Source organism: Pantoea sp., assembly GCF_028283705.1.
In the GTDB taxonomy this organism is placed as follows: domain Bacteria; phylum Pseudomonadota; class Gammaproteobacteria; order Enterobacterales; family Enterobacteriaceae; genus Pantoea.
Genome location: NZ_JAPWKD010000034.1, coordinates 284,130 through 340,540, shown reverse-complemented (window position 1 = coordinate 340,540; position 56,411 = coordinate 284,130). Strand labels below are relative to the sequence as shown.

Annotated in this window: 57 protein-coding genes and 1 pseudogene (2 of these 58 cut by a window edge); 25 read left to right on the top strand and 33 right to left on the bottom strand. The window is 55.2% G+C overall.

What is annotated here, in order from left to right; genetic code table 11:
* Both PW844_RS28425 and PW844_RS28420 read left to right on the top strand, forming a co-directional pair.
* Positions 1–99, top strand: partial view of a PTS sugar transporter subunit IIB gene (locus PW844_RS28425; protein ID WP_299459922.1) — the final stretch only. The gene continues 174 nt to the left of window position 1, outside the view; 99 of the gene's 273 nt are visible here — the last part of the coding sequence; the start codon falls outside the window, past its left edge; it ends in the stop codon at positions 97–99.
* 99 nt (positions 100–198) lie between these two features.
* Entirely contained in the window at positions 199–1,575 is a 1,377-nt protein-coding gene (locus PW844_RS28420) for a PTS ascorbate transporter subunit IIC (protein WP_299459919.1), read from the top strand.
* 32 nt (positions 1,576–1,607) lie between these two features.
* Here the strand turns inward: PW844_RS28420 and PW844_RS28415 are convergent, their stop codons facing one another.
* From PW844_RS28415 to trmB, 3 genes are all read right to left on the bottom strand, one after another.
* Complete coding sequence (locus PW844_RS28415) at positions 1,608–2,324, bottom strand: DUF2884 domain-containing protein (protein ID WP_299459916.1); 717 nt, start codon at positions 2,322–2,324, stop codon at positions 1,608–1,610.
* Positions 2,325–2,412: 88 nt separating this feature from the next.
* Complete coding sequence (locus PW844_RS28410) at positions 2,413–2,739, bottom strand: YggL family protein (RefSeq protein ID WP_299459913.1); 327 nt, start codon at positions 2,737–2,739, stop codon at positions 2,413–2,415.
* Positions 2,739–3,458 (bottom strand): tRNA (guanosine(46)-N7)-methyltransferase TrmB, encoded by a 720-nt coding sequence (trmB, locus tag PW844_RS28405; RefSeq protein WP_299459910.1) that lies wholly within the window; start codon positions 3,456–3,458, stop codon positions 2,739–2,741. The genes PW844_RS28410 and trmB overlap by 1 nt, the downstream gene beginning before the upstream one ends.
* A 154-nt stretch (positions 3,459–3,612) precedes the next feature.
* On the opposite strand from trmB, the gene mutY reads away from it, so the two are divergent.
* From mutY to mltC, 3 genes are read left to right on the top strand one after another with little or no spacing between them, the layout of a single operon-like run.
* On the top strand, positions 3,613–4,698 hold the full coding sequence (gene mutY / locus PW844_RS28400; RefSeq protein ID WP_299459907.1) for an A/G-specific adenine glycosylase: 1,086 nt from the start codon (positions 3,613–3,615) through the stop codon (positions 4,696–4,698).
* Positions 4,698–4,970 carry an oxidative damage protection protein gene (locus tag PW844_RS28395; RefSeq protein WP_299459904.1) on the top strand — a complete coding sequence of 91 codons (273 nt, stop codon included), beginning with the start codon at positions 4,698–4,700 and terminating at the stop codon, positions 4,968–4,970. Before mutY ends, PW844_RS28395 begins: the two co-directional genes overlap by 1 nt.
* Before the next feature lie 51 nt (positions 4,971–5,021).
* The gene (mltC, locus tag PW844_RS28390; RefSeq protein WP_084876607.1) at positions 5,022–6,101 is read left to right on the top strand and encodes a membrane-bound lytic murein transglycosylase MltC; all 1,080 of its coding nucleotides are present in this window, start codon (positions 5,022–5,024) and stop codon (positions 6,099–6,101) included.
* Positions 6,102–6,217: 116 nt separating this feature from the next.
* Here the strand turns inward: mltC and PW844_RS28385 are convergent, their stop codons facing one another.
* The 4 genes from PW844_RS28385 to PW844_RS28370 form a co-directional block, all read right to left on the bottom strand.
* Positions 6,218–8,365 (bottom strand): ornithine decarboxylase, encoded by a 2,148-nt coding sequence (locus tag PW844_RS28385; RefSeq protein ID WP_299459895.1) that lies wholly within the window; start codon positions 8,363–8,365, stop codon positions 6,218–6,220.
* Between the two features lie 498 nt (positions 8,366–8,863).
* The gene (locus tag PW844_RS28380) at positions 8,864–10,192 is read right to left on the bottom strand and encodes an FAD-binding oxidoreductase (protein ID WP_299459892.1); all 1,329 of its coding nucleotides are present in this window, start codon (positions 10,190–10,192) and stop codon (positions 8,864–8,866) included.
* Positions 10,193–10,221: 29 nt separating this feature from the next.
* Positions 10,222–10,926 carry an SDR family NAD(P)-dependent oxidoreductase gene (locus tag PW844_RS28375; protein ID WP_299459889.1) on the bottom strand — a complete coding sequence of 235 codons (705 nt, stop codon included), beginning with the start codon at positions 10,924–10,926 and terminating at the stop codon, positions 10,222–10,224.
* A 52-nt stretch (positions 10,927–10,978) separates the two neighbouring features.
* Positions 10,979–11,779 carry an IclR family transcriptional regulator gene (locus PW844_RS28370; RefSeq protein WP_299459886.1) on the bottom strand — a complete coding sequence of 267 codons (801 nt, stop codon included), beginning with the start codon at positions 11,777–11,779 and terminating at the stop codon, positions 10,979–10,981.
* Between the two features lie 190 nt (positions 11,780–11,969).
* Between PW844_RS28370 and PW844_RS28365 the strand changes: the two genes are divergently transcribed.
* The 5 genes from PW844_RS28365 to PW844_RS28345 are packed head-to-tail and all read left to right on the top strand — an operon-like array spanning position 11,970 to position 16,409.
* Positions 11,970–12,794 (top strand): transporter substrate-binding domain-containing protein, encoded by an 825-nt coding sequence (locus PW844_RS28365; protein WP_084876611.1) that lies wholly within the window; start codon positions 11,970–11,972, stop codon positions 12,792–12,794.
* Positions 12,795–12,811: 17 nt separating this feature from the next.
* Positions 12,812–13,522: an amino acid ABC transporter permease gene (locus tag PW844_RS28360; protein WP_084876612.1), complete on the top strand. Its 711-nt coding sequence runs from the start codon at positions 12,812–12,814 to the stop codon at positions 13,520–13,522.
* 3 nt (positions 13,523–13,525) lie between these two features.
* Positions 13,526–14,335 (top strand): amino acid ABC transporter permease, encoded by an 810-nt coding sequence (locus PW844_RS28355; protein ID WP_299459879.1) that lies wholly within the window; start codon positions 13,526–13,528, stop codon positions 14,333–14,335.
* Positions 14,332–15,081 carry an amino acid ABC transporter ATP-binding protein gene (locus PW844_RS28350; protein WP_299459875.1) on the top strand — a complete coding sequence of 250 codons (750 nt, stop codon included), beginning with the start codon at positions 14,332–14,334 and terminating at the stop codon, positions 15,079–15,081. The genes PW844_RS28355 and PW844_RS28350 overlap by 4 nt, the downstream gene beginning before the upstream one ends.
* Positions 15,082–15,098: 17 nt before the next feature.
* The gene (locus PW844_RS28345) at positions 15,099–16,409 is read left to right on the top strand and encodes an FAD-binding oxidoreductase (protein ID WP_299459872.1); all 1,311 of its coding nucleotides are present in this window, start codon (positions 15,099–15,101) and stop codon (positions 16,407–16,409) included.
* 86 nt (positions 16,410–16,495) lie between these two features.
* Here the strand turns inward: PW844_RS28345 and PW844_RS28340 are convergent, their stop codons facing one another.
* Both PW844_RS28340 and PW844_RS28335 read right to left on the bottom strand, forming a co-directional pair.
* Positions 16,496–16,657: a hypothetical protein gene (locus PW844_RS28340; RefSeq protein WP_299459869.1), complete on the bottom strand. Its 162-nt coding sequence runs from the start codon at positions 16,655–16,657 to the stop codon at positions 16,496–16,498.
* Positions 16,658–16,752: 95 nt separating this feature from the next.
* A pseudogene (locus PW844_RS28335) lies at positions 16,753–16,950 on the bottom strand (Rpn family recombination-promoting nuclease/putative transposase); the annotation flags it as partial.
* 247 nt (positions 16,951–17,197) lie between these two features.
* On the opposite strand from PW844_RS28335, the gene PW844_RS28330 reads away from it, so the two are divergent.
* On the top strand, positions 17,198–18,181 hold the full coding sequence (locus PW844_RS28330; protein ID WP_299459867.1) for an MDR family oxidoreductase: 984 nt from the start codon (positions 17,198–17,200) through the stop codon (positions 18,179–18,181).
* Positions 18,182–18,220: 39 nt separating this feature from the next.
* Here PW844_RS28330 and PW844_RS28325 read toward each other — a convergent pair whose 3' ends face one another.
* Genes PW844_RS28325 through PW844_RS28305 form a run of 5 tightly spaced genes read right to left on the bottom strand, consistent with a single transcriptional unit; the run spans position 18,221 to position 24,132 of the window.
* On the bottom strand, positions 18,221–19,000 hold the full coding sequence (locus PW844_RS28325) for a heme ABC transporter ATP-binding protein (protein ID WP_299459864.1): 780 nt from the start codon (positions 18,998–19,000) through the stop codon (positions 18,221–18,223).
* Entirely contained in the window at positions 18,993–19,994 is a 1,002-nt protein-coding gene (locus tag PW844_RS28320) for an iron ABC transporter permease (protein ID WP_299459861.1), read from the bottom strand. Before PW844_RS28320 ends, PW844_RS28325 begins: the two co-directional genes overlap by 8 nt.
* Positions 19,987–20,811: a hemin ABC transporter substrate-binding protein gene (locus tag PW844_RS28315; RefSeq protein ID WP_084876619.1), complete on the bottom strand. Its 825-nt coding sequence runs from the start codon at positions 20,809–20,811 to the stop codon at positions 19,987–19,989. Before PW844_RS28315 ends, PW844_RS28320 begins: the two co-directional genes overlap by 8 nt.
* Positions 20,808–21,836: a ChuX/HutX family heme-like substrate-binding protein gene (locus PW844_RS28310; RefSeq protein ID WP_299459855.1), complete on the bottom strand. Its 1,029-nt coding sequence runs from the start codon at positions 21,834–21,836 to the stop codon at positions 20,808–20,810. Before PW844_RS28310 ends, PW844_RS28315 begins: the two co-directional genes overlap by 4 nt.
* A 52-nt stretch (positions 21,837–21,888) precedes the next feature.
* Complete coding sequence (locus PW844_RS28305) at positions 21,889–24,132, bottom strand: TonB-dependent receptor (RefSeq protein ID WP_299460479.1); 2,244 nt, start codon at positions 24,130–24,132, stop codon at positions 21,889–21,891.
* A gap of 398 nt (positions 24,133–24,530) precedes the next feature.
* Here PW844_RS28305 and PW844_RS28300 point away from each other — a divergent pair, with 398 nt between their 5' ends.
* Complete coding sequence (locus tag PW844_RS28300; protein ID WP_084878580.1) at positions 24,531–24,827, top strand: SelT/SelW/SelH family protein; 297 nt, start codon at positions 24,531–24,533, stop codon at positions 24,825–24,827.
* 2 nt (positions 24,828–24,829) lie between these two features.
* On the opposite strand, the gene PW844_RS28295 is transcribed toward PW844_RS28300, so the two are convergent.
* The 8 genes from PW844_RS28295 to PW844_RS28260 all read right to left on the bottom strand — a co-directional run bounded on the left by PW844_RS28295 (position 24,830) and on the right by PW844_RS28260 (position 31,395).
* Positions 24,830–25,705: a LysR family transcriptional regulator gene (locus tag PW844_RS28295; RefSeq protein WP_299459852.1), complete on the bottom strand. Its 876-nt coding sequence runs from the start codon at positions 25,703–25,705 to the stop codon at positions 24,830–24,832.
* Between the two features lie 72 nt (positions 25,706–25,777).
* Positions 25,778–26,500, bottom strand: coding sequence for a DUF554 domain-containing protein (locus tag PW844_RS28290; protein ID WP_299459849.1), 723 nt, complete (start codon positions 26,498–26,500; stop codon positions 25,778–25,780).
* Between the two features lie 10 nt (positions 26,501–26,510).
* Entirely contained in the window at positions 26,511–27,089 is a 579-nt protein-coding gene (locus PW844_RS28285; protein ID WP_208716413.1) for a UbiX family flavin prenyltransferase, read from the bottom strand.
* 11 nt (positions 27,090–27,100) lie between these two features.
* Entirely contained in the window at positions 27,101–28,582 is a 1,482-nt protein-coding gene (locus tag PW844_RS28280; protein WP_299459844.1) for a UbiD family decarboxylase, read from the bottom strand.
* Positions 28,583–28,778: 196 nt separating this feature from the next.
* A complete protein-coding gene (locus PW844_RS28275; RefSeq protein WP_299459842.1) occupies positions 28,779–29,318 on the bottom strand; it encodes a PadR family transcriptional regulator in 540 nt (179 codons plus the stop codon).
* A 90-nt stretch (positions 29,319–29,408) separates the two neighbouring features.
* A complete protein-coding gene (locus PW844_RS28270) occupies positions 29,409–30,197 on the bottom strand; it encodes a siderophore-interacting protein (RefSeq protein ID WP_299459839.1) in 789 nt (262 codons plus the stop codon).
* 18 nt (positions 30,198–30,215) lie between these two features.
* Entirely contained in the window at positions 30,216–30,941 is a 726-nt protein-coding gene (locus PW844_RS28265; protein WP_299459836.1) for an SDR family oxidoreductase, read from the bottom strand.
* Positions 30,942–30,951: 10 nt separating this feature from the next.
* Positions 30,952–31,395: a heme-binding protein gene (locus tag PW844_RS28260; protein ID WP_299459834.1), complete on the bottom strand. Its 444-nt coding sequence runs from the start codon at positions 31,393–31,395 to the stop codon at positions 30,952–30,954.
* Positions 31,396–31,774: 379 nt separating this feature from the next.
* Here PW844_RS28260 and PW844_RS28255 point away from each other — a divergent pair, with 379 nt between their 5' ends.
* From PW844_RS28255 to PW844_RS28240, 4 genes are read left to right on the top strand one after another with little or no spacing between them, the layout of a single operon-like run.
* Positions 31,775–32,671: a metal ABC transporter substrate-binding protein gene (locus PW844_RS28255; protein ID WP_299460476.1), complete on the top strand. Its 897-nt coding sequence runs from the start codon at positions 31,775–31,777 to the stop codon at positions 32,669–32,671.
* 4 nt (positions 32,672–32,675) lie between these two features.
* Positions 32,676–33,497, top strand: coding sequence for a manganese/iron ABC transporter ATP-binding protein (locus tag PW844_RS28250; RefSeq protein ID WP_299459831.1), 822 nt, complete (start codon positions 32,676–32,678; stop codon positions 33,495–33,497).
* A 2-nt stretch (positions 33,498–33,499) separates the two neighbouring features.
* Positions 33,500–34,360, top strand: coding sequence for an iron/manganese ABC transporter permease subunit SitC (gene sitC, locus PW844_RS28245; RefSeq protein ID WP_299459828.1), 861 nt, complete (start codon positions 33,500–33,502; stop codon positions 34,358–34,360).
* On the top strand, positions 34,354–35,196 hold the full coding sequence (locus tag PW844_RS28240; RefSeq protein ID WP_299459825.1) for a metal ABC transporter permease: 843 nt from the start codon (positions 34,354–34,356) through the stop codon (positions 35,194–35,196). Before sitC ends, PW844_RS28240 begins: the two co-directional genes overlap by 7 nt.
* Here PW844_RS28240 and PW844_RS28235 read toward each other — a convergent pair.
* The 5 genes from PW844_RS28235 to PW844_RS28215 all read right to left on the bottom strand — a co-directional run bounded on the left by PW844_RS28235 (position 35,193) and on the right by PW844_RS28215 (position 39,223).
* Positions 35,193–35,402, bottom strand: a complete 210-nt coding sequence (locus tag PW844_RS28235) for a hypothetical protein (protein WP_254711358.1) — start codon at positions 35,400–35,402, stop codon at positions 35,193–35,195. The genes PW844_RS28240 and PW844_RS28235 overlap by 4 nt on opposite strands.
* Before the next feature lie 175 nt (positions 35,403–35,577).
* On the bottom strand, positions 35,578–36,444 hold the full coding sequence (locus PW844_RS28230; RefSeq protein ID WP_299459816.1) for a helix-turn-helix domain-containing protein: 867 nt from the start codon (positions 36,442–36,444) through the stop codon (positions 35,578–35,580).
* A gap of 193 nt (positions 36,445–36,637) precedes the next feature.
* A complete protein-coding gene (locus tag PW844_RS28225; RefSeq protein ID WP_299459813.1) occupies positions 36,638–36,784 on the bottom strand; it encodes a DUF2474 domain-containing protein in 147 nt (48 codons plus the stop codon).
* A gap of 22 nt (positions 36,785–36,806) precedes the next feature.
* Entirely contained in the window at positions 36,807–37,811 is a 1,005-nt protein-coding gene (cydB, locus tag PW844_RS28220; protein WP_299459811.1) for a cytochrome d ubiquinol oxidase subunit II, read from the bottom strand.
* The gene (locus PW844_RS28215; protein ID WP_299459808.1) at positions 37,808–39,223 is read right to left on the bottom strand and encodes a cytochrome ubiquinol oxidase subunit I; all 1,416 of its coding nucleotides are present in this window, start codon (positions 39,221–39,223) and stop codon (positions 37,808–37,810) included. The genes cydB and PW844_RS28215 overlap by 4 nt, the downstream gene beginning before the upstream one ends.
* A 483-nt stretch (positions 39,224–39,706) precedes the next feature.
* Between PW844_RS28215 and yghX the strand changes: the two genes are divergently transcribed.
* On the top strand, positions 39,707–40,594 hold the full coding sequence (yghX, locus tag PW844_RS28210; protein ID WP_299459805.1) for a YghX family hydrolase: 888 nt from the start codon (positions 39,707–39,709) through the stop codon (positions 40,592–40,594).
* 56 nt (positions 40,595–40,650) lie between these two features.
* On the opposite strand, the gene PW844_RS28205 is transcribed toward yghX, so the two are convergent.
* Positions 40,651–41,022, bottom strand: a complete 372-nt coding sequence (locus PW844_RS28205; RefSeq protein ID WP_084876640.1) for a helix-turn-helix domain-containing protein — start codon at positions 41,020–41,022, stop codon at positions 40,651–40,653.
* A gap of 101 nt (positions 41,023–41,123) precedes the next feature.
* Here PW844_RS28205 and PW844_RS28200 point away from each other — a divergent pair, with 101 nt between their 5' ends.
* Positions 41,124–41,978: an SDR family oxidoreductase gene (locus PW844_RS28200; protein WP_299459801.1), complete on the top strand. Its 855-nt coding sequence runs from the start codon at positions 41,124–41,126 to the stop codon at positions 41,976–41,978.
* 56 nt (positions 41,979–42,034) lie between these two features.
* On the opposite strand, the gene PW844_RS28195 is transcribed toward PW844_RS28200, so the two are convergent.
* Complete coding sequence (locus tag PW844_RS28195; protein ID WP_299459798.1) at positions 42,035–42,901, bottom strand: LysR family transcriptional regulator; 867 nt, start codon at positions 42,899–42,901, stop codon at positions 42,035–42,037.
* 94 nt (positions 42,902–42,995) lie between these two features.
* Between PW844_RS28195 and PW844_RS28190 the strand changes: the two genes are divergently transcribed.
* The 4 genes from PW844_RS28190 to treF all read left to right on the top strand — a co-directional run bounded on the left by PW844_RS28190 (position 42,996) and on the right by treF (position 47,534).
* Complete coding sequence (locus PW844_RS28190; RefSeq protein ID WP_299459796.1) at positions 42,996–43,496, top strand: lactoylglutathione lyase family protein; 501 nt, start codon at positions 42,996–42,998, stop codon at positions 43,494–43,496.
* Entirely contained in the window at positions 43,489–44,439 is a 951-nt protein-coding gene (locus PW844_RS28185; RefSeq protein WP_299459794.1) for a zinc-binding dehydrogenase, read from the top strand. Before PW844_RS28190 ends, PW844_RS28185 begins: the two co-directional genes overlap by 8 nt.
* An 18-nt stretch (positions 44,440–44,457) precedes the next feature.
* Complete coding sequence (locus tag PW844_RS28180) at positions 44,458–45,561, top strand: NADH:flavin oxidoreductase/NADH oxidase (protein WP_299459792.1); 1,104 nt, start codon at positions 44,458–44,460, stop codon at positions 45,559–45,561.
* A gap of 314 nt (positions 45,562–45,875) precedes the next feature.
* Positions 45,876–47,534: an alpha,alpha-trehalase TreF gene (gene treF, locus PW844_RS28175; RefSeq protein ID WP_299460473.1), complete on the top strand. Its 1,659-nt coding sequence runs from the start codon at positions 45,876–45,878 to the stop codon at positions 47,532–47,534.
* Positions 47,535–47,575: 41 nt separating this feature from the next.
* Here treF and PW844_RS28170 read toward each other — a convergent pair whose 3' ends face one another.
* Entirely contained in the window at positions 47,576–48,397 is an 822-nt protein-coding gene (locus tag PW844_RS28170) for an alpha/beta hydrolase (protein ID WP_299459789.1), read from the bottom strand.
* A 217-nt stretch (positions 48,398–48,614) separates the two neighbouring features.
* On the opposite strand from PW844_RS28170, the gene PW844_RS28165 reads away from it, so the two are divergent.
* Positions 48,615–50,201 (top strand): MFS transporter, encoded by a 1,587-nt coding sequence (locus PW844_RS28165; protein ID WP_299459786.1) that lies wholly within the window; start codon positions 48,615–48,617, stop codon positions 50,199–50,201.
* 2 nt (positions 50,202–50,203) lie between these two features.
* Here the strand turns inward: PW844_RS28165 and PW844_RS28160 are convergent, their stop codons facing one another.
* Positions 50,204–51,112 (bottom strand): LysR family transcriptional regulator, encoded by a 909-nt coding sequence (locus tag PW844_RS28160; protein ID WP_299459783.1) that lies wholly within the window; start codon positions 51,110–51,112, stop codon positions 50,204–50,206.
* A gap of 133 nt (positions 51,113–51,245) precedes the next feature.
* On the opposite strand from PW844_RS28160, the gene PW844_RS28155 reads away from it, so the two are divergent.
* Together PW844_RS28155 and PW844_RS28150 are read left to right on the top strand one after the other, a co-directional pair.
* Positions 51,246–51,806: an antibiotic biosynthesis monooxygenase gene (locus PW844_RS28155; RefSeq protein WP_084876650.1), complete on the top strand. Its 561-nt coding sequence runs from the start codon at positions 51,246–51,248 to the stop codon at positions 51,804–51,806.
* A gap of 18 nt (positions 51,807–51,824) precedes the next feature.
* Positions 51,825–53,693 (top strand): amidohydrolase, encoded by a 1,869-nt coding sequence (locus tag PW844_RS28150; protein ID WP_299459771.1) that lies wholly within the window; start codon positions 51,825–51,827, stop codon positions 53,691–53,693.
* 29 nt (positions 53,694–53,722) lie between these two features.
* Here PW844_RS28150 and PW844_RS28145 read toward each other — a convergent pair whose 3' ends face one another.
* Both PW844_RS28145 and PW844_RS28140 read right to left on the bottom strand, forming a co-directional pair.
* On the bottom strand, positions 53,723–55,705 hold the full coding sequence (locus PW844_RS28145; RefSeq protein ID WP_299459768.1) for a hypothetical protein: 1,983 nt from the start codon (positions 55,703–55,705) through the stop codon (positions 53,723–53,725).
* 67 nt (positions 55,706–55,772) lie between these two features.
* Positions 55,773–56,411, bottom strand: partial view of a hypothetical protein gene (locus tag PW844_RS28140; protein ID WP_299459765.1) — the final stretch only. 1,095 nt of this gene lie beyond the right edge of the window; 639 of the gene's 1,734 nt are visible here — the last part of the coding sequence; the start codon falls outside the window, past its right edge; the stop codon is at positions 55,773–55,775.

Here is a 56,411-nt window from a genome sequence, read left to right as displayed (position 1 = left end):
AGTGCCAATCTTCCTGAAGGCAAGGTTATTATCATCAACAACATCATTGACATTAAAGAGCTTGAGCAGAAAATTCGCGAATATTTTAATAAACCCTGACTCAAACTTTTCTACCCTAAATCATTCAGGTTGCAGCCAGGGAATATGCAACCTGAATGATCACGACTATAAAACAGAACGCTTACCGCTGAGGTTATTATGTTTATCCAAAACCTTTTATTGGTCGTTGTTGACGTGCTGAAAGTGCCCTCAATCCTGGTAGGATTAGTGGCGTTATTTGGTCTCGTCGCACAAAGAAAGCCGTTCCCGGATGTGATTAAAGGTACGGTAAAAACTATTCTGGGCTTTTTAGTGCTGGCAGGTGGTGCGTCGGTGCTGGTCGGTTCACTGACTCCGCTGGGTGACATCTTCAAGCAGGCCTTTGATGTACAGGGTATTATTCCAAACAACGAGGCCATGGTCTCGATTGCGCTGGAAAAATACGGTGCACCGACCACGCTGATCATGGCTTTTGGCATGGTGGCGAATATTGTGGTTGCCCGTTTTACCCGCCTGAAATATATCTACCTTTCCGGCCATGTTACTTTTTATATGGCCTGTATGGTGGCAATTATTCTGTCAGTCGCCGGTTTTGAGGGTGTGCAGCTTATTTACACCGGTTCTCTCGCCCTCGGAATGCTGATGGCGTTTTTCCCGGCGCTGGCCCAGCCGCATATGCGTAAAATTGTGGGTCATGATCAGGTAGCCCTGGCGCATACCGGTACGGTTGGTTATGTGCTGTCAGGCTGGATTGGTTCTCTGGTCGGTAAAGGATCAAAATCCACCGAAGAGATGAACATGCCGAAAAACCTGAGTTTTTTGCGCGACAGCACCATCTCGATTTCTCTGACCATGATGATTATCTACTTTATTTTGTCTGCTTCTGCTGGCAAAGACTATGTGGAAAGTCATTTCAGCCATGGTCAGAACTACCTGGTCTATTCATTCGTACAGGCCATTACCTTCGCTGCCGGTGTATTTATTATTCTGCAGGGTGTGCGGTTAATTCTGGCAGAGATTGTACCGGCGTTTACCGGATTTTCGGAAAAGCTGGTGCCCAATGCCCGTCCGGCACTTGATTGCCCGATTGTTTTTCCCTATGCGCCGAATGCAGTGCTGGTTGGTTTTATCTCCAGCTTTGTCGGTGGCCTGGTCGGATTATTTATCCTTGGCCAGTTGAAATGGGTATTAATTCTGCCGGGCGTTGTACCACACTTTTTCTGCGGGGCTACTGCCGGGGTATTTGGTAACGCCACAGGCGGCAAGCGGGGTGCGATGCTGGGTGCATTTGCCCATGGTGTGCTGATTACCTTCCTGCCGGTTGCGTTATTACCGGTACTGGGTGCACTGGGCTTAACCAATACCACCTTCTCAGATACGGATTTTGGTGTGACAGGGATTCTCCTCGGTAATATGGCCAGATATATGGACAAAGGCACCATTACCATGGTGATTACCGGGATTTTTGCTCTGCTGGTTATTTATAACTTTGCCGCCAGCAATAAGACGGTGGCTAAAGAAGCGAACAACGAATAAAAATAATCAGGGGCTGAAATCAGCCCCTTTTTTTAACCTTTAATTCCCTGCACCAGGCCTTTACGCTGCCCTTCCAGGTCGGTCACGCGATTACACACCTCATGACCAAAATTCTGAAAATCCTTCTCCTGCTTGTTCCATTCGGTTTGAATCGACTGCTGTAAGCCGCCGAGATTACCGACTAAAGCCTGCAACGGGTTATTGCCGCTGCCTGCCTGCTGGCTGCCCATCTCATTCAGGCTGTCCTGCAGGATGCCACCCATGGTGCTCTGGACTAATTTTTCGCCATCGGCGCGCACCTGATCAATTGCCTGATGATGGAACGTCAGACCATCGCTGCGATGTTCGATAATACGATTCATCTGCTGCTTCAGCTGACCATCAAGGGTGGTGAGGCGGTTACGTACGTTGCTGTTCGGGCCGAGTTTTTCGACGATAACCTGGTCCAATGCCACCCGGCTTCTCTCCAGACGCGAGCTGGCACCCTGGTCAATCCACGGCAAATCGCGACGCAGGGCGTTTTGATAGTTGATGGCTTTCTGGCGCGTGGCGTTATCGACACTCACTTTCTGCCCATTGAACTGCACATCACCCTGCGGCGAGATTTCGAGGTTGCCGTTTTCTCCCACCACCTGCACGCTCTGCGGCTTAATAATCACATCATCTTGTGGCTTAACGCTGCATTCATACGCAGCCTGGGCCTGAGTCGCCGCCAGCAACAACGCGGCGAGAAGCGCTTTATGAACCATGAAATCTCCTGCATCCCTGGGTGAACCGTAACGGCACGATACATTGCGCCGTTACAGGATGTGCCGATGAGCACCGTTTATGTGATTATTAGTCCCACCACACATCAAAGAGTTCAGTCACCTGCACATCTGCCAGGCCACGATCCTGTAACCATTTGCGAACCAGCTCACGATGTTCATCGGTGCATTTGCCGGTCTGTTGCAGGCATACCAGCCCTTCCCATACCAGGTAGCCGCTGCCATCGTAGGCCAGACCATTCGGGTCGATCGCTTCGTTGATAAACGCATCCAGCGTGCTATCAATCTGCTCCTCGCTGGTGCCTTCAGCAAAACGCCAGGCGACGGAGAAACCCAGTTCCTGAAACTCATCAATATGCAACTTCTTACGTAAACGACGACTGCGCTGTGTGGCCATTATTTCACCCTCTCAAACATCAGATCCCAAACGCCATGGCCCAGTCGCTGCCCGCGTTGCTCAAATTTAGTTAACGGACGCGTTTCCGGACGCGGCACGTAATCATGACTGGCTGACTGGTTGTGATAACCATCAATGCTGCTCATCACTTCCAGCATGTGCTGTGCATAGGCTTCCCAGTCGGTTGCCATATGGAAAACGCCCCCCAGCTTCAGCTTACGCATCACCAGTTCGGCAAACGGCACCTGGACGATACGACGCTTGTTGTGACGCACTTTATGCCAGGGATCCGGGAAGAACAGCTGCACCATGCGCAGCGAATTATCCGGGATCATCTTCTCCAGCACTTCCACCGCGTCGTGACACATCACGCGCAGGTTTTCCACGCCCGCTTCTTTCGCTGAACCCAGGCAGGCACCGACACCCGGCGCATGCACTTCAATACCGAGAAAGTTCTGGTGTGGGTTATTTTTCGCCATCGTGACTAACGATGCCCCCATACCAAAGCCAATCTCCAGTACCACGGGTGCTTCGCGTCCGAAGAGCCCGGTCAAATCCAGCGGCTCCGGCTGATACTCGACGCCCATCTCCGGCCAGTATTGATCGAGCGCCAGCTGCTGTCCTTTGGTTAAGCGCCCCTGGCGGCGCACAAAACTGCGGATACGGCGTAATGGCCGTCCGTTCTCATCAAATTCTGGGGTGATGACGTCATTAATCATGTCAAAGCCTGCTGATTAGCCTGTTCAGGGAAACGCGCATTATGCAAAGTTCAATAGCAGAAGCAAGCCTTTGCAATCTTCCGGTTTACACCCTGATCTCTCTGTGCTGGAATTCCTGCCTGATTGTAGAGTAACCATGGAAAATTGCCTTCTTATGATGCAAGCGCCGCAATTCGCGCAACAGGTGCTGGATTGGTATCAGCGCTTTGGCCGCAAAACCCTGCCCTGGCAGCAGGAGAAAACGCCCTATAAAGTCTGGCTCTCTGAAGTAATGCTTCAGCAGACTCAGGTTGCCACCGTTATTCCTTATTTTGAACGCTTTATGGCGCGTTTTCCCACCGTAACCGATTTGGCGGCCGCACCGCTGGATGAGGTGCTGCACCTGTGGACCGGCCTTGGCTACTATGCACGCGCGCGCAATCTGCATAAAGCGGCAAAACAAGTGGTGGATAAACATGGTGGCGAATTCCCGCGTAATTTTGATGACGTAGCGGCGCTGCCTGGCGTCGGGCGTTCAACCGCGGGTGCCATCCTGTCTTTATCGCTCGGCCAGCATTTCCCGATCCTCGATGGCAACGTAAAACGCGTGCTGGCACGCTGTTACGCCGTCGCGGGCTGGCCCGGTAAAAAAGATGTTGAGAAGCGTCTGTGGCAACTGAGTGAAGAGGTTACGCCTGCGCAGGGCGTCAGCCAGTTTAATCAGGCAATGATGGATCTTGGCGCGTTAGTCTGTACCCGCTCGCGTCCCAAATGTGAAATCTGCCCGCTAAATAGCGGTTGCGTCGCTTATGCTAACAACAGCTGGGCCAGCTATCCCGGTAAAAAGCCGAAACAAACGCTGCCAGAACGCAGTGGCTGGTTCCTGATGATGCAACATGGTGACGATGTCTGGCTGGAACAGCGCCCACCGGTGGGCCTGTGGGGCGGCCTGTTCTGTTTCCCGCAATTCACCACTGAGCAGGCAATGATCGACTGGCTGGCAGAGCGTGGCATCCACGCCCGACCGCAACAGCTCACCGCGTTTCGTCACACCTTCAGCCATTTCCATCTGGATATTGTGCCTATGTGGCTGGCATGGCCTTCGTCCGGGTCGCTGATGGATGAAGCAGGCGGTCTCTGGTATAACTTAGCGCAACCACCGTCAGTGGGTCTGGCTGCGCCGGTCGAGCGCCTGTTGCATGAACTGCGACACCCCCAGCAACTGGCACTGCATAAGCGAGTGACCGAAGAGGAAGAGTAATGAGCCGCACCATTTTTTGTACTTATCTGCAACGTGACGCTGAAGGTCAGGACTTTCAGCTTTATCCTGGCGAGCTGGGTAAGCGCATCTACAACGAGATCTCGAAAGAAGCCTGGCAGCAATGGATGTCGAAGCAAACCATGCTGATCAACGAGAAAAAGCTCAACATGATGAACCCGGGCGACCGCAAAGTGCTGGAACAGGAGATGGTGAATTTCCTGTTTGAAGGCAAAGATGTGCACATTGAAGGTTACACACCGCCGGAAAAATAAACTTTCAGGGCCTCACCTTGAGGCCCTTTTCAGGTCAGGCTCGCATTAACAATGAATAAAAAATTGATCGCCATGCTGGCAATCGCACCGCTGTTGGTTTCCTGCGCCGGACACAAACAAGGGCAATATCACGAAGAGTGGGTCAAGGACACCAACGGTTTCGACATCCTGATGGGGCAGTTCGCCCACAACATCGAAAATATCTGGGGAATCAATGAGGTTCTGATCGCCGGACCGAAAGATTACGTCAAATATAGCGATAATTATTACACCCGCAGCCACATCAACTTTGATAGCGGTAGCATCACCATTGAAACCATTTCCGGCACCGATCCGATGGCGAGCCTGCGTCAGGCGATCATCACCACGCTGCTGATTGGCGAGGATCCGGGTAATGTCGACCTCTATTCAGATGCCAACGATATTCAGATCAGTAAAGAACCGCTGCTTTATGGCCAGGTGCTGGACAATACCGGACAACCGATTCGCTGGCAGGGCCGTGCCGCTAACTTTGCTGACTACCTGATTCAGAACAAGTTGCAGAAACGTACGTCGGGCCTGCATGTTATCTGGTCGGTGACCATTCCGATGGTGCCGAACCACCTCGACAAACGTGCGCATAAATACCTGCCGATGGTGCGTAAAGCCGCCGAACAGTATGGCGTTGATGCCTCACTGATTCTGGCGATTATGCAGATTGAATCGAGCTTCAACCCCTATGCGGTCAGTAACTCGGATGCGCTGGGGCTGATGCAGGTGGTTCAGCATACGGCGGGGGTCGATGTCTATCGTATGAAAGGGAAATGGGGCCAGCCGAGCCGGAGCTATCTGCTGGATCCGGAAAACAACATCGATGCGGGTACGGCCTATTTGTCGCTGTTGCAGAACACCTATCTGGGCGGGATTCAGGACCCGGTATCACGACGTTATGCGGTGATTACCGCTTATAACGGCGGTGCTGGTAGCGTGCTGCGCGTGTTCTCCAGTGATAAAGATCGCGCGTTTGCCACCATTAACAGCATGTCGCCGAGCCAGGTATATCAGACACTGACTAACGACCATCCTTCCGCAGAATCACGCCGATATCTGTACAAGGTGAACAACGCCCAGCGCAGTTATCACCGGTATTAAAGCACTGTAGCGGCGCGATTTATCGCGCAATTCCGGGCACCATGCCAGAAAAATCCGCGCGATAAATCGCGCCGCTACACAGAACGACAGAAGCGGCCATCAGGCCGCTTCTGGCTTTATACCATCATATTCGCTACCAGGTGTTTACGCCCGCTGTCATCTTCTTCGGTATAAACGCCCTGTAGTTCTGGTGAAAAGCCTGGCAGCAGATTAATGCCCTCTTCCAGCGCGAGGAAATAACGCTGAACCGCGCCGCCCCACACCTCGCCAGGCACCACACACAGCACGCCCGGTGGATAAGGCAATGCACCTTCAGCAGCGATACGCCCTTCTGCCTGTGCAATCGCCACCAGCTCCACATCACCACGAATATATGCCTGATGCGCATCCTGCGGATTGACCGCCACCTGCGGGAAGCAGGCTTCGCGGAACATCGCCTTCTGCAAATCTTTCACATCATAGCTGACGTACAAATCATGCATTTCCTGGCACAGACGACGCAGGGTATAGCCCTGATAACGCGCCATATTTTTGCGATACACACTCGGCAGCACCTCCGCCAGCAGCGCGTCTTCCTTCACATGCTGTTCGAACTGCTCCAGCATCGCCACCAGGTGCGCCATCTTCTCAGCGCTCTCCGCCGGGGTCAGCAGGAACAGAATTGAATTGAGGTCACATTTTTCCGGCACGATACCGTTTTCGCGCAGGTAGTTGGCGAGGATGGTCGCCGGAATGCCGAATGCCGTGTACGCCCCGCTGGCGGCATCAATACCCGGCGTGGTCAGCAGCAGCTTGCAGGGATCCACCAGATATTGCTCGCTGGCATAACCGGCAAAACCGTGCCATTTCGCTCCCGGTTCGAAGCTGAAATACGCCGGATCGGCGGCAATCGTTGCCGTTTCTGCCGACTGCCAGGGCTTACCGTGCACCCGCTCCGGCAGGAAGGGCTGAATCATCTCACAACGTTGCAGAATCGCTTTACGCGCATCAATGCCCAGCGTGACGCACTCGTGCCACATGCTGCGGCCTGCTTCCCCCTGATGCATGCGCGCATTGATATCCAGCGCGGCAAACAACGGATAGAACGGGCTGGTGGAAGCATGCAGCATAAAGGCGTTATTCAGGCGCTTATGCGGACAGAAACGCTTCTGACCTCGGATATGGTTATCTTTCTTGTGAATCTGCGATGTCTGCGAGAAGCCAGCCAGCTGCTTATGCACCGACTGGGTGACAAAGATACCAGGATCATTTTCGTTCAAATCCAGCGTCAGCGGTGAGCAGCCCTCCATCAGCGGGATAAATTGCTCGTAGCCCAGCCACGCTGAGTCAAACAGGATGTAATCACACAGATGACCGATGCGATCCACCACCTGACGCGCGTTGTATACCGTACCGTCGTAGGTGCCTAGCTGGATAATCGCCAGACGGAACGGACGCTGATCTTTCGCCCGCTGCGGTGCCACTTTCTTCACGCGCTCACGCAAAAAAGCTTCGTCAAAGCAGTGAGCATCAATGCCGCCAATAAAACCAAACGGGTTACGTGCCGCTTCCAGATAAACCGGCGTCGCACCAGCCTGAATCAGCGCACCATGATGGTTGGATTTATGGTTGTTGCGGTCAAACAGTACCAGGTCGCCACGCGTCAGCAGTGCGTTGGTCACCACTTTGTTCGCGCTGGAGGTGCCGTTCAGCACGAAATAGGTTTTATCCGCGTTGAACACTTTCGCCGCGTACTTCTGCGCGTGTTTGGCGGAACCTTCGTGGATCAGCAAATCGCCCAGCTTAACGTCCGCGTTGCACATATCGGAGCGGAAGACGTTTTCGCCATAGAATTCATAGAACTGCCGACCCGCCGGATGCTTTTTAAAGAACGCACCGCCCTGATGGCCCGGACAGGCAAAGGTGCTGTTCTGCATATCAACGTAGCGCATCAGGGTGTCAAAGAACGGCGGCAGCAGTTTGGATTCATATTCCTGCGCAGCTTCTTCCAGCCGCTCCCACTCTTCCGGCGCGCCGTTGATTTCGCCGGTCACGCCCGGCAGTTGCAGCACCTCTTCATCAAAGGCGTTGGCAACAAACACCGGCAGATTGAAGCCGGTATGGCGCAACAGCGCCAGCACGCCACTCCGCGTATCCGCCAAAGAGACGACAACAGCCGCCACATCGGTAAAGTCAGTATTGTCCAGCGTCACCACGTCGCGCATGGTGTTCAGGCTCAGGTTTGGCGCTACAGCAGCGCTGGCAGCAATTTTCAGTGGTGTCATAACACAAATCCCCAGAGGTCAAGGATGAGTGAGTGCCAGTGGCACAGCAATGAGGAAAATTCCCCGGCGAATAACGTCAGACGGATGGGTGCAAAGGTGGATTACAGCCGCAACCGATAGACATCAGTAAAGCCAGAAAGCGTCTGTCTTTACTCATGTCCAACAGCGAGCGTTAAGCTGGCCTCACCGCATGGTGAGCGAGAAATGCGAACAACAGATGACGGAGGAACGCTTTCGGCGAAGCGAACGGGAACAAGTGCAAATCTGCATTGTACCGGGCATAGCGGCGTCCTCAGTGTTAAAGGGAATGGATAAACTGGCGCAATAATGTCATCTTTTTTTTGCCGGAACAACCCGCCAGCAGCAATTTCTACGCATGAAAGCATAGAGATAACACATTGATAATAAAAATATTTTATCAGATACTAAAATCAAAAACGCTTAAATATCCGCACCTTATGCAAAATTATGCAAGGTGCGGATATTAATAACAAAGCGTTACAGCCAGTGCTGGGCGCGGATCTTTTCGCCATCGCTAAAGCGGCTGAAGCGGAACGGCTGCGCATCCACCGATGGCGTGCTGTTCAGCACCAGATCGGTCATCAACTGACCGGCACCGGGGGCAATACCAAAACCGTGGCCGGAAAAACCGGTCGCCAGATACAACCCAGACACCTGATCAATGCCGGAGATCACCGGGATTGCATCGGGCATGGTGTCGATCAATCCCCCCCAGCACTGCGCCACCGGTAGATCGCGCAACGGCGGCATCAGTTCTGCCAGACTATGACGCATACGTTGCACAATCGCTGGATCGATCAGGGGATCGAGCACGCGCAATACCTCATAAATCGATCGTTTATCGGCCTGACCGGGCTTCCAGCGCAGCGCTTCATCGACAAAACGTTTGCCCAGACGCAGCTGGAGCGACTTACGCTCCACCCAAAATGCGGGCATAAAGCGCGGGCTGAAACGCAGTGAATCCAGCGTGATATCGGCGGTGTTGGTGGCTGAACTGGCGACGGTCAGCCCACCATCCAGCCGCTTACGCAGCGCCACGCTGCCAAAACTGGCACAGACGCCGGGATCGAACTCAACCGGACGAGTACGCAGCACGGTTGACAGTACTTTCAGCTGCGGCAGCGTCACCCCCATCCCCTGCAACAACAGGCGCGACCAGGCCCCGCCTGCCACTACCACCTGCTGACAACGGATCGCACCATGCTCAGTCACCACTTCGCTGACGCGGCCATTGGTACGTTCGATGGTCCGTACCGCGCAATGCTGTTGCAAATTCAGCCCCAACTCCATCGCCGCCGCGACCATCGCCGGAGCCGCCTTTTGCGGTTCTGCCCGTCCATCCAGCGCCGTATACAACCCGCCGGGATAGCTGGCCTGCAACTGCGGCAGATACTGGCGCAGCTGCTGCGGCGTCAGCATTTCGCTTTCAATACCGTAGTGGCGGGCCTCATTTACCCAGCGCTGATGACGCTGACGTTGTTGTTCAGTGCGGGAGGCATAAACGATGCCGTTGCGACGAAATCCGGTTTCGCGGTTAAGGCGCGTATTCATCCCTTCCCACAGCTGCATACTGAGATTAATCAGTGGCAGCTCGCGCAGATCACGTCCGGTACGACGGCACCAGCCCCAGTTGCGGCTCGACTGCTCTGCCGCCACCGTGCCTTTCTCCAGCAGCACGGTACGTACCCCGCGCTGCACCAGCGACAAGGCGGTCGCTACGCCGATAATCCCGCCGCCAATAACCACCACTTCGACGCTGGTCGGAAACTGCGCCGAAGAGGGAACTGCATCAACGCTGGGGCCCATGGTTTATTTCCTCGTCAGGTATAAGGGCATCAATAGTTATCTTCCACCGTCCAGTTCACCGGAATTTCGGCGATGCTGGTGGTGGTGGGTAATTCCAGCACCGTGCGAATCAGGTGCGCGAGATCTTCCGGCTGGGTCATTTTCTCCGCCGGGACTTCCGTCAACGCGGTCCCCATATCGGTGGCGACAAATCCGGGGCAAATGGCGGTGCAGCGAATGCCATCGGCATCACCGATTTTGCGTAAGCCGTGCGCCAGCGCCAGTGCGGCATACTTGCTCATGGCGTACAGGCTGGAACGCTCGGCTTTAACGCGCTTGCCGGAGAGTGACACCAGCATCACGATGCGCCCGGCACCGCTGGCCTGCAAATGCGGCCAGGTCAGACGGCTGAGACGCATTGGTGATTTGACATTGACGTCAAAGGTACGATCGAACTCGTCGTCAGTGGCTTCCAGGATCGACAGCGGCAGCATCATGCCAGCGTTGTGCACTACCGCATCAATGCGGCCAAATTTTTCGATAGTCGCCGCGACCCACGCTTCTTCGGTAGCAGCATCGAAGGCATCGAAACGGCACACCAGCTGATTGTCGCTATCGCTAAGGATGACATCTTCCGGCGAACGACAGCCGAGACTCACCGCCCAGCCATTCGCCAGCAGATTGGCAGCAATCGCCGCCCCAATACCGCGACTGGCTCCACTGATTAACGCAACCTTTCGTGTTGATTTGCTCATGGTTCTCCCCCGGTGAAATGTATTGTTATTGAGCGATAAATCGTGCGCAGTTCTACAACGACGCCCTTAACCGCGTATCCAGCGGGCTAATCAGCGGCGCAATCGCTGCCACTTCCTCTTGCAGCAGCGCGACATAATGTTGCTGCACCTCGGGATTCAGCCGTGGTGAGAGGAACGTCAACCCCAGCGATCCCACCACCCCCGCACCAGAAACTTCGATCGGAACGGCGATCCCGGCGATCCCCGGAATGAGTTCTCCCGGATCGATGGCAAAGCCCTGCTGTCTTGTCTGATCCAGTTTCAGTTGCAGATTTTCCGCCGTCAGTTGCGGCCAACTGTCGAGCCGTGCCCGGTTGCGCGCCAGAATCGCCTGCTGCTGTTCCGCCTCAAGAAACGCGAGGATTGCCAGGCTGCCCGGTCCAAGGCCCAGCGGCACAGCGCCCCCGACCGAACCGGTCAGCGTCTGCATCTGGTATTCGCTGTCGTAGCGATCGATACAGACCGAGTCATCCCTATCGCGCGCCATCAGCATCGCCGTCTCGCCAGTCTGCTGGCGTAACCGCTCCAGCGCAGGCTGGAACTGACGACGCAGGCCCGGCCCGCGTGCCGCTTTGGCACCAAACACCAGCAGCTTGGTGCCCAGCCGGTAACACTTGTCGCTCTGCACTTTTTGCAGCAACTGATGCTCCACCAGCGAATTGAGAATGCGGTGGCAGGTCACCTTGTTCAGGCCAGACAGTTCACACAGCGCTTTCAGCGTTGCCCCTTCACTTCCCGCATCTGACACCAGATCGAGCAACATCACTGCACGATCGAGTAGCTGGACGCCATTTTTCCCCGAATTTTCGTTCATCGCACCACCGCCAAAGTTCCACATTATGAAACTTTAAATCATAAGATTTCAGTATATGGTTTTTTGTTGACTAATTTTCTAGCAGATTTCATATTCGGTTGACAAGTGAGCAACGCGATTCGACAAAAAAAGTCGCTCACAGCACAAAATTTACAACACCTGCAGATTCATCCCGACAGAGGAAATATCTATGAAAAACCATCGCATGCGTATTCTGGCTGCTTCGATGTTGCTGTTGGCCGCCCCGGTAATCACTCACGCGGACACCCTGTCCGATATCAAAGCCCGCGGCGTGTTAACGGTCGGGGTGAAGAACGACTATCCGCCCTATGGATACATGGACAACAACGGCAACACCGTCGGTTTTGAGATCAGCCTGGCGCGCTACATCGCCAATGAACTGCTCGGTTCGCCGGACAAAATCAAGCTGGTGCCGGTGAACGCCTCCAACCGCATGCAATTCCTCAATTCCGGGCAGATCGACATGATCATGGCCACCCTCGGCGTAACGCCGGATCGTGCCAAACAGATCGACTTTACCGATGAATACGTTTCTGCTGCCGGCCCGTCGATCCTGGCGCGCAAAGAAGTGAAATTTACTCAGTGGGAGCAGCTGAAAGGCCAGAAAATCTGCGGGATTCAGGGTTCCTACTTCAACAAAACCGTGACGCAGAACTATGGCCTGCAACTGGTGAACTTCACCGCGCTGCCGGAAGCCTATCGCGCGTTGCAGGATAACCGCTGCGTGGCGATGGTGTTTGATGACATGTCACTGCAAAACAAGCTGAAAGAACCCGGCTGGAGCGATTACAAAATTGCGGTGAAGCCGTATGAATACCTGCCGATGGCCGGTGGCCTGCGCAAAGGGGATGACGCTTTCCGGGCGGCGGTGGATAAGGCCATCGTCAAAGCCGAAGGCGAAAACAAGCTGATTGGCTGGGAAAAAGAATTCGATATGCCCGCCTCGCCGTACATCGCCAAACGTGCTGAAGCAGCGCGCGCTGCGGCCAAGTAAGCCGTCAGGAGCGCAACATGTTCGGACTCGATTTCTCCTGGCTGCTCGACCCCACGTATCAGCAATGGCTGTTACAGGGTGTGCTGCAAACGCTGGAACTGGCGGCGCTCTCTTCGCTGTTCGCTATTCTTATCGGCCTGCTGGGCGCTTTTGGCCTGACGTTCCGACTCGCGTGGCTGGATGCCAGTATCGAGCTGTTCGTCGAGCTGTTTCGCAACACACCGCCGCTGCTGCAAATGTTGTTCTTCTACTTCACGCTGACGCAGATTGGCTTTACCAGTGAAGATCCGGTGACCGGCTTGCAGGTGCCGCTGATTAGCGCCTTTATGTCGGCCACCGTGTCGCTCAGTCTGTTTGGCGGCGCGCTGTGCATTGAAGCCTTTCGTTCCGGCTTCGATGCGGTGCCGAAAGCGACGCTGGAAGCGGCGCGCTCCCTGGGTTACACGCGCTGGGGGTTATTCCGCCATGTACAGATGCCGATTGCTGCACGCATCTGTCTGCCGCCGCTGACCAACGTGCTGACCAACCTGTTCAAAACCACTTCGCAGGCGTCGGTGATCACCGTCCCGGAACTGATGTATGCCGCCGGACAGATCTATAACGACACCTTCCGCACGCTGGAAGTGATGCTACTGATTCTGGTGATTTATGTGGTGCTGGTGAGCGCAGTGGTGTGGCTGATTGGCTGGGTGCAGCGCGCTCTGGCCTATCCCGGTTATGGAGCCTGAGTGATGAGCGACATTCTCTATCTGAAACGCAAAAAACAAACGCGCCACGCCTTTCTGTTTATTGGCCTGTTGCTGCTGTTGTTCAGCATGGTCACCGATCGCGGTGGCGAGTGGCACCAGGTGTGGGAGAGGCTGCCACTGCTGCTCACCGGTTCGATGCACGGCTGGCCGCTGAACGGTGGCTTCATTCTCAACATCTTTATTGGTATCGCCAGCATGGCGATTGCCACGGTGCTCGGGTTGTTTCTGGGCCTGTTGATGCTGGCAAAACGCCGCTGGCTCAGCATCCCGGCGCGCGCGGTGATGAACTTTCTGCGCAACGCCCCCTGGCTGGTGCTGCTGTTTTCCATGCTGTATCTGCTGTCGTATCGCGTGGAGCTGCTGGGTTTCCAGTTCACGCTGTCACCGCTGTTTAAAGCGATTGTCGGCCTGAGTCTACCCACTGCGGCTAACTTTGCCGAGGTGATTCGTGGCGCAGTGAATTCAGTGCACAGCGGCCAGTGGGAATCCGCCCGCTCACTCGGTTACAGCCCGTGGCAAATCTATCGCATCGTCATTCTGCCGCAGGCGCTACGCCGCATCATTCCCGGCTGGATGAATCTTTACGCGCTGCTGGCTATCTCCACGGCGCTGGCCACTGTCACCGGGGTGCAGGAAGTGGTGACGCTGCTGCGCACTACGCTGGCAACCGAAAGCGAAGGCTCGCTGGTTTACTTCTACGTCACCGTGCTGCTGATGTTCTTCTGTTATTGCTACCCGATTGCCCTGCTGGCGCGTCGGCTGGAAAACCACACCAAAGGGGATGCCATATGATCGCTCGCACTCCGTCCCTGATCGAGCTGGACAATATTCACAAATCCTTCGGTAACACCGAGGTGCTGAAAGGCATTTCGCTGGACGTCACCAAAGGCGAAGCGGTGTGCATTATCGGGCCTTCCGGCTCGGGTAAATCCACCATTCTGCGTTGTATCAACGGCCTGCTGCCGATCGACGATGGTTATATCCGTGTCGGCGAGCATCGTGTGCATGAGATTGAGAACGAAAAAGCGATGCGCCCGCTGCGTCATCAGGTAGCGATGGTGTTTCAGCAGTACAACCTGTTTCCGCATCGCACGGTGCTCGACAACGTGATGATGGCCCCGATGCAGGTGCTGAAACATGAACGCGACGCGGTACACGAGCGGGCGCTGCGCCTGCTGAAAAAGGTACGGCTGGAAGGGAAAGAGGGGCGCTACCCCGGGGAACTTTCTGGCGGCCAGCAGCAGCGCGTCGCCATTGCCCGTGCGCTGGCGATGCAACCGGAAATCATCCTGTTTGATGAAGTCACTGCCGCGCTGGATCCGGAAACGGTGAAGGAAGTGCTGAACACCATTCGCGAACTGGTGGATGACGGCCTGACCTGCCTGCTGGTGACGCATGAGATGCGCTTCGCGCGTGAGGTGTCGCACCGGGTGTGCTTTACCGATAAAGGCAAAATTGTGGAGATGGCGCCCCCGGCGCAGCTCTTTGACGATCCGCAGGATGCGCGCACGCGCGAGTTCCTCGGCCAGGTGTTGTAACGGAGTTGAGAGACATCATGTCTGATCAGGCAATTTTTACTGAAGATTTCAAAACGACCCCCTACTGGTGGGATGCCGCACCGCCGGAAACCTGTCGCGATCCGTTACCGGCTGAAACCGAGGTGGTGATTGTGGGTTCCGGTTTTGCCGGACTTAACGCCGCGATTGAGCTGGCACGCCACGGCAAAAAAGTGGTGGTGCTGGAGGCGAACGAGCTGGGCAGCGGCGGCAGCACCCGCACCGGCGGCATGATCAGCAGCGGGCAGAAACTGGTGGTGGGTGGTGCCATTAAAGGCATCGCTCCGGAATTGTTCCAGCGCATGATAGCCGACTCCATCGCCTCCTTCGCCTTTATTCAGGATCTGGTCCGTGAGGAGCAACTGGACGCCGACCTGTTTATCGGCGGGCGCTATTTTGGCGCGCATACCCAGAAGCAGCTGGCTGGTTTATATCAGATGGGCGATATCCTGCACCGCGTCACCGGCGTGACGGTGCATAAGATTGATCGCGCCACCCAGGCACCGGTCATCGGCTCCGATTTTTATCACGGCGGCATCCTGGTGGATGAATATGGCGGCGTGCATCCGGGTAAATACAACCGCGCGCTGCGCTGCCTGGCACGAAAATTTGGTGCGCAGCTGTTCTCCCATGCGCGCGTCACCGGGGTGGAAAACGAAGGCGGCAGCAAGGTTGTATATACCGAACGCGGCACGCTGCGCGCGCGTCAGGTGATTTTCCTCACCAACGGGTACACCGATGCCCAGGCGTCGCCTGAGCTGGCAAAACGCATTGTCCCGGTGAAAAGCTACCAGATCGCCACCGAACCGCTGCCGCCTGAACTGATGGCGAAGCTGATCCCTGGCGGCCGAATGATCACCGACAGCCGCCGCGATCTGATCTATACCCGCCCGTCCCCCGATGGCACGCGTCTGTTATTTGGATCGCGCCCTGGCATTATGGATTGTGATGACAAAACCGCGGCGATCCGTATTCGTCAGCGGATGCTGGCGATCTGGCCGGAGCTGGCCCCGTATCGTATCAGCCATGCGTGGAGCGGCTATGTCGGCATGACATGGGATAAAACCGCCTATGCCGGAGAGATGGATAATGCGCGTTTTGCTGTCGGCTGCAACGGCAACGGTGTCGCGCTGATGAGCTGGCTTGGTTATCGCGCAGCGCAGAAGTTGCTCGGCACCGAGGCGCGCCCGCTCTCGTTTGAGCGTAATACCTTTAAACCCATCCCGCTGTATGGCGGCAAACCGTGGTTTTTACCGCTGGTGACTGGCTGGTATCGTTTCCGCGATGCGGTAGACAAAGCGCGGGATTGATGTGATGTACCGTAGCGCCGCGATTTGTCGTGCGGGTGTTTCCGGCGCGGCGCACGGAATCGCGCCGCTGCCGTTAAGTTCGGCATTCAGGCACGTAGTTGTTGTAACTCACTTTCACTAAGGCCAGTCAGTTCGATAATAGTTTCCATATCCAGCTGTTTGACCAGCATGCGGCGTGCCATTTCCTGTACCAGTTCCTGCCGCCCTTCCTGACGACCTTGCTGCCGCCACTGTTGTTCCACAGTCATAATCTGTTCCTTTAGTTGAGGTTTGCTTTGTATCAGTATCTCAACGAGTTTTTCCCGATTATCCGTATCCCCATGATGCATCAGATAGTAGATCACGTCGACAGCAGTACATCGGAATATAACGCACGTAGATCCCGTTCAATAAAGGTGGTGGTAACCAGTTGCAGAGTGTCCAGATCGCAGTGCTGACGTATAGCTGGCGGCAGGTGAATTTCCAGGAACTGCCTGGCAATCGGCGGATGGCTAAGAAACCTTTTGAACAGTGCATCATGCGGGGCCGGAATGACACTCATAAACGCAACACCTGCCAGTACGATTAAAGTGCCCGGACATTAACATCGCCCATAACATACTGAAATAAAATGGGTAAGATTCTCACAGAGATTTAAGGGATTCAGATCGCCTTCAGGAAATATTCAGGAATGACAGCGGTGTTTCGGACCGGAACAACGAATGACGTGCACTTGATTTGGCTCACTGGAAGCCTCCTGATTTGGGGAGTACCATTACCCCCAATTTCCTCAACCAGCCGGAGGCTGCATGTTCAAGGCACTGGTCATTGATAATGACGAACAGGGATATCGTACATCCCTGAAAGATCTGGAAGAAAAACAACTACCCGATCAGGATGTCACCCTCGCAGTTAGCTACTCCACCCTTAATTACAAAGACGCACTGGCCATCTGCAACAAAGGCCCGATTGTGCGTCAGTTCCCGATGGTGCCCGGTATTGATTTTGTTGGTCGCGTGATCAGCAGTCGGCACCCGCAATGGCAGCAGGATGATGTGGCACTGCTGACCGGCTGGGGCGTGGGCGAGAAATACTGGGGGGGTCTGGCGCAGAAAGCCAGCGTCTCCGGTGACTGGCTGGTGAAAGTGCCTGCGGCGCTGAGTCCGCTACAAACTATGGCTATTGGTACCGCAGGCTTCACCGCCATGCTGTGCGTGATGGCGCTGGAAAAACAGGGCATCACGCCGCAGCACGGTCCGGTGCTGGTGACCGGTGCCAGCGGTGGCGTCGGCAGCTTTAGTGTCAGCCTGTTGGCGCGTCTCGGCTATGAAGTTGTGGCCTCCAGCGGCCGCTCCAGCGACAGCGACTATCTGATCAATACCCTTGGCGCTGCCTCAGTGATCGATCGCAACGAACTGAGCCAACCCGGCAAGCCGCTGGCGAAAGAGCGCTGGGCCGCCGCCATTGATAGCGTTGGCAGCCATACTTTAAGCAACGTACTGGCTGGCATGAAACGGGATGGTGTAGTCGCTGCCTGTGGCATGGCGCAAGGGCTGGATCTGCCCGCCAGCGTCGCTCCCTTTATTTTACGCGGCGTTATTCTGGCCGGTGTGGATAGCGTGATGTGCTCGCTGCCGCTGCGTCAGCAAGCATGGCAGCGCCTGGCTGAACTGGTGGAAGCGAATCAGCTGGAAAAACTGACCCGCGTGATCCCGCTCAGTGAAGCGCGTGAAGGTGCGGAACAGCTGCTGGCTGGGAAAGTTCGCGGCCGATTGATTGTGGATTGCCGCTAGCATCGGATAAGAAACGCGCGATAAATCGCGCAATGTTACTCAGGCCCGCAGTTGAATCTGCGGCCTGCCCTGCTCCACCTGATGCACCACATCCAGATCGGCCTGATACCAGCGCGTCAGCGTCTGTTCCGTCATCACGTCATGCGGTGCGCCCTCGGCCACCAGTTTTCCCTGATGTAACAACAGAATACGATCCGACCACAGCGATGCCAGATTCAGATCGTGCAACACGGTGCACACGCTGAAGCGGCCATTACGCGTTAAACGATGCAGTAAACGCAGGCTGTGCTGCTGCCAGAACAAATCCAGTGCCGAGGTAGGTTCATCCAGGAACAGCCAGCCACGCGGACCATCTTCATGCCACAGCTGCGCCAGTACACGCGCCAGCTGAACGCGTTGCTGCTCACCGCCAGACAGCGAACGATAATCACGTCGCGCCAGTTCGAGGCTACCGGTGATGAGCATCACTTCCTCAATCACCGCTTTCCCGCCCGCTGCGGGCCAGGGCGCACGCCCCATCGCCACGACCTCTTCCGCTGGCATGGGAAAGGTCAGGGTATTTTGCTGGCGCATCACTGCACGGCGCTGCGCCAGCGGTTCACGCGGCCATTCCGCCAGCGGCTGTTCTCCCAGCCAGCAGTCACCGGCATCCGGGGTGAGAAAACCGGTCAGCAGGCGGAGCAAGGTTGATTTACCGGCACCGTTCGGACCGATCAACGCCACCATTTCACCCGGCTCCAGCGTGACGGAGACGTTATCAATCAACGCCCGCGCGCCGTGGCTAAACCGCAGACCTCGCGCCTGCATTCGATCACTCATTTATCCCCCTTTGCTGGCGCAGAATCAGCCAGAGAAACCACGGACCGCCAAGCAGGCTGGTCAGCAGACCTACCGGCATTTCTGCCGGGATCACCACGGTGCGTGCCAGAGTGTCTGCCAGCAGCAATAAGATCGCTCCGGCCAGCGCCGATCCCGGCAACATCCAGCGATGATCGCTGCCGAGGCAGAAGCGCATGACATGCGGCACCACCAGCCCGACAAACCCAATAATGCCGCTGACCGACACCGCAGTACCCACCAGCAACGCGCTCAGCACCAGCAACTGACGCTGAGTGCGCTTCACATCGATCCCCATGTAATGCGCATCTTCCTCACCGAGTTGCAGCAGGTTGAGGCGACGCGCCCGGGTCTGGATGGCGATCAGCGCAGGCAGGATCAGCACGGCACACACTGTCAGGCTTGGCCACTGCGCCGAACTCAGGCTACCCATGCCCCAAAGCGCCAGCTGACGCAGCTGTTGATCGTTGCTGATCCACGACAGCACCCCCACCGCCGCGCCGCACAGCGCATTGATGGCAATCCCCACCAGCAGCAACCGCGACAGGTTCCCCATCGCCAGCCGACTGAAGCTGAAGATCAATAAAGTGACCACCAGACTACCGATAAACGCGGCCAGCATTGGCAGCCATAACGCGAGGATCGGCGGCAACGCCACTGGCACGATGATCGCCAGCGCCACCGCCAGACCGGCACCACTGCTGATTCCCAACAACCCCGGATCGGCCAGCGGGTTGCGGAACAGCCCCTGCATCACCGCCCCGGAGACCGCCAGCGCCATACCCAGCAACACCGCCAGCAGCACGCGCGGTAGACGGATGTTCAGCCAGATCTGCCACACCATATCGCTAAGAGGTGCGTGCCACAGCGTGCGCATCGACAGCGGCATCGCACCAAAATTGGCCGCCATCAGCATGCAAACCACCATGCTGACCGCCATCAGGCACAGCCAGCGCAGCATCGCCACACTAGTCATGTTTCGCCGCTTCAGCCGCACGACGCAGCTTGACGATGGCATCCGGCGTGTCGAGACCAAAGCTCAGCAGCGCCATCTCATCCACCACCAGCAACGCATGATGCTGACCCGCAGGCGTCAGCGCCAGACCGGGCAGTGACCACACCTTCTCTTCACCACCGAGGGTACGCAGGCCATCCTGTCCCACCACCACCAGATCCGGTGCAGCAGCCACCACGCCTTCCTGTGACAGCGGTTGATAATGCGGCACCGCACCCATGGCATTCACCAGACCGGCGCTGCGAATGGCGCCATCAGCGCCGGTTTGCGCACCCGCCGCGAGGGTGTTCATGCCGCTGTGCGCCATGATAAACAGCACCTTCACCGGCAGTGGCTGGCTTGGCAGTTGCGCCAGTTGCTTCTGCACTTTTTCCGTTAGCGCTTTAGCTTCCGCCTCACGATGCAGGGCTTTACCAATGGTGGCGATCTTCTCCGGGATAGCGTCAACGCTGTTTTTGCCGGTGACCTCGACCACTTTCACCCCCGCCTGCTCTACCTGTTGCAGCACCAGTGAGGGTTTCGCCAGCTCGCTGCTCAGTACCAGCGTCGGTTTCAGCGCCAGAATGCCTTCGGCATTGAGCTGTCGCATATAACCGATGTTCGGCAATTTATTCGCCTGCGCCGGTTGCTGGCTGGTACTGTCGCGCGCTACCAGATCCTGCTGGGCATCCAGCGCATAGACGATTTGCGTGACGTCACCACCAATAGACACCACGCGCTCTGCCGCCAGAGCTGGCAGCGCCAGCGCGGTCAGCAGCAACAGGGTCAGACGTTTCATGCGGCCGCTCCTGGGGTAGTCAGCAACGCCAGTTGTTCACGCCAGCGCGTTTGCTCCGGTGTCCCTTCGCTGCGCTGACCGTAAAGCTGGGCAATCTGCGTGCCATCAGCGGCGAACAATTCGAGGCTGGTGACAAAACCATCACCGCTCTGCTTACGCGTCACCCAGCTTTCACTGATGTGATCCGCCATCAGATGCAGCGTGAAATTGGGGTTGAAGATATTGATCCAGTTGTCCATCGGCATCAGTTTTTCCACCGCGCCGGTGAAGATTTGGGTACAGCCACGGTTACCGATAAAAATCATGATTTCGTTGCCGTCCTGCTGCGCCTGGTTCAGCAGCTGCGCCAGCGAATCATTGCTGACCTGCCAGGCGAGATCGTCAGCCACCGCGCGGAACGCCTGCTGGCGTGAAATATTGTGGCGCTTCAGCAGACCGAAGAACTGATGTACATCGGTCATGGCGCGCCATTCGGCTTCTACCGTCGTGGCGTCGAGGGTTGCGCTGTGCTGCGGGACGCTGGCCGGCGTCAGCTCCAGCGAGGAGGCATCGGTGGTGAACTGTGCAATCAGCGCATCCCAGGCCGCAATGTCGGTGTTCTCGGTGGTGTAGATTTTCAGCACCGCGTCGCCGTGGCGATCAAAAATCTGGATGCTTTGACGCTCACCGCGCGCGGTCATGTCACGCAGGAAGAACGCACTGTGCCACTGCTGCGGGAACAGGCGCTGATCCAGCGCGCGTGGGTTGAGAATCAGCCCGGCATGCTCGCCAAGGTGCAGGTTTTCATACTTACCTACCTGCTCGTGCACCGCGTATTCATTACGGGTGATGCTTTTGGTTTCACCCACGGCTTCCAGTGCCGCCAGCAGTGCCGGGAAATCGGTTTTCAACGCCTGAGCATCGTGGCCGACGCGTGCTTCACACAGCTGCGCTTCGCCAATGCCCATCAGCGCGGCCAGGTCGCGGGCGTATTTTTTTGGATGTTCGCCTTTCAGGGCCAGATAGTGTTCATAACGTTGGTTCATTGCGCTTGCTCCCATGAAAATGCCCTGCGTCACCGCAGGGCGAAGTTGATTATCAGAAATCGACGTTAACACCTAACTGGAAGGTGCGGCCCGGCATCACAGCAAGCTGTGAATCATAGTAGTTCTGATCGGTCTTGCTGGTGGTGGATTCCAGATCGCGGCTGCTGAGGTAATCCCAGTATTTACGGTCAGTCAGGTTGTAGATCCCGCCACTGATTTTGACGTTTTTGGTGACACGATAGTACGCCGTCAGATCCACCAGCGCGTAACCCGGGATGTTCTGGTAGTAAGTATTGTTGGTAGTACCAATCGCGCTACCGGTGTTGGTGTAGGTCTGACGCTGGGTGTAGGTAGCACGTTTACCATGGTTAAAGGTGGCGGTCACGGCGGCACCATAGCGCTGATCCGGATCATCGTAAGCCACGCCGGTGATCAGACGCATCGGCGGCACGCTCTCCAGCGGCACATATTTGTCACCCAGGTAGCTGGATTTCGACGCGCCCTGCGCATAACCAAACGCCAGACGAGCAGTCAGGCCATCAACTTCAGGCACCCATGTCCCGATGTTGAACTTGCTGCCGAACTCTGCTCCATAGATATAAGCTTTATCACGGTTTTCTGCGCGGTAAGCGATACCGATGTTATCCGGAATGTTAGTGAAGACTTCCGGATTCGCGCTACGGCTGTAACGGGTGTAGTCGATAAAGTTTTTGTAACTGTTGTAGAAGGTCGCCGCCGAGAAGGTGATCCCTTCGACAGCTTCACCTTTCAGACCGAACTCAAAGTTGTTGCTGGTTTCGGTTTTCAGGTCAGTGTTACCCAGCAGGGCATACTGATTGCTACCACCGTAATTAGACGACAGGTTCCATGAGCCATACATTTGGCTGGCGTTCGGGAACTGCGCACCGCGCTTGTATTGCAGATACGCCATCATCTTCGGCGTCAGATTGTACTGGAAGGCAAGTGACGGCAGGATCTGCCCGTCACTGAATCCTTTGCCATAAAGCGTTTCCACATCACCAGTAGAAAGATCCGCATCACCGCCTGCCAGGCTGGAAAGATTTTGCGGCTTGGTATTCTGGTAAGCGTAACGTACCCCAGGAATGATCGAGAAGGTGTGACCATTCAGATCCCAGCTCATGGTATCTTCAGCATAGACGCCAAAGCTCCAGGTGCGGCTATCCGCTTCAGGTCGGGTGATGTTGTTGTACGAAGTCTGTGCCGGGTCCAGCCAGTATGGACGCTCGGTTTTGGCAATGCTGCCGTTCAGGCCGTAGCGGAAGGTGTTAAACAGCCAGCTTTTTTCACCTTTGGTTTCAAAGCCGAAGGTTTTGGTGTTGTAGTTTGAATAGATATTGTGCGCTTCAACCGTCCCGGCATCTGGCGCAGCGGTATCATCGTGCGCTTCGGTTTGCTGGTAATAGATGCTGCTTTCGAGGCTGTCCACCAGCAGGTTGTTATCTGGCGTCCAGAGATCTTTCAGCATGCCGCTCCAGCGCCGCGTCTGGCTGCTCTGATCGGCTCGACCATAAATAGTCGTGGTGCTGCTGCCCCAGTAATCGAAGTTGGTGTGGTTGGTTTTGTGGTAATAATCCAGCGTGGCGCTGAACTGATGCTCGCTGTTCGGCTGCCAGATACCGGTCGCGGCGATGGCATCGGAGTGCCAGTTCGCCGGATACGCATCAATGGTTCCGCTGTTGTTGCGGGTTTCCTGGCCGTCACGACGGCTGATCACCACAATACCACGCAGGGTTTCATCGCCTGCTGCGGCAGTGATGCCATTGTGCCAGCTGCGGTTGGAAGAGTCGTAGTCACTCTGGTAACCGAAGTAGGTTTGTTTGGTGGGCGACAGGTAGTCATCCGGGGATTTTGGCCGGAATGAAACCGAGCCGCCAAGCGCCAGGTTCTTGTTGGAAACATCGGTAGCGCCTTCGACGATACCCACGGATCCATACATATAAGGATCGATATAGTCGCGACCAATCCCGAAGGTGCCTGAACCGGCACGGCCCACTGAGCTGCGGCCGGTGGCTAAAGGCTGTTCAATGCCGTCTACGTCAATGGAAACGCGGTTATCTTCCAGGCCACGAATGTTATAACCGGTATAACCGCCACGGTCCCCGGTATATCCACTCTTACCGGTGTTGCTGCCGCCAGCGGCACCCGGCGCGGTGACCAGCGGCTGATAGCGCATAATGGAGCCAAAATCATTACCACCCTGTTTCTGCAACTCCTCGGCAGAAAGCGTGGTACGGCTACCGGCAACCAGCGGTTGTTTCGGCGCAGTGACCGTCATCACCGGTTCATTTGTGGTGGTTTTTTTGCCTGAAATCGCCAGATCCTGATTGTCGCTGGTGGCTGCATAGCCGCAGGCTGCATGGATGGCGGATGCCAGCACCGCTGTTTTAAACAGACGCTGTGAGGTGAACCCCTGAAAAATTGGAGACATAGACGCGAAATACCTTGTTAATTGTTAGTATTCGCTCACGTGCTTGCTGCCAGAAAACCACAGTTTTTGTATAAAAAACCGTAAAAAGTTACAGACTTTTTTTATGTTATAAATGATTTCGTCAGGAATGTAATGCAATTGGTAATCATTATCAATACCATTTACACTAAGATGTATCTTAGACAGCACATTTTGTTAACCGCAGTTAACTTATTACTAATCAATCAATTAAGATGAGCGATGCCATGACACACAAACCGGCGGTGAATATTCATTACTGTACGCAATGCAACTGGCTGCTGCGCTCAGCGTGGATGGCACAGGAGCTGCTGCATACTTTTGCTGACGATTTAGCTTCCGTCACCTTGCAGCCCGGCACTGGCGGCGTGTTTGAGATAACCATTGATGGCAAGGTGATTTGGGAGCGTAAACAGGAAGGCGGTTTTCCCGACGCCGCCGCATTAAAGCAGCGGGTGCGTGATTATTGTTTCCCGGATCGGGAGCTGGGGCACGTGGATAAGAAGAAACCGACCGGGAATTGAGGTCAGACAACCTCATGCTCCTGCGGCCATAACAGCCGGTCCTGCGCGGTACTTAAGGTCACGATCGCCGGGTGATAAATCGCGAAAGGTTCCGCCAGCGGGCACACCATATATTTACCCAGTGCGCTGGGGATAAACTCGGAGCGCGGTAAAAATGCCGCGCCATCAAAACCCTGCTCCATCATTTCCAGTACCAGACGCGGTTCTGAAACTTTAATGGTGATATTCACTTGATCGAGGCTACTGAACAGTTTGCTGCGCATCACTTCATAGGTCCCTTCCCCGCCGATGCGGTGCAGCAACATCAGCGGAATGCCGCTCAGGTCACTGAACTGCAAGGCTTTCCCAGCCAGCATCGGGCTATAGTGGGAAGAAATCACCGCAATAGTATCAATCGGTTCCAGCTCACGGATAAACCAGGGCTGACGATCACCAGGGACCTGCATCAGCGCAATATCCACGGTGTTATCCAGCAGCATCGCTTCCAGATGGCTGGAATCAGACACAATCACATTGATGTCCCAGTCAGGACGGTTGCGGTAGTAATCCATCAGGATAGTGTTGAAATAGCGCAGATAAAGATAGGAGATACCAATATTCACCCGGCGCTGTTTACGCGTGGCGATGGTGATGGTCTGCCGTTTGAGTTGATTAACCCGGCTTAAGATGTCGCAGGCCTGGCGATAGAGAAAGGTTCCGGCCTCGGTCAACACCATACGGCGTGGTGTGCGGGTAAACAGCGGTGAACCAATTTCCTCTTCCAGCTCCTGCAGGCGCTTACCCAGCGGCGGTTGTGCGATGTTCAATAGCTTCGCGGCTTTACTGATGGAGCCTTGTTCCGCTATCGAGCAAAAGTAATGCAATCGTTTGAGATCCATGATGACTCCGCGCGTTTTCCCGCGCTTATTTTAGCATGGCTAACCACGATCCAACCGCGGCTGACGTGTTGCTTAGTGGATATACATCGTCCACAGATAACTGACCGGCATCACCAGTATCAACGCGGGCAGCATATTGGCGACCGGGAAAGATTTAATCCCCGCGATGCGGAAACCGGCTGCCAGCATGATAAATCCACCTGCTGCGGTAAAGTCACTCATCATGGTCGGCGAGGTGTGCGGCATAATCAGCACCGCCGCTGAAGCCAGCACCAGCTGAATAATCAGCTGCGGCACGGCGATTACCGCCACCGCGTAACCCAGCAAGGTAGCAAAAATCGCAGCGGTAAAGATATCCATGATTGATTTCACAAACAGGATATTGGGATCGTGCGTCATTCCTTCGGTCATTGCCCCGATAATGCCGGTGCCACTGGCACAGAACAGCACCAGAATCGCCACATACTTCTCCGTAAAGGCGGCACCCGACAGACCGGTTTCGGTTTGTTCGCTCTGGAAACGTCCAACCAGCCCTTTTGCCAGATTACCCAGCCGGCCAATTTTCTCTTCCAGAAACACCAGTTCACCGATGGCGGCACCGATAATCAGCGCCAGAATCACCGCCGGTAAACTGTGAATCTTACCAATCAACACAATCCCGAGGCCCATCGACGACAAGCCGAAGGTCATCGGCAGAGCTACGCGCAAGCGTTCCGGTACTTTCGTGCCGAGGAACGCGCCCGCCAGTCCACCCAACAGCACGGCACTGCCGTTGACAAAGGGTCCCACTACCATAATTTACTCCTTACGCTTCATTATGTTTTTCACCCCAGCGTTTCAGGTTGCCAACATCGAGATCAAACAGGTCGAGGGCGCGCGCTACGCTGTGATGTACCATTTCATCCACGGATTGTGGCTTCTGGTAAAAGGCCGGAACCGGCGGATAAACAATGCCGCCCATTTCGGTAACTGCCGCCATGTTGCGAATGTGCACCAGATTGAGCGGCGTCTCACGGACCATTAACACCAGCCGACGCCGCTCTTTCAGGATCACATCTGCTGCACGGGTCAGCAGATTGCCGGTCAGTCCATGGGCGATGGACGCCAGCGAGTTCATTGAGCAGGGCGCAATCAACATGCCGAGGGTCTTAAACGAGCCACTGGAGATCGACGCGCCGAGGTTACTGATGCTATGCACCTCATCTGCTAAATCGGTAATCTCCTGCCGCTGCCAATCGGTTTCCATCGAACGCGTCACTTCCGCGCCTTTGGTCACTACCAGGTGGACCTCAACATCCTGATCGCGCAGCAATTGCAGCGCCTTCATACCGTACTGGAAACCAGACGCGCCGCTAATGCCGACGATAATGCGCCTTCTGCTCACTACAACCTCACTTACTCAAAATCGGGAAGGAAACGTTTTACATCCACTTTTTTGAACTTCGAACGTTCAAAGTGGGCTTTCAAATGCCACGGCACGGTGCAGTCAAAGATGGTTTTGGTGGTCATACCTTGTTGCGTGATGCTGGCGCTGTAGGCCGGGTCCTGCGACGGATCGAGCGGATGGCAGCGCACACCGGCGATGGTGGCGATATCAACATCGCCCTGGAAGCGGGTTTGCATCGCCCACAGGATGTCATCGGTGTCGAACACATCCACATCCTCATCCACCAGGATCACATGCTTCAGTTCAGAGAATGCCGCAAAGGCAATCAACGCAGCCTGACGCTGGCGACCTTCATCCACCGGGGAAGATTTTCTAAACTGAATCACCGCCAGCAGTTTGCCGCCACCTGAAGTGTGAGCATTCACATTCACTACGCGGCCCGGCATAGCGCGTTCCAGCATATCGAGAATACTGGCTTCGGTCGGGATACCGGCCATGCTGACGTGTTCGCCACTTGGGCCAAGGGTGGTTTGCAGAATCGGGTGTTTGCGGTGGGTAACGGCCTTCACCTTGATCACCGGCAGCTCGGCTTTGGCTTCGCCGGTATAACCCGGGAATTCCGGCATCGCTTTACCGGTGTTGGTGTTCTGGTCTTCACGCACCCGCACATTCGGCAGCAACTCGCCTTCAATCACGATTTCAGCGTGGGCGATGGCCTTTTCGTTGATACTGACGCACGGTGCCAGTTCTACCGGCTTACCACGCAGTGCCCCGGCAATGCTCAGTTCGTTAAAGCCCAGCGGCGTTGTCGGTGGCTCAAAGCAGGCGGCAATTTCAATCGCCGGGTCAACACCAATGCTGATGGAGATCGGCAGCGGCTGACCGGCTTTTTCCGCTTTTTCACGGAAGGCATCAATATGGCGACCCGGGGTCAGCCACATCGAAAGTTCATCGCGGCTTTGAATGCACAGACGGTGGATGGTGATATCTGACTCGTGCGTTTCCGGGTCAGACGCGTAGCACATCCCCATGGTGAAGTAAGGACCGGCATCCTCTTCGGTGTTGGTTGGTGCGGGTAATAAGGTACGCAGGTCAAAGTTCGGGTCTTCCGCGTAGTGCACCACTTCCTGGCACTGCGGTTTTTCACTGATTACCACTGGCGCAACCGCATGATGTACCGAGTCTTTCAGCAGAAAACCGAGTTTTTCTGGCGCGCAATCCAGCAGATGGCCGACACGCTCGCGAGTGGACATCAGGCCAGTCACAACGCGCACATCAGGAAAACCTTTCACCTTGTTGAACATCATCGCCGGGCCTTTGCGCGTTGGACGCTCGCAGGTACCACCGGCACCGACATAGCGATACACGCCGGAGAGTTCCGCATGGGGATCGACTTCAGTATCAGTGCTGACGAATTCGCCTTTCAGGCTTTGTAACAATGAGATGGCCGAACGCAGGTCATGCGCCGGCTGTTTTTTGGTTTCAGACATATTCTTTTCCCTTAACGCTTCAGAATGAATGCGATGCGGGAAAAGTAGCGCTGAATAATGGTGAGAAAAACTACCGTTTATATTTACCAGCCAAACCTTTTTGGTTTGGCTGTAATTATTGCTACAACTTTGTTTTTATTTACTTAATTTAATTAAACAATGTTGCAACAATTTTAGGGGTTAAAAATGATTGAGATCAACTCTTTGCGATTTTCTCTGCAGCTTCATTTAACGCTGTGATCACGATCTCAAGTGTTTCAGCGGAAATATTTTCCTGCGCCAGACGATGATTTAACGTGAATTTAATATTGTGAATCGCCTGTTCTACTTCAGGGATGCTGCGGTTATTAACCAGAATAGCCAGCGAAGTTAAACGCTGAATAATAGTCGCGACATTTTCACGGTTTTCCGCCAGCAACGCACGACCGCTATCGTTGAGCGTGTATGCCTTGCGTGACTCCTGAGCGTCCACCACACGAATGGCGTCCATCTCTTCCAGCAGCGTCAGATTGGGGTAGATAATACCGGGACTGGGGGAGTATTCCCCTTTGGAGAGTTCTTCAACCGATTTGATCAGCTCATAACCGTGCGCATTGCTTTGCGCCAGAAAGTGCAGCATTAACAGACGGATATCACTGGCATCCAGCATACGTTCACGGCGCTTTTTACGCGCCCCCGCACAAAAGCCACGCTGTGCCTGGTCGCCGTGCCATGCAAAATCCCGATGCTGTTTCATTGCCTGCCTGAGGGTCGGTTAAGGGAGGTTGATAGTAGTCTGCCGCCTGGCAAAATTCAACACAGGCGGCAACGGGCGGGCAAGAGTCGGTTATTTCTGATGCCAGTAGGCTACGGCGCGCACAAAATCAGTGTCTGCACCACGGCGCTGGGTAAAGTAGTCGCTCAGCAGTTTCACTGCCTCACCTTCACCGGTCAGCCAGATAAAGTATTCTTCGGTTGGCAGTGAAATCCTGTCCAGCTTCGCAATCAGCGCACCAAGGTTATCGCTTTGCATAGTGCCGCTGCCAAGCCAGCTGACATTGACGCCAGCCAGTTCGCCGAGATAATCACGGCCAGTGGCTTCGTCAACAAAGGCCAGCAGATGCACGTCCTGCGCGTCAATTTCCGCCAGGCGACGTTTGATGGCTGGCAAACCGGTTTCGTCACAGACATAGATCTGGCTGGCATAATCGGCAGGAATGATCAGCGAACCACGCGGACCGCCCATCGCCAGCTGATCGCCCGGCTGCGCATCATTAGCCCAGTTGCTGGCCACACCGCCATCGTGCATATAGAAATCGATGGTCAGCGAATCCACGCCGTTAAACGCCAGCGGCGTGTAATCACGTGCTGCCGGACGCATACCCGCAGGCCATACCACGCCTTCGTCGGTCATCTGTGGCAGCGTCAGCACCCCGCCCGCTTCCGGGAAGAAAACTTTGATATGGTCGTCATAGGAAGGCGAGTTGAAACCCGCCAGATCGCTGCCGGTAAAGACAATGCGCCAGAACTCTCCGGCAACGCGGGTTTTGCTTGCCACGGTGATGTGGCGGAAACGCAGTTCATTGCGCACACGTTGCGGCGCGCGTGGGTTACCTGTTGGGGTCTGTTTTCTCAAGTCATTTCTCCTGCGGGATCAGCCAAGCATAATGCCGCCGTCCACCGCGATTTGTTGTCCGGTAATAAAATCGTTTTGCATTAAGAACAGATAAGCGCTGGCGAGTTCGTCAATTTCCGCGGTACGGCCCAGCGGGATGATCCCGGCAAAATGCTGGCGGGTTTGCTCCACCTGCCCCGCCGCCTGCTGTCGCCAGAACGGCGTCACCGTCCAGGTGGGGGCGACGCAGTTGACGCGCGCTTTCGGTGCCAGCTCCACAGCCAGCCCCTGCGCCAGCGACACAATGCCCTGATTGCCGACGTAGCTGGCACAGGCATGTTGAGCACGCCCGCCGGTGCCCGCAGTAAAGGTCAGCGAACCGCCTGCACGCACTTTTTCTGCCGCCAGCTTGCCAATCAGCACATTGGTGAGGAATTTCGAGTAAATCACCTTTTCAATCAGCGCCATATCGGCGGTAAGGAAGCCTCCGCCCATGGCATCACCCACCATCGATACCAGATGATCAAACGCATCAAGCTGGCTAAAAGCCGCGCGCAACGCATCGTGATCGTGGGCATCTACCGCGAGGGTCGCGACCTGCGTGCCCTGCTCCGCTAACGCGTTCTGCGCCTGTGCCAGCCGTTCGGTATTGCGACCGAGCAGCGTCAGGCTGGCTCCTGCGGCCGCCGCCTGCTGCGCAACCTGAAAACCAATGCCGGAGCTGCCGCCAATCACCACCAGATGTTTGTCCTGTAATGCTGCCATCACCCGCTCCTTAGAATGAGGCCAACGCTTCAGCGGCCTGTTCAGCTACCAGCGAATCGTTAGCGCCGTGCGCCCCGCTCACGCCGACCGCACCGATCACTTCGCCGTGTAACCACAGCGGAATGCCGCCTTCGAGTGGCGTCACCCCTGGGGTAGCGAGGAAGCTGGGGCTGCCGCTATTGATAAAGCTTTCGAACTCTTTCGAGGGGGCGCGTAATAACGCGGCGGTGCGCGCTTTACCCTGCGCTACGCTCGGGCTGATGCCGATCGCCGCATCGCTGCGATCCAGGCTGACCAGTTCGCCAGCGCGATCCACCACCGCAACGCTGATATGCCAGCCATGCTCGGCAGCGGTTTGCAGAGCCGCAGTGATAACGGTGCGTGCCGCCGCCAGCGAAATCGAGTGGTAAGTCTGAGCCAGCACAGCGCTGGTCGATTCAGGTTTTTTTTCCATTATTTTGCCTCGCGTCGGGCGTCAGAGGCCCGCGCATGAATCAAATATGAAAGCGAAACTCATTCTCATCTGACGCCGTCAGGATAGTTATGATATATCTTAAGCGCAATGCCGAAAAATGCTATTGTGTACGTCATCAATCATTCATCCCTCCTTCAGATAAAGCCTGCGCGATAAATCGCGCCGCTACCATTTCTGCGGGGGATTTGCCTCATCCCTGAATTCTCACCAGACCGTAGCGGCGCAATTTATTGCGCAATACATCCGCATACACAGCTTTACATACCTGAACTTGGCGATCGTATTAGCAACTGCTATAAAGTATAGCAATTGCTATATCAGTTCGTTTTTTAATCATGCCGAGGATGGATGTATGAAAATGATAAGAGGAATATTGCTGTGCACGCTGCTGAGTAGCGTGGTTATCCCCAGCGCTTTTGCCAGCGAGAAATTCAGGGTGGTGACCACCTTCACGGTTATCGCCGATATGGCGAAAAACGTGGCCGGAGACGCGGCGGACGTCAGCTCGATCACCAAACCGGGTGCCGAAATCCATGAATATCAGCCCACGCCGGGCGACATCAAACGTGCCCAGGGGGCGCAGCTAATTCTCACCAACGGTCTGAATCTTGAACTGTGGTTCCGGCGTTTTTATCAGCACTTAAAAGATGTGCCCGAAGTTATCGTTACACGCGGCGTGACGCCGATGGGCATCAGCGAAGGCCCGTACAATGGCAAACCCAATCCCCATGCCTGGATGTCCCCCGACAATGCCTTGATTTATGTCGACAACATCCGCGATGCACTGATGCATTACGATCCGACAAATGCCGCGATATATCAGCGCAATGCCGAGTCTTACAAGCAGAAAATCACCGCGACACTGCTCCCCCTGCGCCAGCAAGTGGCACAAATCCCGGAAAATAAACGCTGGCTGGTATCGAGTGAAGGCGCATTTTCCTATCTGGCGCGCGATCTGGGGCTGAAAGAACTCTATCTGTGGCCAATCAATGCCGACCAGCAAGGCACGCCTCAACAGGTACGCCGGGTGATTGATCGCGTCCGACAGGAACACATCCCGGCCGTCTTCAGTGAAAGCACGGTATCCGACAAAGCGGCACGCCAGGTAGCGCGGGAAACCGGTGCGCATTATGGCGGCGTGTTGTATGTCGATTCGCTCAGTCAGGCCGATGGCCCGGTCCCCACCTATATCGACTTACTCAACGTCACCACTCATACGCTGGTGCAGGGCATCAAAGACGGGATGAAGGAGTAAAGCTATGACACAGGTCGCAGGCATTGCCGCATCCGGAGTGAGCGTCACTTACCGTAATGGACACACCGCGCTGCGCGATGCCAGTTTTAGCGTACCGGGCGGTTCCATCGCCGCGCTGGTTGGGGTTAATGGTTCCGGGAAATCGACGCTGTTTAAAGCGGTGATGGGGTTTGTGCGGCTGGCGCAGGGGGACATTCGCATCCTCGGCATGCCAACGCGTCAGGCGCTGCGACGTAATCTGGTTGCCTACGTCCCCCAGGCGGAAGAGGTTGACTGGTCTTTTCCGGTGCTGGTGGAAGATGTGGTGATGATGGGCCGTTACGGCCATATGGGGATGCTGCGTATTGCCAAACAGCATGACCACGCCATAGTTAACGCTGCGCTGGATCGCGTCGATATGCTGGCCCTGCGTCATCGTCAGATTGGTGAACTCTCCGGCGGCCAGAAAAAGCGCGTGTTTCTGGCGCGCGCCATCGCACAGCAGGGCGAAGTGATTCTGCTCGATGAGCCTTTTACCGGCGTGGATGTGCAGACCGAAGCCAAAATCATCAGCCTGCTGCGGGAACTGCGCGATGAAGGGAAAACCCTTTTGGTTTCAACGCATAATCTCGGTTCGGTCACTGAGTTCTGTGATTATACGGTGATGGTGAAAGGCACGGTGCTGGCGAGTGGCCCCACGGCGACCACGTTCACCCAGCAAAATCTGGAACGCGCGTTTAGCGGCGTGCTGCGTCATGTGGTGCTGAACGGTTCAGAAGAACACATCATTACCGATGATGAACGTCCGTTCGTCGCCCATCTGCCTCCCAACAAGCAAGGGGTCTGACGATGCAGCTGCTACTGGAACCCTTTAGCTACCAATATATGCTGAACGCCATGTGGGTCTCGGCGCTGGTCGGCGGCCTGTGCGCCTTTCTCTCCTGCTATCTGATGCTGAAAGGCTGGTCACTGATTGGCGATGCGCTATCGCACTCCATCGTACCCGGCGTGGCGGGCGCGTATATGCTCGGTTTGCCGTTTGCCCTCGGGGCCTTTCTTTCCGGCGGACTGGCGGCAGGCAGTATGCTGTTCCTTAACCAGCGTACCCGGTTAAAAGAAGACGCGATCATCGGCCTGATTTTCACCTCATTCTTCGGTCTCGGCCTGTTTATGGTGTCGCTTAACCCGACGGCAGTGAACATTCAGACCATCGTGCTGGGTAATATTCTCGCCATCGCCCCCGCCGATATCCTGCAACTGACGCTGATTGGCGCCGTCTCCACCTGCGTGCTGTTTTTCAAATGGAAAGATTTACTGGTGACGTTTTTTGACGAGAACCACGCACGCGCCATCGGCCTGCACCCAGGCCGCCTCAAATTGTTGTTCTTCACCCTGCTGGCGCTGTCGACCGTCGCCGCACTGCAAACCGTGGGCGCGTTTCTGGTGATTTGTCTGGTGGTAACGCCGGGCGCCACCGCCTGGCTGCTGACCGATCGCTTTCCGCGTCTGTTAGCCATCGCCGTCGGCATAGGCAGCGTGACCAGCTTCCTCGGTGCCTGGGCCAGTTATTATCTGGACGGTGCCACGGGTGGCATTATCGTGGTGGCGCAAACGCTGTTGTTTTTGCTGGCGTTTGTCTTCGCCCCGCAACAGGGATTGCTGGCGCAGCGGCGGCGCGCCCGAACATCTTTGGAGGATGCCCAATGCTGAGCCTGCTGGCCGAACCTTTCCAGTTCGAATTTATGCGTCACGCGCTGTTGATTGCCGTGGTGGTCGCCGTTCCCTGTGCCCTGCTGTCGGTGTTTCTGGTGCTGAAAGGCTGGGCGTTGATGGGCGATGCCATGAGCCACGCGGTATTTCCCGGTATCGTATTGGCCTGGATGCTGGGCCTGCCGCTGGCAGTCGGTGCCTTTGCTGCTGGGGTGTTTTGCGCCGTTGCCAGCGGTTTCCTGAAGGACAGCAGCCACATCAAACAGGATACGGTGATGGGCATCGTCTTCTCCGGTATGTTCGCGGTCGGGCTGATCCTGTATATCGCCACCAAACCGGAGGTGCATCTTGATCATATCCTGTTCGGCGACATGCTGGGCATCACCCGGACGGACATGGTGCAAACCGGGATCATCGCGGCAGCGATCATGCTGATCATGGCGTTAAAATGGCGGGATTTTTTATTGTTCTGCTTCGATCAACAACAGGCGCAGGCCAGCGGATTACCCACCCGCCTGTTGCATTATGGTCTGCTGTGCATGGTCGCGCTGACCATCGTGGCAACAATGAAAGCGGTCGGGATCATTCTGTCGGTTTCTTTGCTGATTGCACCAGGGGCGATTGCCCTGTTGCTGACGCGACGTTTTTCACACGCGCTGATCACGGCAGTGATGGTTGCCGTCATGGTGTCGCTGGGTGGGGTGTATGGGTCGTTTTATCTGGATAGCGCCCCTGCTCCCACCATTGTGGTGCTGTTTGCGCTGGTGTTTATCGTCGCGTTTATCCGTGCCAGTTGGCTTGCTCGCCGCTCAGAGCGGCAGACGCTGCAAACTTAGTTTTGCAGCGCATCGCGGTGACCACACTCCATCATTCCGCCATCATTTTGCGGTAACGGGTTATCGCCCGAAATTTCATGCTGCTGGCAGGTCTGATGCGGATGCAGACCGGCTGGCGGTGAGAACGGTTCGGAGAGCTGAGCGCTGGCAATAGCCGAAAACGCGGTCAGCGCTGTCACAAGGAACAACGGTAAAAGTCGCATCATTTTTTTCTCTTATGGGTCCGGGATGGACCTGGAATGCAGGTGATTATTCAGCCTGATTCGGGGGCGTCAGGGTTTTACGCGGGGGATCAGGTTTCGATAAAGAATTTTACGCCGCTTATGGCAATGATTTTATAAAATCGTGCGGTTTATCACAGACTACCGCACGATTTATGCATTATCCGGCAGTAACCGGGATAAAGAAGGTGCCATACAGCCGATCGGGCGTGCTGTTTTGCAGATCGAGACGCAGCAAATCTTTGCCCTGACGGCGTGCAACCCCCAGCGCAGGCAGATGGATGTAATACATGTCGGAGGTAAAGGCGTTGATTTGCTCGGGCGTGCCCTGCCAGTCAACTTCCGCGTACAAGCCACTTTCGCCGGTCCAGCTCACCGCATTGCGCGGCAGCACATCACCATGCTGGCTCTCCAGCGCCTCGAACAGGCTGATATGTTGCTGATCGGCAGATCCCTCCCCCGGACTGAACTGAAAGCCTAGCCAGCCTTTGCTGGCATGCTGTCCGGCAAAGGCGACGAAGTCACGTGCGTGCTGCGCTACCACATCACCATGGTCATGAATAAATTCGCCGAAACGGCATTCCCACTCGATAACCTCCCCGCTCAATTGCAGTTCCGGTTTCTCTGCCAGTCGCACGTCAACCCAGCGATGGCGGGTGGTAATACGGCTGTGGAAATCTTTCAGCTGCAACTCAGGATTGCGGCGAAATGCGCCAGGCGTCAGCGAAAAATGATTTTTAAACACCCGGGTAAAATTCTGCTGGTTATCAAAACCAAAGCGCACGGCGATATCAATCAGCGGCATACGCGTCAGGCGCAGCGCCATTGCCGACATGGTCAGACGACGCTTGCGCGTGTAGGACGCCAGCGTTTGTCCGGTCATTTCTTTGAACATGCGTTGCATGTGCCATTTGGAATAACCGGATTTCAGGCTAATCAGATCGATGTTGAGGTCGTCTGTCAGGTTCGCTTCAATCCAGTCCACCAAATCATCGATGTACTGTTGTTTCAGATTCAGGCTGAGCATTTCTGTGATGATCGAAAGGAAGTGGGTGACGCAGAATTTGCGTTATCGGTCACATAAATATAACAAAAACGTATTACCAATGTAAGGAAGAGTAAAGAAAGCGTAACGGGAAAAGCATTAATTGCTTAGTTTGCTAATTTTTACGCAGGAAATGAACCGCCCCGGAACATACCGGGGCGCTGACAGTCACTTATTAATGCGAACGCATCCCCGCAGCCGTCATCATCATACGAAATAACGTTGCCACCACCCCCAGTGCCAGCACGCTTGCGCCGTAGATGATCACCAGCCACATCACCCGTTTCCAGAACGGTGCTTTCGCTTGAGGTTGGTTATTCATATTGCTGACTCCGCCTGACATCTCAATGGTATCCTTCGTCGGCTTTGACTTTTCCACGGAACACGTAGTAACTCCAGAAGGTGTACATCAAAATCACCGGGATAATCAGCAGCCCCCCCACCAGCATAAACGCCTGGCTGATAGCCGGTGATGCGGCCTGCCAGATGGTGATGGAAGGCGGAATGATATACGGCCACACGCTAATCCCCAGGCCAGAGAAACCGAGGAAAATAAGCAGCAAAGTCAGCAGAAACGGGCTGTAATGGGCTTCGCGTTTGACGCCGCGCACAATCCCCCATGCACACACCAACACCAGCACCGGAACCGGCAGGAACCAGAACAGGTTGGGACGGGTGAACCAGCGCTGGGCAATGGCCTCATGGCTGAACGGCGTCCACAGGCTGATCAGGCCGACAATCACCAGCAGCGCAATCACCAGCGGCGTTGCCAGCGCGGACATCTTACGATGCAGCTCATGCTCGGTTTTCATAATCAGCCAGGTGCAGCCGAGCAGCGCATAAGCCACCAGCAGGCCGATACCGCAGAACAGCGGGAACGGTGCCAGCCAGTCCATATAGCCCCCGGCGAAAGTACGGCCATGGACCGGAAAACCATTAATGATGGCTCCCACCGAAACGCCCTGGCTGAAGGTTGCCAGCACCGAGCCCCAGATAAAGGCTTTGTCCCAGAACGGGCGGTGTGATTCCGTCGCTTTGAAACGGAACTCAAAGGCGACACCACGGAAAATCAGCCCCACCAGCATTGCCGTCAGCGGAATGGTCAGGGCATCCACAATCACCGAGTAAGCCAGTGGGAAGGCACCGTACATCCCGGCACCGCCCAGCACCAGCCAGGTTTCGTTGCCGTCCCACACCGGGGCGACGGTGTTAACCATCATGTCGCGTTCGACCGGGTTTTTGTTGAAGGGAAACAGCAGGCCGATACCGAGATCAAAACCGTCCATCACGATGTACATCAGGATGGCGAACACGATGATCGCAAACCAGATAATAGAAAAATCGATCATTTGTGGCTTCCCTCCTGATGGGTTGCGGCGGACAGCGGACGCGCAGGCGTATTGCTTTGACCCGGACCACCCGGCGTCACATCGTGACCTTCGCCCATCTGCGGTCCCTGTTTAATCAAACGCATCATGTAGCCATACCCCACACCGAACACCGAGCAGTACACCACAATGAACGCCAGCAAACTGATGCTCATATGCAGATCACCATGGGCGGAGACCGCATCAATGGTGCGCTGCACGCCATAGACCACCCACGGCTGACGACCAATTTCCGTGGTAAACCAGCCCGCCAGAATCGCCAGCAGACCCGATGGCCCCATCAGCAGCGCGAACCACAGGAACGGTCGCGACTGATATAAACGCCCTTTGAAACGCAGCCACAGGCTGACCACGCCGAGGGTGATCATCAGCAGTCCCAGCGCCACCATCACGCGGAACGACCAGAAAATCACGGTGGAATCCGGGCGATCTTCTTTCGGGAACGATTTCAGTGCCGGAACCTGCTTGTCGAGGCTGTGGGTCAGAATCAGGCTACCGAGGTAAGGAATCTCCAGTGCGTATTTGGTGCGTTCCTGCTCCATATCCGGAATACCGAACAGAATCAACGGTGTGGCTTCCCCGGGTGGGTTTTCCCAGTGACCTTCAATCGCTGCAATTTTCGCAGGCTGATGTTCGAGGGTGTTCAGGCCGTGCGCGTCACCAATCATCGCCTGAATCGGCGACACGATCAGCGCCATCCACAGCGCCATCGAGAACATCTTACGAATGGCCGGATTGTCATTGCCTTTCAGCAGATGCCAGGCCGCAGAAGAACCGACAAAGAAGGCGCTGGCGAGGAAGGCCCCGGTTGACATATGCAGCAAACGGTACGGGAACGACGGGTTAAAGATGATTTTCAGCCAGTCCTGCGGCACCACCACCCCGTTCTGAATGATGTACCCCTGCGGGGTATGCATCCAGCTGTTGGAGGCCAGAATCCAGAACGTCGAGATAATCGTTCCGAGCGCCACCATGCAGGTGGCAAAGAAGTGCAGGCCCGGCCCGACGCGGTTCCAGCCAAACAGCATGACACCGAGGAAGCCCGCTTCGAGGAAGAAGGCGGTTAAGACTTCATAGGTCAACAGCGGGCCGGTGATACTGCCAGCAAACTGTGAAAAACCACTCCAGTTAGTCCCGAACTGGTAGGCCATCACCAGACCCGAGACCACGCCCATACCGAAGTTCACGGCAAAAACTTTGGACCAGAAATGATAGAGATCGCGATAGGTTTCATTATGGGTTTTCAGCCACATACCTTCGAGCACGGCCAGGAAGCTGGCGAGACCGATGGTGATGGCTGGAAAGATGATATGAAAGGAGACAGTAAATGCGAACTGTATCCTTGCCAGGTGAAAGGCATCTAATCCAAACATTGCTTACCTCTTTGCCAAATAGAACACCAGTTTTTACTTATAATTAACAATTGAACGGCAACGAATTTATTTTCCCGCGAGTCGAAGAAAGAGAGCGTGACTGTAAAAGGAAGTGGTGTTTTTAAAAATAAACAGTGAGGATCAACAAAACTATAACAGTATCTTTTGCAAAAATTTAACTGTCATAAATTCATTTAAAATCAATTGATTGTATTTAATTTATTATTTATTACGCCCGCAAAATAGCTTAATTTCCCAGCCTGATTAGCCTGCTGTAAATTATAGTCAGCCACTTCAAAATATCCAATTCGTTAACGCAACAATAATAAATCAGAAACAAATGTCGGGTTTTATGGTGCTTACCGCTAACCAAATGGGCGCAGAAAAATCCTTAACCCTTTGCGTCATGCCATTTGTCACCTGCTCCTGACTGTGCTTTGTTAGAGCGGCAATACCATCTGGTTAATCAGCGAAGGAGAGGTTATGACACGTCTTACCGCACAGGATTTTCCGCAGGAACTGCTTGAGCTTTATGACTATTACGCCCACGGTAAAATCAGCAAACGCGAGTTCATCACACTGGCGGCAAAGTTCACCATCGCCGGGATGACCGGTGCCACGTTGTTAAGTGCCATGAGTCCGAACTATGCCCTGGCGCAGCAGGTGGAATTCACCGATCCCGCTATCAACCCGGAGTATATTCACTACCCATCGCCGCAGGGACACGGTGAGGTACGCGGTTATCTGGTACGCCCGGCGAAAGCCAGCGGCAAAGTCCCTGCCGTGGTGGTGGTGCATGAGAATCGTGGGCTGAATCCGTATATCGAAGACGTGGCCCGCCGCGTGGCAAAAGCCGGTTATATCGCGCTGGCACCGGATGGGCTGAGTTCGGTCGGTGGCTATCCGGGTAATGATGAAGAAGGCCGCGCCATGCAGGCAAAGATTGACCCGGTCAAACTGATGAACGACTTTTTCGCCGCCGTGGATTTCCTGATGCATCACGAGGCGGGCACTGGCAAAGTCGGCATTACCGGTTTCTGTTATGGCGGCGGTGTCGCCAATGCGGCAGCGGTGGCTTTTCCCGAGCTGGCCTGTGCGGTGCCGTTTTATGGCCGTCAGCCGAAGGCAGAAGACGTGCCGCGTATTCAGGCACCGCTGTTGCTTCATTATGCGGCGCTGGATAAAGGCATCAATGAAGGCTGGCCAGCGTATGAAGCGGCACTGAAAACCAACCATAAGGTTTACGAGGCGTATATTTATCCCGGCGTAAATCACGGCTTCCATAATGATTCGACACCGCGTTACGACAAAGCGGCGGCAGAGCTGGCGTGGAGCCGTACCTTAGGATGGTTTGAGAAATATTTGCACTAAGATCCTGGTGCGCATAAATGCGCACCCTACGTTTTTCGGCATTTATGTCGACCGGGTTACGCAGATTCGCGCACTTCCAGAATACGATGCAGGTTACTCTCAAGCCAGTCCGCAAGGCCGATAACCTGCCCTTCGACTTCACGTCCCAGCGGGGTGAGATGGTATTCCACATGCGGCGGCACCACGTCATAAGCGATGCGCGCGACAAAACCATCTTCTTCCATGTAACGCAGCGTCTGCGCCAGCATGCGTTCGCTGACGCCACCGATTCTGCGACGCAGCTCGCTGAAGCGCAGCGTTTCCTCGCGCAGGGCCAGCAGCACCAGCACGCTCCAGCGGCTGGTAATACGTTTCAGCACTTCGCGCGAGGGGCAATTGACGTTCAGCAACTCGCCGCGGCTAAATTTATCACTCAGGTTTTCAGACATTTAGGTTTTTTCCGCCAAACTAACAATTCTGTAAGTACTTACTAAAAGTTAGTTTATACGCCAGGATGATGACATACCAGTTCAAACTGAAGGAGAACATCATGATTGCGATTACAGGTGCAACCGGCCAATTGGGTCGTCTGGTCATCAACGAATTACTGAAAAAAGTCCCGGCAAGCGAAGTGATTGCGGCGGTGCGTTCACCGGAAAAAGCCGCAGACCTGGCCGCGCTGGGCGTGACGCTGCGCACCGCTGATTACAGCCAGCCGGAAACGCTGAAAAGCGCCTTTGCGGGCGTGGATAAACTGCTGCTGATTTCCTCCAGCGAAGTCGGACAGCGTGAAGCACAGCATAAAGCGGTGATTACAGCCGCCAAAGCGGCGGGTGTTGGTTTTATCGCTTATACCAGCCTGCTGCATGCCGACACCACACCGCTCGGCCTTGGTGTGGAGCACCGCGCCACCGAAGCACAGCTGAAGGCTTCCGGTATTCCGTTTGCGCTGCTGCGTAACGGCTGGTACACCGAAAACTATGCAGCGAGCATCCCGCCAGCGCTGGCACATCATGTGTTTATTGGCTCGGTCGGCGAAGGTCGTATCTCATCTGCTGCGCGTGCCGATTATGCGGCGGCCGCTGCCGAAGTGATCAGCCGTGACGATCAGGCGGGCAAAATCTATGAACTGGCCGGTGACGAGAGTTATTCACTGGCAGAATTCGCCGCAGAGATTGCGCAGCAATCTGGTGAGAAAGTGGATTATATCAATCTGCCACAGGCGGAATTCGCGGCGGCGCTGAAAGGTGCGGGTTTGCCGGATGGTCTGGCGGAGATGCTGGCGGACTCCGATGCCGGAGCCGAACAGGGCGGGCTATTTGATAACAGCAAAACGCTGAGCAAGCTGATTGGCCGCGCGACAACACCTTACGCCGATGTCATTAAAGCTGCGCTGGCGAAATAAGCGCACAATCCGTAGCGGCGCAATATGCTGAAAAACCTGCGCGATAATTCGCGCCGCTACAGCTTACCTTCCAGCCATTGCAATGCCTGGCGGGCACGGCCCGACAATGGCCACTCGGCACGGTGGATCAGCCAGATGGTATCCACCAGCGCCACGCCACAGCTTTCCACCCGGATCGCTTCCGACTGCGCAAACGCCAGCCGCGCCGACTGCGGAATCACTGCAAACCCCAGGCCACGCGCGACCGGTTCGAGGATCAAACTGATCTGATTACTGAACCCACGTTGCGGCAAATTACGCACCCCCGGATTCCCCGGAAAACGACGGCTTAGCAAACGCGTCGCCATCGCCTGACCATCCGGATGATCGATATAACCCAGCGTCTCCAGATCCGCCCAGCCATGCACCTTTATGCCCGCTGGCACCACCAGTTCCAGCGGTTCTTCGGCAAACTTCTCCGCCACCAGCCGTTTATCGTCCGGCTTCTGCGTGACCAGCCCCATCTCATAGCGGTTATGCAGCACCGCATCCATCACCTCGCTATCCGGGGCAAAGCGATGTCGGATACTGAGATCCGGGTACTGCTGTTGTAACGCCAGCAGCAGTGGATAGAGGCGCAGGCCGATGCTGCCCGGTGAAATCAGGCTCACTTCGCCACAGGTCACATCCTCTTCGCTCAGCCGTAGCGTCAGATGGCGCTGGGCGCGATCCACCTCCTGGCAATAATCCAGCAGCGCCAGCCCGGCGGGCGTCAACTCCAGCGGACGTTTGCTGCGTAGGATTAGCGGCCCCAGCTGCTGCTCCAGATGCCGGATATGCTGGCTGACGGCTGCCTGGGTGATCCCCAGACGATCGGCGCTTTCCGTGAAGCTGCCCTGCTCCGCCAGCATGGCGAAGGATTTTAACCATTGTGGATTAAACATAATGAAATTTTATAATAACCATAACTGAATCACTGTTTTCATTATACCTGTTGCGCAGTAGCCTGTAGATCTTTTCGACACATGGAGAATGCAGATGACTGCTCCTTATCCTCGTACCTTTTCTCATATCGGCCTGTCCGTGACCGATCTCGACGCTGCCGTGAAGTTCTACACCGAAGTGATGGGCTGGTATCTGATCATGCCGCCCACTGAAATCCAGGAAGATGAATCCGCGATCGGCGTAATGTGCAGCGACGTATTTGGCGGCGGCTGGGAGAAATTCCGCATTGCCCATCTCTCCACCGGCGACCGTGTCGGCGTGGAAATCTTTGAATTCAAAGCAGCCGAAAAACCGGAAAACAACTTTGAATACTTGAAAACCGGCGTGTTTCACTTCTGCGTGCAGGACCCGGATGTTGAAGGCCTGGCAGAAAAAATCGTCGCGGCTGGCGGTAAACAACGTATGCCGGTGCGCGAATATTTCCCCGGTGAGAAGCCTTATCGCATGGTTTATATGGAAGATCCATTCGGCAATATCATTGAGATCTACAGCCACAGCTATGAACTGACCTACTCTGCGGGTGCCTATGTTTAACGTGCCGAACGACTGGCGCGGCTGGGTCTGGCAGGGCGGCAAATCGCCGCACGATCTCCAGGATCGTTATCTGACTGCGGATCCTTTGCTGTCCGGCGAGGTGCTGGTGCAGAACACGGCGATCGGCCTGAATCCGGTGGACTGGAAAGTGCTCGACAGCCAAATCGGCAAAGTACCGGGTGTGGATGGCGCAGGCACCGTGGTAGCCATTGGAGCGGATGTTGATCAACGCTGGCTCGGCACCCGCGTGGCTTATCATCAGAGCCTGCAACGTCCCGGCAGCTTTGCCGAATTTACCCCCATTGCCGCCCAGGTGCTGATGCGCCTGCCAGATGCTATTGATTTTGCTACGGCAGCGGCCTTCCCCTGCCCGGCATTAACCGCCTGGCAGGCCATCGAAAAAGTTCCCACCCAGCCGGGCGCGTCATTGCTAATTGCCGGTGCCGGGGGATCGGTCGGTCACTTCCTGGTACAGCTGGCGCAGGCGCGTGGTTTTACGGTGACGACACTCAGCAGCGAGCGCCATTTTTCCCGCCTGCAAGCACTCGGTGCGAAGTACACCTTAAGCGATCCGCTGCACAATGCCTCGCGCTTCTATGCAGTGATTGATGCCGTCAGCCCGGAACACGCGACCAGCCTGGCCGGTAATTTGCTGGCGAATGGCCATCTGGTGTGCATTCAGGGCCGGGTAGAACAGTGGCCCTGCACACCGTTTGGTCGTGCATTATCGCTACATGAAGTGGCGCTCGGCGCACTGCATCTTCATGGTGACGCAAAGCAATGGCACGCACTGACCCAGCAAGGTGAACGCATGCTGGCGCAAATCGCGCAGGGCACCTTACACAGCGAACTGCTGCTGCATTTTCCTTACGATCAGCTACCCACGCAGTTACAGGCGTTGCAGCATCGTAACTTCAGCGGCAAACAAATTATATTGCTTTAACCATATTAAGGGGTTGTTATGTCAGGGTTATTTTCACCGTTCACACTGAAAGATGTGACGCTGCGTAACCGTATCGCTATTCCGCCAATGTGCCAGTACAGCGCGGTCGATGGCCTGAGCAACGAATGGCACTACGTGCACTACAGCAGCCAGGCTCGCGGCGGCGCGGGGCTGGTGATTGTAGAAGCCACCGGGGTGTCGCCGGAAGGTCGTATCACCCCGGGTTGTCTGGGTTTGTGGAACGATGCACAGGCCGAAAAACTGGCCCGCATCGCGCGGGAAATCAAAGCGGCCGGTGCCGTACCGGGCATCCAGATTGGTCATGCCGGACGTAAAGCCAGCGCCAATAAGCCGTGGGAAGGCGACGATCATATCAGCGAGAACGATGCACGCGGCTGGGACACCCTTTCCCCCTCCGCCATCGCCTTCGGCAATAACCTGCCGCGCGTGCCCAAAGCCATGACGCTGGACGATATCAAACGCGTGCGTGATGACTTTGTCAGTGCCGCGAAACGCGCCCGTGACGCCGGTTTCGAGTGGCTGGAACTGCACTTTGCGCACGGCTATCTGGCGCAGAGTTTCTTCTCGGTCCACGCCAACCAGCGTACCGATGAATACGGCGGCGATGCATTTGGTCGCAGCCGTTTCCTGCGCGAAACCTTTGATGCGGTGCGTGCTGTGTGGCCTGAAAACCTGCCGCTGACCGCGCGCTTTGGCGTGCTGGAATTTGATGGTCGCGACGAAGAGACGATGCAGGAAGCGATCACCCTGACAAAATATTGGCGCGCCAACGGCATGGACCTGCTGAGCGTCAGCATGGGCTTTTCCACCCCGGACGCCAATATTCCGTGGGGTAGCCCGTTTATGGCCCCGATCGCCGAGCGCGTGCGGCGTGAAGCCGATATCCCGGTGGCCTCGGCCTGGGGCATCGACACGCCGCAAGTGGCGAACGCCACCATTGAACAAGGCCAGCTGGACCTGGTGATGATCGGTCGGGCGCACCTGAAAAATCCGCACTGGCCTTATCATGCCGCGCTGGCGCTGGATAAAAGCCAGCCTTCATGGGTGCTGCCTGCCCCGTACGCCCACTGGCTGGAACGCTATCGGGTCAGTGAAGACTAAGCGAGTGCGCCCCCGTCGGGGCGCATTTTTTCGCGTTGCGTTTGCCATCAAATGATCAATATTTTCCGCTTTTTTTTGCCATCACCTGGCGATTTTCTTATTTACAGATAATTCTGTCCGATTATTTATAGCTTCATTTCAGATACCGTTTTCATTTCCTGAAATATAGCGCCTTGTAATCACTAAAAAATCACCAAAATAACCGATCCATCGACATGATTTATTACGTTCATAGATATTTCGCATTGTTGCCCTGAGGGATGAGGGATATATAATTTGTACTTTAAGCAACCGGGACTTTTCAGGAGGCTGCTATTAATACTAACCACCAGCAAAATAATGTTTTCGAAGAGCGTCGTGGCGATGCGGAACTGGAGTATCAACAGGATCCTCATGAGTTAATCCTTGAGGGCATGCAGGATTCTGAGCCGGAGCCGGAGCTGATTGAAGGTCTGCCCGCCCCGGATGCACTCACGCCCGCCGATCGATACATGGAGCTTTTTGAGCACGTGCAAATGTCGCGGATATTTGCCGATAGCAAAACGTTCCCGGATTGTGCACCAAAATATGATCCACTGGATATTTTAATCCGCTATCGCCGCCGCAAACGTTCGGCTGATTTTGATCTCGGCAAATTTGTGCATGACCATTTTTATCTGCCGCAGAGCAATGAAAGTTTTTATGTTTCTAATCCGGATAAAACCCTGACAGAACATATTGATGAGCTGTGGCCGGTGCTGACTAAAATGCCGCAGCAACATATGCCACATTCCTCCCTGCTGCCGCTACCGAAACCTTATGTGGTGCCAGGCGGTCGCTTCGGGGAGACCTACTACTGGGACTCCTACTTCACTATGCTGGGCCTGGCGGAGAGTGGTCGTGACGATCTGCTGCGCGATATGGCAGACAACTTTGCCTGGCTGATTGATAACTACGGCCATGTGCCGAATGGTAACCGGACCTATTATCTCAGCCGTTCGCAGCCGCCGGTGTTTGCGCTGATGGTGGAACTGTTTGAAGAGGATGGCATTCGCGGCGCGAAACGCTATCTGGACCATCTGATGAAAGAGTACCAGTTCTGGATGGACGGTGCCGGTTCGCTGATGCCTGACCAGGCCTACCGCCATGTGGTGCGTATGCCCGATGGTTCGTTGCTGAATCGCTACTGGGATGACCGTGACACACCGCGTGATGAATCCTGGATTGAAGACGTGGAAACCGCCAGCAAATCGCGCCGCCCGGCGAATGAGGTGTATCGCGATCTGCGTGCTGGTGCCGCTTCCGGCTGGGATTACTCGTCACGCTGGTTGCGCGATCCGCATCGTCTGGCAAGCATTCGCACCACGCAGTTCATTCCGGTTGACCTGAATGCGTTTCTCTACAAGCTGGAGCTGATGATTTCCACCTTGTCGCACGCCAAAGGTGAGGAACTGACGGCGCTGGCATGGCAGAAAAAAGCCGATGTGCGCAAACGCGCCATTCATCGCTATCTGTGGGATAAAACCGCCGGGGTGTATCGCGATTACGACTGGCGACGCCAGCGTTTTGGTGCCTTTACCGCCGCTGCGGTGGTGCCGCTGTTCCTGGGGCTCGCCACGCCAGAACAGGCGCATTTGCAGGCGGTGGCACTGCGCCAGCTGTTGCTGACGCAGGGTGGCCTGGTCACCTCAATGGTGGAAAGCGGCGAGCAGTGGGACAAGCCCAACGGCTGGGCACCACTGCAATGGATGGCGATTGTCGGGCTGAATCACTACGGTCAAGAAACGCTGGCAACGGAGATTGCGGTTAACTGGCTGACCACGGTGAAAAACTTCTATTCGCTGCATCATAAGCTGGTGGAGAAGTATGACATCAGCGGCGAGCGCGCCCGTCCGGGTGGCGGTGGTGAGTATCCGTTGCAGGATGGTTTTGGCTGGACCAACGGTGTAACACGTCGGTTAATGGCGATGTACGGGCATTTGCTGGCGGATTGACAGGGACCAGGTGCGCAGAAATGCGCACCTGGTAAATATTTTTAAACGCGTTGTAAAAACGCCAGCAGGTCGGCGTTCAGCTGATCCTGGTGCGTCACCGCGAAACCGTGCGGGCCATTCTCATACACTTTCAGCTCTGATCCCGAAATCATCTCGTGTACCAGTTTACCAGTGGCTTCGAACGGTACGATCTGGTCGTTACTGCCGTGAATCACCAGCGTCGGCACATCTACTTTGGCGATATCCGTCCGGAAATCGGTCTCAGAAAACGCCGTCACACAATCCAGCGTACCTTTCAGTGAAGCCAGCAGCGCGATATTCAGCGTCTGGGTCATCACACCCTCCGATACCGTCTGTCCGGCATTGGTACCATAGAAAGGCACCGCGAAGTCTTTGATAAACTGCGCGCGGTCCTGACGTAATCCCGCTTTAATGCCGTCAAATACCGCTGTCTCCACCCCTTCCGGATGATCGCTGGTTTTACCAAAAATCGGTGTCACTGCCCCCAGCAGCACCAGCCCTTTCACCTTCGCCGTGCCGTAACGGCCAATGTAGCGTGACACATCGCCGCCACCCATGGAGAAGCCTACCAGGGTGACATCGTCCAGTTTCAGGTGTTCAATCAGGCCATGAATATCATCCGCGAAGGTGTCGTAGTCGTAACCTTCCCACGGTTGTTCTGAGCGACCAAAACCACGGCGGTCAAATGCAATAACCCGGTAGCCACGTTCTGCGAGGAAATTCATCTGGCTATCCCACATGTCAGCATCCAGCGGCCAGCCGTGGCTGAACAGTACCGGTTGGCCTTTGCCCCAGTCTTTGTAATACAGATTTACGCCGTCTTTAGTCTTGAAAGTGCTCATAATTTTTCTCCGTCAGGTGAGTAATGTTGTGTCTCGCTAATCAAACTAACCCCGGTCGAAGGAAAAACCTAAAGCAGAGTTTTTGACGACTTGTTCAAACTTTTTTGCGTTCTGCACCTGTCAAAAAAGCCTGGACAAGTTGGCCGATTTTTTCCGCTATCAACCATCAGCCAGGCTTCGTAATGTGCAGTCATCGCAACCTTATCGGAGATTGACCATGAGCCAACCACCTGTAACCGCACGCAGCAGTGCCTTTTCCCCCTTCGCCTACGGGCTATTTGCCCTGATCTGGACCGCTTCAGTATTAGGCAACACCGGCAGCTTTATCCGCGATGTCGCCAGCGCCTGGCTGGTCACCGGATTGTCTGATAACCCGGCCGCCGTGGCATTAATGCAAACCGCCGCCACCCTGCCGGTGTTCCTGCTGGCGCTGCCTGCGGGCGTGCTGTCCGATATCATTGACCGTCGCCGGTTACTGATTGCGGTGCAGATATTGATGGCCAGCGTCAGCGGTACCTTGCTGGTGCTGTCGCATAACAACTGGCTGACCACCGAATGGTTGATCGGCCTGACCTTTGTCGGCGGTGTCGGTGCCGCACTGTTTGGCCCGGCATGGCAGGCAATTGTGCCGGAGCTGGTGCCGCGCCATGAACTGAAAAACGCCGTGGCACTGAATTCACTCGGCATCAATATCGCGCGTGCTATCGGCCCTGCCACCGGTGGCCTGTTGCTGGCCAGTTTCGGCGCGATGGCAGCTTACGGCGCGGATGTCGCCAGTTACTTCTTCGTGGTTGCCGCGCTGCTGTACTGGAAGCGTCCGGCCAAAGCCAAAACTGAGTTGAATGAACACTTCTTCGGTGCCTTCCGTGCCGGCCTGCGCTATGTGCGCGCCAGCCGCGATTTGCACCGTGTGTTGCTGCGCGCCGCGTGTTACTTCGCCTTCGCCAGTGCCATCTGGGCACTGCTGCCGCTGGTGGCGCGTAATATGCTGCACGGCACTGCCGGATTTTACGGCCTGCTACTGGGTGCGGTCGGTGCCGGTGCGATTGCCGGTGCGCTACTGCTGCCCCGTTTTCGTCTGCACATGGGTAACGATGGCCTGCTGCTGCTCTCAGCGCTGCTCAGTGCGGTGGTGATGCTGGCGCTGGCATTCAGCCCGCCGCAATGGCTGGCGTTGCTGCTGATGGTGATTCTGGGCGTTGGCTGGATTATCGCCCTGACCACCCTGAATGGCGTGGCACAGGCGGTGCTGCCTGATTGGGTGCGTGGACGAGGTCTGGCAGTGTATCTGATGGTATTTAACGGCACGCTGGCGGGTGGCAGCCTGGTCTGGGGGTTAGTTGCCCAGCATATCGGGCTGGCGAATACCCTGCTGCTGGCGGGTGTGACTTTACTGATCAGCGCCCTGCTGCTGAAACGCCTGGTGTTGCCTGCCGGGGAAGCCGATCTGCAACCCGCACAGCGCTGGGCCGAACCGGTGGTGAGCGATGAGGTGGATGTGCGTCGTGGTCCGGTGATGATTCAGGTACGTTATCAGGTGCCGCAGTCCGATCGTGCAGACTTCAAACGGGCGATGCATAAACTGGCCGCCGCACGTCGCCGTGATGGGGCCTATGCCTGGGGATTGATGGAACAGAGCGACGATCCCACCGCGTTGCTGGAATGGTTCCTGGTGGAATCGTGGCAGGAACACCTGCGCCAGCATCAGCGCGTCTCCCACGCCGATGTGGAGCTGCAACAGGCGGTGCTGCAATATCATCAGGGTGACGAACCGCCGCAGGTCAGCCACCACATTTCGATTTAAGTTCAGGCAGGCAGATAGATATCACGCAGACCTGGCAGCGTGGGCAAGCGCTCACGCCACCAGGTTGCCGCATTACCATTCGCGCTTTCATTCCATGCCAGATACGCCATATCGCGGCGACATTCGCTATCCAGCTGACGTTCCACCAACGCGCCACTGAGCAAATGCGGCTCAGCCAGATAGCGAGGCAGATAACCGCAGCCCAGCCCGGCAAGCTGCGCCTGCAATTTGGACGGGAAATCATGCACACTCAACGTCTTCTGCTCATCCAACACGCGTAAATCAATACCCGCACTGTGGCGTGAAGAATCATGCACCGTCACTGCCCGATACTGGCGAATTTGTTCGCGCAGCAGCGGCTCAGGGGCCGCAGCCAGCGGATGCTCTGGCGCGACGGCAAACACATACTCCAGCCAGCCGAGCGGCTGACAGCCAATCTCTTTGCGCGTCGCCGGTTCCTGTACCGCGCCAAACACGATGTCTGCCTCGCCGTAATGCAGGGCTTCCCAGCAACCAGCCAGCACATCATGGCGGAACTGGAGCTGGGTATGCGAATGCTGCTGATAGAATTCATCAATCAGCGGGGTCAGCAGGCTAAACGGCACAGAGGCATCGACACTTATCACCAGCTGGCTCTCCCAGCCGCTTTCAACATAGCGCGCCTGCTGCTCCAGCTCGTTCACCGCACGTAATAACGTGCGGCCTTTTTCCAGCATCAGACGGCCGGTCGGCGTAAAAGTCGCGCGATGGCCGGAGCGATCCAGCAGCGTGATTTTCAGATCGCTTTCCATTTTCTGCACGGTATAACTCAGCGCTGACGCGGTTTTAAACAGCCTTGCCGCCGCTGCGGCAAAGGTGCCGTGACGATCGAGCGCATCCAGAATCAGCAGCGCTTCGAGGTTCAAACGCATTCCTTACCCCCTCCCCAAAATTTGTTGAACAACAACCCAAAAACAATCCGTTATCAATAAACGCTCTCATTTCGTATTTTTTTCCTCAACGACGCAAGCACTTTCACCCGCGAGACGCACCGAGGAACAGACCATGAAATATTCACAACAGGCTCATCATGTCACGCTGGTGATCACCCACAGCATCCAGCCAGAGAAGCAGGCCGACTACGAAAAATGGCTCGAAACTATCATGCCGCAGGCCGCCAGCTTTCCTGGGCACCTTGGGGTAAACGTGCTGCGCCCGGTACACGGCGACAACGCCTACACCGTGCTGATTCGCTTTGTTGGCATGGATGAATTGTATGCCTGGCTGAAATCCCCGGCCCGTCAGGAACTGGTGAAAGAGCTGCCTGCCATCCTCGCCCAGCCGGAACATATTGAAGTTCGGCCTGGCGCCGCGTTCTGGTTTACCCCGACGCAAAAAGGCCAGGTCAAACCCGCCAAATGGAAACAATACTTACTCACGCTGGGGGTGATTTTTCCCTCAGCTAACCTGGTCCCCTGGTTCTGGAACACGGTGTTGCCTGTCAGCCACGGCACGCTGTGGGGGAATTTTCTCGACAATGCCAGCGTCGTGGCGTTAGTGGTTTTCCTGTGGATGCCACTGCTGACTCGCGTGTTGAAACAATGGCTGATTGGCAGCAAAGCATAATCTGACAGGAGAAGACACATGACCACCGCTTCACTGATTTTGACCAACGGCAAATTCCATACTGTTGACCGCGCCAATCCACTGGCAACCGCCGTCGCGATTAAAGATGGCAAGTTCCTCGCCGTGGGGAGCGAAGCGGAAGTGATGCGCTTTGCCGGAAGCAACACGCAAATTATCGATGCCAAAGGCCACACCGGCATTCCCGGCCTCAACGATTCACACCTGCACCTGATTCGTGGCGGCCTGAACTACAATCTGGAACTGCGCTGGGAAGGCGTGCCGTCGCTGGCGGATGCATTACGCATGCTACGCGAGCAGGCCCTGCGTACGCCATCACCGCAGTGGGTACGCGTGGTCGGCGGCTGGACTGAATTCCAGTTTGCCGAACGTCGCATGCCAACGCTGGACGAAATCAACGCTGCCGCGCCGGACACGCCGGTATTTATCCTGCATCTGTATGACCGTGCCCTGCTCAACCGTGCTGCACTGAAAGTGGTGGGTTACTCCAAAGACACACCGAACCCGCCGGGTGGTGAGATCCAGCGTGACAGCAACGGCAACCCGACCGGGATGCTGATCGCCCGTCCCAACGCCATGCTGCTGTACGCGACCCTGGCAAAAGGCCCGAAACTGCCGCTGGAGCAACAGGTGAATTCCACCCGTCAGTTTATGCGCGAGCTGAATCGCCTCGGACTGACCAGCGCTATCGATGCTGGCGGCGGTTTCCAGAACTATCCCGATGATTACGATGTGATTTCTGAGCTGCATGCCAAAAAGCAGCTGACAGTACGCATCGCCTATAACCTGTTTACTCAGCGTCCCGGCCATGAGCTGGAAGATTTTGAAAAGTGGACCGATATGCTGAAGCCGGGCCAGGGCACTAACTTCCTGCGTCACAACGGCGCGGGGGAAATGCTGGTGTTCTCAGCGGCTGATTTTGAGGACTTCCTCGAACCGCGCCCGGATTTGGCCCCCGGTATGGAAGATGAACTGGAGCGCGTGGTGCGCCATCTGGTGGAACACCGCTGGCCATTCCGCTTGCATGCCACCTACAACGAATCCATCAGCCGTATGCTGGATGTATTTGAGAAAGTAAACCGCGACATTCCGTTTAACGGCCTGCACTGGTTCTTCGATCATGCGGAAACCATCACCGAAGCCAATATCGAACGGGTTAAGGCACTGGGCGGCGGTATCGCGGTGCAGCACCGCATGGCGTTCCAGGGCGAATATTTTGTTGATCGCTACGGCAAACAAGCTGCGAAACAAACACCACCGGTCGCACGCATGCTGGATGCTGAGGTGCCGGTAGGTTTGGGTACTGATGCCACTCGCGTCGCCAGCTATAACCCATGGACGGCGCTGTACTGGCTGGTTTCCGGCCGCACCGTTGGCGGTATGCAGTTGTATGATGATAACGCCCGTATCGACCGCGAAACCGCGCTGATGCTGTGGACCAAAGGCAGCGCCTGGTTCTCCAGCGAGCAAAACGCCAAAGGTGAGATCAAGGTCGGACAACTGGCGGATCTGGTACTGCTGTCGAAAGATTTCTTCAGCGTGTCGGAAGAGGAGATCAAAGGGATTGAATCGGTGCTGACCCTGGTTGATGGTGATGTGGTGTACGCCGCAGGCAGCTTTACCCCGCTGGCACCGCCGCCGGTGCCAGTGTTGCCGGAGTGGTCACCGGTGGTGACGGTACCGGGCCATTACCGTAGCGCACCGCCGCAGGCAGCGGGACGTGCCGCAATGATGCCGAAGGTACATCAGTGCAGCGGCCCATGCGGCGTGCACAGCCATGCCCATGATGTTGCGCGCCAGTCGTCGGTACCGGTCTCCGATAACAATGCCTTCTGGGGCGCGCTGGGCTGTTCCTGTTTCGCGTTTTAAGGGTGACCCGGCTGTAGCGGCAGCAGAATCTAAAACTCAGGGATATGCTGTCGCAACAGTTCCGACATTTCTGCGCCATTCTCACCGTAAAAGTCATCGCTCATCATCAGCAATAAAGTTACCGCCGGTCGGTTTACGGATTCCCCGAGAGAGCTGATCCATGCAGGTGGTAACGTATCCGGGGAATATTTGTCAGCATCACTGATAAACTTCCCGGCAATGCCACATAGCAAAAATTGATATTCTGGGGTGGTTATACACTTAGGCGCAGAGAACAACCGGATAAGCATATTTGCCAGGATCAACGAGGCAATGCATTTCTCCAGTCCGACAGAAAGCCTTCGTTGCGCCAGGCCTAAAGACTCACTCACCAGCGCCCCCAATGTGCGACGATTATTTTTATACTCAAGAGGTAAAAGCATTTCTTCCAGTAACTCAAAATCACTTTCTGAGGTCAGTTCAAACGGTTTCTGAGTTTTCCTGGTCAGCAGCGCAATCAGATGATCGCGAATCTCCGCTGCCCGTGGTGCATTTTCCCCCTCAGGCCCTGCATCAAAAGAAAAAATCGCGTGAATAACTCCTCTGAGTTTTGTTCCGCAGTCCTGCCACCGTGATGCTAATCCGGGAAAAGATTGCAGATGTGAGCTGAGATTTTCATCGCTAAGAGCAACGGTCTTAATGTGATTATTCTGGCGATCATAAGCTAATAGCTGGAGATTGCGCGGGATTAGCTGCTGATTGATCAGCTGTTCAAACTCCTCAGCCGGAAGGTATATCGCCTGCCCCTGTTCCGCGCAATAAAAAAGCACATCGTTACTGCCGGCCTTGTCAAACTGCTGGCAAAAATCCATTAATTCTTTACGCGCAGAATGCTGGTTCATGACTCGGCGTGACACCGGTAGCTGATTAGCCAGAAACTCATATTCAGGCAGCGTGGTCGGATCCAGATGGTTGAGTATCGTCGCGATTGCCGCATGTTGATTCATCGTCAACCCCCGGAGACGAAAATGCGGAAGCAACACTTGTTCATTAAATCGCTTTATCTCAGCCGAATGCGGATAAAACTCATCCATATTGAGCAGTACCGATTGTTGCAGGGAGCGGGAATATTGCAGGGCTTTTGCCATCAAAGGCAATTGAGTGAATTTTTGTGCTATCTGTTCTTTCTGGTCACGGCGTACCGGGGTGTTGTTGATGCTATTTAATGAATTAAACATCGCAGCCCCCAATCGAGGGGTGCAATCAGGGGTCAGATTTTCCAGGATTTGTTGTGTGCTGGCGAAATTATCGTCACTTAACGTCATGTCTCCCTTACCGTAACCAGGAAAAGTCGAGTCATGAAACTCATTTTTTCCGAGCATAACCACATTTCGCAACCAGATATCTTTAAACACAACGTCTTTTGCAAACTTAACATTTTCCAGAACTAATTTATTGGCACAAACGCCAGTGAATTTAACATCCGTCAAAATATAGCGTAATGGATACCTGACGCTAAAGGCGACATTTTCCATAATGACATCGGTAAAATTTACGTCATAAATATCCTGTAACTCAGGATCTGAAAACACCAGATTTTTTACCCCCCCTTTATTCATCCTAAGACCAGATAAATCAAAAGAATCTAGCCGCGATGCCTTCTCATTGCAGAGTCCGTCGATAATAGTGTTATTCCAGAAAATCTTACCAATCTCGAAATGACGCCAACGTAAGGAGTAATCCTTCGCTGTTAGCAGGCAATTTTTTAATTCACTACCTGGATTGAGGAACCGCGGATTATCCACATAGGGATCGATAAATTTTTTATTTTCAAAATACAGTGGCTCAGTATATTGGCCCGTAAACTCATGATCGACCAGCGTCTCTGATTCTTTCTCAGGCTGCTGTGCTGCCAGGTTTGACACGGGTATCACTGTGGTATTACCTACTGATAATGATGGCTGAGGAGTGATACTTTGAGAATGCCCGGAATTATCCACCGGGGAACTACCACTAATAAACATATCTGACATAGTCTATTTTCCTGAAGTGATTGTTCTGAATACAGGAGTCTGTTATGCCTCCTGCTGCAAACCGGAATCAGAAAACAGGGCTGTGCTGGTGAATAAGTCTGGAGATAACCGCATCGTTATCACTGATAAACTGCAGCGAGTTAATAAGTAATAACGCAGAGACCGTGCGATTTTCATTAATATGTGAAATCACGGTATCTACCCCATCAGCCAGCGACGCATTTGGGGCGTAATCATAAGCATCAATCAGAAATTGTTTTGCGAAATCGAGAAACCAGCTGTAACTGGCACTGTCTGTACTGCAAAGTGTTGGAGAAAATAGGTTGGCAAATACACGCGTCAGCAGAATAGCGGCGACAAATTTTTGCTGTTGAGGAGCAAGCCCACTACTTGCCAGCTTCAGATGGTTGCAAACCCGTTCAATCAGCACGGCTCTTTTATTACGGGCATCATCAGATTCATCGGTTATATCGCTCATCAAAGGTGTGAATAATTGTTTAAGCAGATAAACATCGCCAATATCATCGAGGTTGAGTTTTCCGTATGCACTCTTAGTAAGCTGCGCCAACATCAGACTCCCCAGGCGGAGTATATCATCCTGGCGTGCTTCCATATGTGCAGGGACATTAAACAATCGAGAAAGGACTTCCGTCAGTTTACTACCACGACCGCTCCAGAGTGATTCAAGTGCAGGGCTGTTCTGTAG

Excerpts from the sequence above, each read along its gene's own strand:
- PW844_RS28225 (WP_299459813.1), bottom strand. The coding sequence starts at position 36,784 with ATGAATAACCAACCTCAAGCGAAAGCACCGTTCTGGAAACGGGTGATG.
- PW844_RS28325 (WP_299459864.1), bottom strand. The coding sequence starts at position 19,000 with ATGAGTGATCGAATGCAGGCGCGAGGTCTGCGGTTTAGCCACGGCGCG.
- PW844_RS28215 (WP_299459808.1), bottom strand. The coding sequence starts at position 39,223 with ATGTTTGGATTAGATGCCTTTCACCTGGCAAGGATACAGTTCGCATTT.
- PW844_RS28240 (WP_299459825.1), top strand. The coding sequence starts at position 34,354 with ATGCTGAGCCTGCTGGCCGAACCTTTCCAGTTCGAATTTATGCGTCAC.
- PW844_RS28355 (WP_299459879.1), top strand. The coding sequence starts at position 13,526 with ATGAGCGACATTCTCTATCTGAAACGCAAAAAACAAACGCGCCACGCC.
- PW844_RS28315 (WP_084876619.1), bottom strand. The coding sequence starts at position 20,811 with ATGAAACGTCTGACCCTGTTGCTGCTGACCGCGCTGGCGCTGCCAGCT.
- PW844_RS28340 (WP_299459869.1), bottom strand. The coding sequence starts at position 16,657 with ATGACTGTGGAACAACAGTGGCGGCAGCAAGGTCGTCAGGAAGGGCGG.
- PW844_RS28410 (WP_299459913.1), bottom strand. The coding sequence starts at position 2,739 with ATGGCCACACAGCGCAGTCGTCGTTTACGTAAGAAGTTGCATATTGAT.
- PW844_RS28375 (WP_299459889.1), bottom strand. The coding sequence starts at position 10,926 with ATGAGCAAATCAACACGAAAGGTTGCGTTAATCAGTGGAGCCAGTCGC.
- PW844_RS28330 (WP_299459867.1), top strand. The coding sequence starts at position 17,198 with ATGTTCAAGGCACTGGTCATTGATAATGACGAACAGGGATATCGTACA.
- mutY (WP_299459907.1), top strand. The coding sequence starts at position 3,613 with ATGATGCAAGCGCCGCAATTCGCGCAACAGGTGCTGGATTGGTATCAG.
- PW844_RS28280 (WP_299459844.1), bottom strand. The coding sequence starts at position 28,582 with ATGTCTGAAACCAAAAAACAGCCGGCGCATGACCTGCGTTCGGCCATC.
- PW844_RS28295 (WP_299459852.1), bottom strand. The coding sequence starts at position 25,705 with ATGGATCTCAAACGATTGCATTACTTTTGCTCGATAGCGGAACAAGGC.
- PW844_RS28300 (WP_084878580.1), top strand. The coding sequence starts at position 24,531 with ATGACACACAAACCGGCGGTGAATATTCATTACTGTACGCAATGCAAC.
- PW844_RS28345 (WP_299459872.1), top strand. The coding sequence starts at position 15,099 with ATGTCTGATCAGGCAATTTTTACTGAAGATTTCAAAACGACCCCCTAC.
- PW844_RS28360 (WP_084876612.1), top strand. The coding sequence starts at position 12,812 with ATGTTCGGACTCGATTTCTCCTGGCTGCTCGACCCCACGTATCAGCAA.
- PW844_RS28255 (WP_299460476.1), top strand. The coding sequence starts at position 31,775 with ATGATAAGAGGAATATTGCTGTGCACGCTGCTGAGTAGCGTGGTTATC.
- PW844_RS28420 (WP_299459919.1), top strand. The coding sequence starts at position 199 with ATGTTTATCCAAAACCTTTTATTGGTCGTTGTTGACGTGCTGAAAGTG.
- PW844_RS28320 (WP_299459861.1), bottom strand. The coding sequence starts at position 19,994 with ATGACTAGTGTGGCGATGCTGCGCTGGCTGTGCCTGATGGCGGTCAGC.
- PW844_RS28260 (WP_299459834.1), bottom strand. The coding sequence starts at position 31,395 with ATGGAAAAAAAACCTGAATCGACCAGCGCTGTGCTGGCTCAGACTTAC.
- PW844_RS28170 (WP_299459789.1), bottom strand. The coding sequence starts at position 48,397 with ATGAGCACTTTCAAGACTAAAGACGGCGTAAATCTGTATTACAAAGAC.
- PW844_RS28380 (WP_299459892.1), bottom strand. The coding sequence starts at position 10,192 with ATGGGCCCCAGCGTTGATGCAGTTCCCTCTTCGGCGCAGTTTCCGACC.
- PW844_RS28310 (WP_299459855.1), bottom strand. The coding sequence starts at position 21,836 with ATGAACCAACGTTATGAACACTATCTGGCCCTGAAAGGCGAACATCCA.
- PW844_RS28265 (WP_299459836.1), bottom strand. The coding sequence starts at position 30,941 with ATGGCAGCATTACAGGACAAACATCTGGTGGTGATTGGCGGCAGCTCC.
- PW844_RS28190 (WP_299459796.1), top strand. The coding sequence starts at position 42,996 with ATGACTGCTCCTTATCCTCGTACCTTTTCTCATATCGGCCTGTCCGTG.
- PW844_RS28235 (WP_254711358.1), bottom strand. The coding sequence starts at position 35,402 with ATGATGCGACTTTTACCGTTGTTCCTTGTGACAGCGCTGACCGCGTTT.
- mltC (WP_084876607.1), top strand. The coding sequence starts at position 5,022 with ATGAATAAAAAATTGATCGCCATGCTGGCAATCGCACCGCTGTTGGTT.
- PW844_RS28385 (WP_299459895.1), bottom strand. The coding sequence starts at position 8,365 with ATGACACCACTGAAAATTGCTGCCAGCGCTGCTGTAGCGCCAAACCTG.
- PW844_RS28160 (WP_299459783.1), bottom strand. The coding sequence starts at position 51,112 with ATGCGTTTGAACCTCGAAGCGCTGCTGATTCTGGATGCGCTCGATCGT.
- PW844_RS28350 (WP_299459875.1), top strand. The coding sequence starts at position 14,332 with ATGATCGCTCGCACTCCGTCCCTGATCGAGCTGGACAATATTCACAAA.
- PW844_RS28165 (WP_299459786.1), top strand. The coding sequence starts at position 48,615 with ATGAGCCAACCACCTGTAACCGCACGCAGCAGTGCCTTTTCCCCCTTC.
- PW844_RS28155 (WP_084876650.1), top strand. The coding sequence starts at position 51,246 with ATGAAATATTCACAACAGGCTCATCATGTCACGCTGGTGATCACCCAC.
- PW844_RS28230 (WP_299459816.1), bottom strand. The coding sequence starts at position 36,444 with ATGCTCAGCCTGAATCTGAAACAACAGTACATCGATGATTTGGTGGAC.
- PW844_RS28250 (WP_299459831.1), top strand. The coding sequence starts at position 32,676 with ATGACACAGGTCGCAGGCATTGCCGCATCCGGAGTGAGCGTCACTTAC.
- yghX (WP_299459805.1), top strand. The coding sequence starts at position 39,707 with ATGACACGTCTTACCGCACAGGATTTTCCGCAGGAACTGCTTGAGCTT.
- PW844_RS28395 (WP_299459904.1), top strand. The coding sequence starts at position 4,698 with ATGAGCCGCACCATTTTTTGTACTTATCTGCAACGTGACGCTGAAGGT.
- PW844_RS28205 (WP_084876640.1), bottom strand. The coding sequence starts at position 41,022 with ATGTCTGAAAACCTGAGTGATAAATTTAGCCGCGGCGAGTTGCTGAAC.
- PW844_RS28200 (WP_299459801.1), top strand. The coding sequence starts at position 41,124 with ATGATTGCGATTACAGGTGCAACCGGCCAATTGGGTCGTCTGGTCATC.
- PW844_RS28275 (WP_299459842.1), bottom strand. The coding sequence starts at position 29,318 with ATGAAACAGCATCGGGATTTTGCATGGCACGGCGACCAGGCACAGCGT.
- PW844_RS28415 (WP_299459916.1), bottom strand. The coding sequence starts at position 2,324 with ATGGTTCATAAAGCGCTTCTCGCCGCGTTGTTGCTGGCGGCGACTCAG.
- trmB (WP_299459910.1), bottom strand. The coding sequence starts at position 3,458 with ATGATTAATGACGTCATCACCCCAGAATTTGATGAGAACGGACGGCCA.
- PW844_RS28365 (WP_084876611.1), top strand. The coding sequence starts at position 11,970 with ATGAAAAACCATCGCATGCGTATTCTGGCTGCTTCGATGTTGCTGTTG.
- PW844_RS28370 (WP_299459886.1), bottom strand. The coding sequence starts at position 11,779 with ATGAACGAAAATTCGGGGAAAAATGGCGTCCAGCTACTCGATCGTGCA.
- PW844_RS28195 (WP_299459798.1), bottom strand. The coding sequence starts at position 42,901 with ATGTTTAATCCACAATGGTTAAAATCCTTCGCCATGCTGGCGGAGCAG.
- PW844_RS28150 (WP_299459771.1), top strand. The coding sequence starts at position 51,825 with ATGACCACCGCTTCACTGATTTTGACCAACGGCAAATTCCATACTGTT.
- sitC (WP_299459828.1), top strand. The coding sequence starts at position 33,500 with ATGCAGCTGCTACTGGAACCCTTTAGCTACCAATATATGCTGAACGCC.
- PW844_RS28185 (WP_299459794.1), top strand. The coding sequence starts at position 43,489 with ATGTTTAACGTGCCGAACGACTGGCGCGGCTGGGTCTGGCAGGGCGGC.
- PW844_RS28145 (WP_299459768.1), bottom strand. The coding sequence starts at position 55,705 with ATGTCAGATATGTTTATTAGTGGTAGTTCCCCGGTGGATAATTCCGGG.
- cydB (WP_299459811.1), bottom strand. The coding sequence starts at position 37,811 with ATGATCGATTTTTCTATTATCTGGTTTGCGATCATCGTGTTCGCCATC.
- PW844_RS28305 (WP_299460479.1), bottom strand. The coding sequence starts at position 24,132 with ATGACGGTCACTGCGCCGAAACAACCGCTGGTTGCCGGTAGCCGTACC.
- PW844_RS28180 (WP_299459792.1), top strand. The coding sequence starts at position 44,458 with ATGTCAGGGTTATTTTCACCGTTCACACTGAAAGATGTGACGCTGCGT.
- PW844_RS28290 (WP_299459849.1), bottom strand. The coding sequence starts at position 26,500 with ATGGTAGTGGGACCCTTTGTCAACGGCAGTGCCGTGCTGTTGGGTGGA.